Annotated in this window: 37 protein-coding genes, 2 tRNA genes, 2 rRNA genes and 1 riboswitch (2 of these 42 only partly in view); of the genes, 24 read left to right on the plus strand and 17 right to left on the minus strand. The window is 65.4% G+C overall.

What is annotated here, in order from left to right; all coding sequences use genetic code 11:
• Positions 1 to 1,376: the 3' portion of a TIGR02302 family protein gene (locus ACQR0Z_RS05260; protein WP_434917885.1), read on the plus strand. It extends 1,243 nt beyond the left edge of the window; the window shows 1,376 of its 2,619 coding nt (coding positions 1,244-2,619); the start codon falls outside the window, past its left edge; the stop codon is at positions 1,374 to 1,376.
• A gap of 122 nt (positions 1,377 to 1,498) precedes the next feature.
• On the opposite strand, the gene ACQR0Z_RS05265 is transcribed toward ACQR0Z_RS05260, so the two are convergent.
• Positions 1,499 to 2,374 (minus strand): MurR/RpiR family transcriptional regulator, encoded by an 876-nt coding sequence (locus tag ACQR0Z_RS05265; RefSeq protein ID WP_434917886.1) that lies wholly within the window; start codon positions 2,372 to 2,374, stop codon positions 1,499 to 1,501.
• Positions 2,375 to 2,542: 168 nt separating this feature from the next.
• On the opposite strand from ACQR0Z_RS05265, the gene ACQR0Z_RS05270 reads away from it, so the two are divergent.
• The gene (locus tag ACQR0Z_RS05270; RefSeq protein WP_434917887.1) at positions 2,543 to 4,891 is read left to right on the plus strand and encodes a phosphocholine-specific phospholipase C; all 2,349 of its coding nucleotides are present in this window, start codon (positions 2,543 to 2,545) and stop codon (positions 4,889 to 4,891) included.
• A gap of 53 nt (positions 4,892 to 4,944) precedes the next feature.
• Here the strand turns inward: ACQR0Z_RS05270 and ACQR0Z_RS05275 are convergent, their stop codons facing one another.
• Positions 4,945 to 5,406: a metallophosphoesterase family protein gene (locus ACQR0Z_RS05275; RefSeq protein ID WP_434917888.1), complete on the minus strand. Its 462-nt coding sequence runs from the start codon at positions 5,404 to 5,406 to the stop codon at positions 4,945 to 4,947.
• A gap of 29 nt (positions 5,407 to 5,435) precedes the next feature.
• Positions 5,436 to 5,918, minus strand: a complete 483-nt coding sequence (gene greA / locus ACQR0Z_RS05280) for a transcription elongation factor GreA (protein WP_434879618.1) — start codon at positions 5,916 to 5,918, stop codon at positions 5,436 to 5,438.
• Positions 5,919 to 6,101: 183 nt separating this feature from the next.
• On the opposite strand from greA, the gene ACQR0Z_RS05285 reads away from it, so the two are divergent.
• The 7 genes from ACQR0Z_RS05285 to ACQR0Z_RS05315 all read left to right on the plus strand — a co-directional run bounded on the left by ACQR0Z_RS05285 (position 6,102) and on the right by ACQR0Z_RS05315 (position 12,661).
• Positions 6,102 to 6,965: an IclR family transcriptional regulator gene (locus ACQR0Z_RS05285; protein ID WP_434917889.1), complete on the plus strand. Its 864-nt coding sequence runs from the start codon at positions 6,102 to 6,104 to the stop codon at positions 6,963 to 6,965.
• 25 nt (positions 6,966 to 6,990) lie between these two features.
• Positions 6,991 to 7,935, plus strand: a complete 945-nt coding sequence (locus tag ACQR0Z_RS05290; protein WP_434917890.1) for a dihydrodipicolinate synthase family protein — start codon at positions 6,991 to 6,993, stop codon at positions 7,933 to 7,935.
• A 77-nt stretch (positions 7,936 to 8,012) separates the two neighbouring features.
• Entirely contained in the window at positions 8,013 to 8,834 is an 822-nt protein-coding gene (locus tag ACQR0Z_RS05295) for an ABC transporter ATP-binding protein (RefSeq protein WP_434879615.1), read from the plus strand.
• Entirely contained in the window at positions 8,827 to 9,666 is an 840-nt protein-coding gene (locus ACQR0Z_RS05300; protein WP_434879614.1) for an ABC transporter permease, read from the plus strand. The genes ACQR0Z_RS05295 and ACQR0Z_RS05300 overlap by 8 nt, the downstream gene beginning before the upstream one ends.
• A 17-nt stretch (positions 9,667 to 9,683) precedes the next feature.
• Entirely contained in the window at positions 9,684 to 10,754 is a 1,071-nt protein-coding gene (locus ACQR0Z_RS05305) for an ABC transporter substrate-binding protein (RefSeq protein ID WP_434879613.1), read from the plus strand.
• Entirely contained in the window at positions 10,751 to 11,458 is a 708-nt protein-coding gene (locus ACQR0Z_RS05310; protein ID WP_434859857.1) for an SDR family NAD(P)-dependent oxidoreductase, read from the plus strand. The genes ACQR0Z_RS05305 and ACQR0Z_RS05310 overlap by 4 nt, the downstream gene beginning before the upstream one ends.
• A 33-nt stretch (positions 11,459 to 11,491) precedes the next feature.
• Complete coding sequence (locus tag ACQR0Z_RS05315) at positions 11,492 to 12,661, plus strand: mandelate racemase/muconate lactonizing enzyme family protein (RefSeq protein ID WP_434879612.1); 1,170 nt, start codon at positions 11,492 to 11,494, stop codon at positions 12,659 to 12,661.
• Positions 12,662 to 13,648: 987 nt separating this feature from the next.
• Here ACQR0Z_RS05315 and ACQR0Z_RS05320 read toward each other — a convergent pair.
• Together ACQR0Z_RS05320 and ACQR0Z_RS05325 are read right to left on the minus strand one after the other, a co-directional pair.
• Positions 13,649 to 14,029 carry a response regulator gene (locus tag ACQR0Z_RS05320; protein ID WP_434859859.1) on the minus strand — a complete coding sequence of 127 codons (381 nt, stop codon included), beginning with the start codon at positions 14,027 to 14,029 and terminating at the stop codon, positions 13,649 to 13,651.
• Positions 14,030 to 14,083: 54 nt separating this feature from the next.
• Positions 14,084 to 14,932, minus strand: coding sequence for an MJ0042-type zinc finger domain-containing protein (locus ACQR0Z_RS05325; RefSeq protein WP_434917891.1), 849 nt, complete (start codon positions 14,930 to 14,932; stop codon positions 14,084 to 14,086).
• 215 nt (positions 14,933 to 15,147) lie between these two features.
• Between ACQR0Z_RS05325 and ftsE the strand changes: the two genes are divergently transcribed.
• The 4 genes from ftsE (at position 15,148) to ACQR0Z_RS05345 (ending at position 18,514) form a co-directional block, all read left to right on the plus strand.
• Entirely contained in the window at positions 15,148 to 15,807 is a 660-nt protein-coding gene (gene ftsE / locus ACQR0Z_RS05330; RefSeq protein ID WP_008962119.1) for a cell division ATP-binding protein FtsE, read from the plus strand.
• A complete protein-coding gene (locus ACQR0Z_RS05335; RefSeq protein ID WP_434917892.1) occupies positions 15,800 to 16,768 on the plus strand; it encodes a cell division protein FtsX in 969 nt (322 codons plus the stop codon). The genes ftsE and ACQR0Z_RS05335 overlap by 8 nt, the downstream gene beginning before the upstream one ends.
• Before the next feature lie 252 nt (positions 16,769 to 17,020).
• Entirely contained in the window at positions 17,021 to 17,734 is a 714-nt protein-coding gene (locus ACQR0Z_RS05340) for a YdcF family protein (RefSeq protein ID WP_434859862.1), read from the plus strand.
• A 12-nt stretch (positions 17,735 to 17,746) separates the two neighbouring features.
• The gene (locus ACQR0Z_RS05345) at positions 17,747 to 18,514 is read left to right on the plus strand and encodes a lysophospholipid acyltransferase family protein (protein ID WP_434917893.1); all 768 of its coding nucleotides are present in this window, start codon (positions 17,747 to 17,749) and stop codon (positions 18,512 to 18,514) included.
• A gap of 6 nt (positions 18,515 to 18,520) precedes the next feature.
• Here ACQR0Z_RS05345 and ACQR0Z_RS05350 read toward each other — a convergent pair whose 3' ends face one another.
• Positions 18,521 to 19,120 (minus strand): gamma-glutamylcyclotransferase, encoded by a 600-nt coding sequence (locus ACQR0Z_RS05350; RefSeq protein WP_434917894.1) that lies wholly within the window; start codon positions 19,118 to 19,120, stop codon positions 18,521 to 18,523.
• A 99-nt stretch (positions 19,121 to 19,219) separates the two neighbouring features.
• Between ACQR0Z_RS05350 and ACQR0Z_RS05355 the strand changes: the two genes are divergently transcribed.
• On the plus strand, positions 19,220 to 20,404 hold the full coding sequence (locus ACQR0Z_RS05355) for a DUF2125 domain-containing protein (protein WP_434917895.1): 1,185 nt from the start codon (positions 19,220 to 19,222) through the stop codon (positions 20,402 to 20,404).
• A gap of 2 nt (positions 20,405 to 20,406) precedes the next feature.
• Here ACQR0Z_RS05355 and ACQR0Z_RS05360 read toward each other — a convergent pair whose 3' ends face one another.
• The 3 genes from ACQR0Z_RS05360 to ACQR0Z_RS05370 are packed head-to-tail and all read right to left on the minus strand — an operon-like array spanning position 20,407 to position 23,309.
• Positions 20,407 to 21,342 carry a prephenate/arogenate dehydrogenase family protein gene (locus ACQR0Z_RS05360; RefSeq protein ID WP_434917896.1) on the minus strand — a complete coding sequence of 312 codons (936 nt, stop codon included), beginning with the start codon at positions 21,340 to 21,342 and terminating at the stop codon, positions 20,407 to 20,409.
• Positions 21,339 to 22,436, minus strand: coding sequence for a histidinol-phosphate transaminase (hisC, locus tag ACQR0Z_RS05365; RefSeq protein WP_434918029.1), 1,098 nt, complete (start codon positions 22,434 to 22,436; stop codon positions 21,339 to 21,341). Before hisC ends, ACQR0Z_RS05360 begins: the two co-directional genes overlap by 4 nt.
• 39 nt (positions 22,437 to 22,475) lie before the next feature.
• Positions 22,476 to 23,309, minus strand: coding sequence for a chorismate mutase (locus ACQR0Z_RS05370; RefSeq protein ID WP_434859868.1), 834 nt, complete (start codon positions 23,307 to 23,309; stop codon positions 22,476 to 22,478).
• 174 nt (positions 23,310 to 23,483) lie between these two features.
• Positions 23,484 to 23,563: riboswitch (SAM riboswitch) on the plus strand.
• A gap of 91 nt (positions 23,564 to 23,654) precedes the next feature.
• Between ACQR0Z_RS05370 and metX the strand changes: the two genes are divergently transcribed.
• The 3 genes from metX to ACQR0Z_RS05385 all read left to right on the plus strand — a co-directional run bounded on the left by metX (position 23,655) and on the right by ACQR0Z_RS05385 (position 26,103).
• A complete protein-coding gene (metX, locus tag ACQR0Z_RS05375; protein ID WP_434917897.1) occupies positions 23,655 to 24,869 on the plus strand; it encodes a homoserine O-acetyltransferase MetX in 1,215 nt (404 codons plus the stop codon).
• Between the two features lie 3 nt (positions 24,870 to 24,872).
• On the plus strand, positions 24,873 to 25,535 hold the full coding sequence (gene metW / locus ACQR0Z_RS05380; RefSeq protein WP_434917898.1) for a methionine biosynthesis protein MetW: 663 nt from the start codon (positions 24,873 to 24,875) through the stop codon (positions 25,533 to 25,535).
• Positions 25,536 to 25,812: 277 nt separating this feature from the next.
• Entirely contained in the window at positions 25,813 to 26,103 is a 291-nt protein-coding gene (locus ACQR0Z_RS05385) for a GIY-YIG nuclease family protein (RefSeq protein WP_434859871.1), read from the plus strand.
• Positions 26,104 to 26,779: 676 nt separating this feature from the next.
• On the opposite strand, the gene ACQR0Z_RS05390 is transcribed toward ACQR0Z_RS05385, so the two are convergent.
• From ACQR0Z_RS05390 to ACQR0Z_RS05405, 4 genes are all read right to left on the minus strand, one after another.
• Positions 26,780 to 28,807 (minus strand): S8 family peptidase, encoded by a 2,028-nt coding sequence (locus ACQR0Z_RS05390; protein ID WP_434917899.1) that lies wholly within the window; start codon positions 28,805 to 28,807, stop codon positions 26,780 to 26,782.
• Between the two features lie 47 nt (positions 28,808 to 28,854).
• Positions 28,855 to 29,085 (minus strand): hypothetical protein, encoded by a 231-nt coding sequence (locus tag ACQR0Z_RS05395; protein WP_434879603.1) that lies wholly within the window; start codon positions 29,083 to 29,085, stop codon positions 28,855 to 28,857.
• A gap of 113 nt (positions 29,086 to 29,198) precedes the next feature.
• Positions 29,199 to 30,326 carry a hypothetical protein gene (locus ACQR0Z_RS05400; RefSeq protein WP_434917900.1) on the minus strand — a complete coding sequence of 376 codons (1,128 nt, stop codon included), beginning with the start codon at positions 30,324 to 30,326 and terminating at the stop codon, positions 29,199 to 29,201.
• A gap of 178 nt (positions 30,327 to 30,504) precedes the next feature.
• Entirely contained in the window at positions 30,505 to 31,236 is a 732-nt protein-coding gene (locus tag ACQR0Z_RS05405; RefSeq protein ID WP_434917901.1) for an AfsR/SARP family transcriptional regulator, read from the minus strand.
• A gap of 384 nt (positions 31,237 to 31,620) precedes the next feature.
• Here ACQR0Z_RS05405 and ACQR0Z_RS05410 point away from each other — a divergent pair, with 384 nt between their 5' ends.
• Complete coding sequence (locus ACQR0Z_RS05410) at positions 31,621 to 32,040, plus strand: secondary thiamine-phosphate synthase enzyme YjbQ (RefSeq protein ID WP_434917902.1); 420 nt, start codon at positions 31,621 to 31,623, stop codon at positions 32,038 to 32,040.
• A 210-nt stretch (positions 32,041 to 32,250) separates the two neighbouring features.
• On the opposite strand, the gene ACQR0Z_RS05415 is transcribed toward ACQR0Z_RS05410, so the two are convergent.
• Together ACQR0Z_RS05415 and ACQR0Z_RS05420 are read right to left on the minus strand one after the other, a co-directional pair.
• Positions 32,251 to 32,658: a hypothetical protein gene (locus ACQR0Z_RS05415; protein WP_434917903.1), complete on the minus strand. Its 408-nt coding sequence runs from the start codon at positions 32,656 to 32,658 to the stop codon at positions 32,251 to 32,253.
• The gene (locus tag ACQR0Z_RS05420; RefSeq protein WP_434917904.1) at positions 32,659 to 33,522 is read right to left on the minus strand and encodes an alpha/beta fold hydrolase; all 864 of its coding nucleotides are present in this window, start codon (positions 33,520 to 33,522) and stop codon (positions 32,659 to 32,661) included.
• 268 nt (positions 33,523 to 33,790) lie between these two features.
• Here ACQR0Z_RS05420 and ACQR0Z_RS05425 point away from each other — a divergent pair, with 268 nt between their 5' ends.
• Positions 33,791 to 34,438: a TIGR02594 family protein gene (locus ACQR0Z_RS05425; RefSeq protein WP_434917905.1), complete on the plus strand. Its 648-nt coding sequence runs from the start codon at positions 33,791 to 33,793 to the stop codon at positions 34,436 to 34,438.
• A 227-nt stretch (positions 34,439 to 34,665) separates the two neighbouring features.
• Here ACQR0Z_RS05425 and ACQR0Z_RS05430 read toward each other — a convergent pair whose 3' ends face one another.
• A complete protein-coding gene (locus tag ACQR0Z_RS05430) occupies positions 34,666 to 35,451 on the minus strand; it encodes an MOSC domain-containing protein (RefSeq protein ID WP_434917906.1) in 786 nt (261 codons plus the stop codon).
• 224 nt (positions 35,452 to 35,675) lie between these two features.
• Between ACQR0Z_RS05430 and clpB the strand changes: the two genes are divergently transcribed.
• The gene (gene clpB, locus ACQR0Z_RS05435; protein ID WP_434917907.1) at positions 35,676 to 38,315 is read left to right on the plus strand and encodes an ATP-dependent chaperone ClpB; all 2,640 of its coding nucleotides are present in this window, start codon (positions 35,676 to 35,678) and stop codon (positions 38,313 to 38,315) included.
• Between the two features lie 98 nt (positions 38,316 to 38,413).
• On the opposite strand, the gene ACQR0Z_RS05440 is transcribed toward clpB, so the two are convergent.
• Complete coding sequence (locus ACQR0Z_RS05440) at positions 38,414 to 40,471, minus strand: peptidoglycan DD-metalloendopeptidase family protein (protein WP_434859882.1); 2,058 nt, start codon at positions 40,469 to 40,471, stop codon at positions 38,414 to 38,416.
• Positions 40,472 to 41,282: 811 nt separating this feature from the next.
• Between ACQR0Z_RS05440 and ACQR0Z_RS05445 the strand changes: the two genes are divergently transcribed.
• The 4 genes from ACQR0Z_RS05445 to ACQR0Z_RS05460 all read left to right on the plus strand — a co-directional run.
• A 16S ribosomal RNA gene (locus ACQR0Z_RS05445) occupies positions 41,283 to 42,771 on the plus strand.
• A gap of 244 nt (positions 42,772 to 43,015) precedes the next feature.
• Positions 43,016 to 43,092, plus strand: a tRNA-Ile gene (locus ACQR0Z_RS05450).
• 136 nt (positions 43,093 to 43,228) lie between these two features.
• Positions 43,229 to 43,304, plus strand: a tRNA-Ala gene (locus tag ACQR0Z_RS05455).
• A gap of 417 nt (positions 43,305 to 43,721) precedes the next feature.
• Positions 43,722 to 44,526 (plus strand): 23S ribosomal RNA (locus tag ACQR0Z_RS05460) (it continues 2,053 nt past the right edge of the window).
• Together the 16S and 23S rRNA genes with 2 tRNA genes alongside form the textbook arrangement of a ribosomal RNA operon.

Raw genomic sequence — 44,526 nt, forward strand, 5'->3', positions numbered from 1 at the left:
AGGCCGGCAATGAGGGCACCAGCGAGCCGTTCGAGACCAAGCTGCCGGAGCGGCTGTTCACAAAACCGCTGGCGCGGGCGCTGATCGAGCAGCGAAGGATTCTGGCGCTCGACGGCAACCGCAATGCCGACGTGTTCACCGCGCTCGATGCGCTGGCGATCGCCCCGGAAATGTTCACACCGGAGCCCGGCCAGTATCTCGGCCTGCGCTCGGTGACCCGCCAGCTCGAGGCCGCGCGCACCGACGATGCGCTGCGCGAGGTCGTCGCCAGCCTGTGGGCGCTCGCGCTGACGATCGAGGACGGCAACATCTCCGACGTCGACAAGGCGCTGCGCGCGGCGCAGGACGCGCTGAAGCAGGCGCTGGAGCGCGGCGCTAGCGACGAGGAGATCAAGAAGCTCGCCGAAGATTTGCGCAAGGCGATGGACAACTACATGCGCCAGCTCGCCGAGCAGCTGCGCAACAACCCGCAGATGGCGCAGCGGCCGCTCGACCAGAACACCAAGGTGCTGCGCCAGCAGGACCTGCAGAACATGATCGACCGCATGGAGCGGCTGTCGCGTCAGGGCGACAAGGAGGGCGCGCGCGAGCTGCTCGAGCAGCTGCAGCAGATGCTTGAGAATCTGCAGATGGCGCAGCCGGGCCAGGGCGGCGACCAGGACATGGAGCAGGCGCTCAACGAGCTCGGCGACATGATCCGCAAGCAGCAGCAGCTTCGCGACAAGACCTTCAAGCAGGGCCAGGACTCCCGGCGCAACCGCGGCAAGAATCAGCAGGGCGACCAGGACCCGAGCATGGGCGACCTGCAGCAGGATCAGCAGGCGCTGCGCGACCGGTTGAAGCAGTTGCAGGAGCAGCTCGCCAAGCGCGGCATGGGCCAGAAGGGCGAAAAGGGACAGAAGGGTCAGAAAGGCCAGAAGGGGCAGCCCGGACAGCAGGGTGATCCCGGTGATCAAGGCGACCAGGGCGATGCCGGCGACGGTCTCGACGAGGCCGATGGCGCGATGGGCGATGCCGGCAGCCAGCTCGGCGACAGCAACGCCGACGGCGCGGTGGAGTCGCAGGGCAAGGCGCTGGATGCGCTGCGCAAGGGCGCGCAGAGCCTGGCCGAGGCGATGCAGCAGGGCGACGGCGACCAGCCGGGCGACGGCCCTGGTCAGCGCGCCGGCCGCCAGCAGGGCGCGCAGCAGACCGATCCGCTCGGCCGCCCGATGCATCCGGGACGCGACATCGACGATTTCTCGCAGAAGATTCCGGGCGAGATCGACGTCCAGCGCGTGAGGCGCATTCTGGAAGAACTGCGCCGCCGCCTCGGCGATCAGTCGCGGCCGCAGGTCGAGCTCGACTACATCGAGCGGCTGCTGAAGGACTATTAGAGCATGATCCGGAAAAGTGGAAACCGGTTTTCCGAAAAGATCATGCTCAAACAAAAAGATAAGATCATGATGCGTTTCCGTCGAAACGCATCATGATCTAGGTCGCGCGCGGGCCGCGGATGTCAGTAGCGCTTCTCGGACAGGATGCGCGCCGCGTGCTGCAGCTTCTCGACCGAGCGCTCGGTGTCGGTCAGCGCGCAGCAGCTGACCAGGGTGTCGATGATCGCGAGCTGCGCGACGCGGCTGCTCATCGCCTCCGGCCGGTAGCGCGTCTCGTTGGCGACGGTGTAGAGCAGCACCTCGCAATGCGCCGCCAGCGGCGACTTGCCGAGCCGGGTGATGCCGATGGTCCGTGCGCCCGCCGCCTGCGCCAGCTTGGTCGCCAGCACCGTCTCGACCGTGCTGCCGGAATGCGACACGGTGACGGTGGCGACCTCAGGGCCAGTCATGCCCGCGCTGACGGCCTGGACGTGGGAGTCGACGATGGCATTCGCGGCGAGGCCGAGCTGCAGCAGTCGATAGGAGAGATCCTGCGCCACCGGCGCCGAGCTGCCGATGCCGTAGATCTCGATCCGCCGCGCCTCGCGCAGCAGCTTCGCCGCCAGCGCCAGCGCGTCCATCGACAGCAGCCGCCGCGTCTCCTGCAGCGAGGCGGCATGGGCGGCGAAGATGTGGTCGGTGACCGCCGCCGGATCATCGCCGCGATGCAGATCCTCCTGGATCAGCCTGACCGGCTCGATCAGGTCCCGCGCCAGCATGATCTTGAGCTCCTGGAAGCCGCGCACGCCCACCCGCCGGCAGAACGACACGATCGTCCCCTCGCTGACCCCGCAGGCTTCCGCGACCTCGGTGATCGACATGTGGATGAACGGCTCCGGCCGGGCCAGCACCAGCTCCGCAATCTGCCGCGCCTTCGGCGGCAGCTCGTTCTGCAGCTCCCGCACGCGGGACAGGATGCCGGTCGCAGCCGGCCCGGAGCTGAAGGTGGAACCCGTCACGCAAGCCTCATGCGTTCGACTGAGAAAATCTCATCGTGAATCAGATCATAAATAAATATTTCACAGCGACGTCAAGTCGCACTGCTACCCCTTCGGCCGCTCCCAGGCGGAGGCCGTTGTCCGGCCGCCGCCGATGTCCTCTCCAGGATTTCAGAAGGCCGAAACATCATGACAACACGTCGCGACTTTCTCGCAGGCGCCACGGCGGCGGCGACCTTCGCCAGCATCCGCCAGGCATTGGCCATTCCGGCGCGGCGCCGGACCGGCACCATTCAGGACGTCAAGTACATCGTCATCCTGATGCAGGAGAACCGTTCCTTCGACCATTACTTCGGCACGCTGCGCGGCGTCCGCGGCTTCGGCGACCGTTTCCCGATCCCGCTGGAGAGCGGCAAGCCGGTCTGGTTCCAGTCCGACGGCACCCGCGAGATCCCGCCCTATCACCGCGACTCCACCACCTCCAACGCGCTGGTCGGCTACGGCACGCCGCATTCCTTCGGCGACAGCCAGGCGGCGTGGAATCAGGGCAAGATGGGCTATTGGGCGAAGTACAAGACGCCCTATGCGATGGGCTATTTCGGCCGCGACGATATCCCGTTCCAGTTCGCGCTCGCCGAGGCGTTCACGATCTGCGACGCCTACCACGCCTCGATCACCACCGGCACCGATCCCAACCGCATCGTGTTCTGGTCCGGCTCCAACTTCAATCCGGCGCTGCGCGCGCAGGGCATCAACTCCACCACCAACGATGCCGAGCCGAACAATCTGCGCTGCTGGCCGAACCCGCACAATTGGGTCGCGGGCCAGCCGCAGCCGCAGGCGAGCTACAAATATGTCGGCAGCGATTTCAACTGGGACACGCTGCCGGATCTCCTGAACAAGGCCGGCGTCAGCTGGCACATCTATCAGGACATGAACGACAACTGGACCGGCGCTATGCACGGCTGTCTCGCGTTCTCCAGCTTCCGCCACGCACAGCCGAACGATCCGAACTATGTGCACGGCCTGACCGGCGGTCCGGACTATCTCGACCGGCTGAAGGCCGACGTCATGGCCGGCACCCTGCCGCAGGTGTCCTGGATCCTGCCGACGCAGGCGAACTCCGAGCATCCCGGCGGCGGCAGCCCGACCCGCGCCGGCAATTTCACCGACCAGGTGCTAGAGGCGCTGACGGCCAACCCGGAGGTCTGGAGCCAGACCGTCTTCTTCCTGACCTTCGACGAGAACGACGGCTTCTTCGATCATCTGCCGGCGCCGGCCGTGCCGTCCTACGACATCAACGGCAGACTGATGGGCAAGGCGACCCTGCCGCTCGACGGCGAGTATTTCTCCAACACCGTCGGCAACGTCCTCACCGCGACCGATACGATCAGCGGCAACATCCGGCCCTGGGGCCTCTCCGCGCGCGTGCCGATGTATGTGGTGTCGCCGTGGAGCAAGGGCGGCTGGGTCAACTCGCAGGTGTTCGACCACACCTCGGTCGGCCGCTTCCTGGAGAAGCGCTTCGGCATCAAGGTCGAGGCCATCAGCCCGTGGCACCGCGCTGTTTCCGGCGATCTGACCTCCGCGTTCGATTTCGCCAGCCCGAACGATCCGCGCTTCCCGGAGCTGCCCGACCAGAGCAACTGGCAGGCCTCGGATGCGCACCAGAAGACCTTGCCGGCGCCCGTCGCTCCCGCGACGCCGCAGCCGCTGTTCCAGGAGACCGGCGCGCGCTACTCCCGCCCGCTGCCCTACATCCTGCACGCCACCGCGAAGGTCGATGCTGCCGCGGGCAAGGTGAAGCTGCTGTTTGCCAACACCGGCTTCGCCGGCGCCGTCTTCCATGTCTACGACAAGCGGCATCTCGATCTCATTCCGCGCCGCTACACCGTCGAGGCCGGCAAGATGCTGGATGACGAATGGAGCGTCGGCCCTGACGGGCTGTACGATCTCTGGGTGCTCGGCCCGAACGGCTTCCATCGTCACTTCAAGGGCGATGTCGGCAAGGTCAGGCAGGCACATGCGGCCAACCCCGAGATCTTCGTCGGCTACAACCTGTTCGAGGGCGGCCTGCACATGCAGCTGCGCAACGACGGCCAGGGCCGCGTGAATTTCGCGGTGAAGTCCAACGCGATCTATGGACCGCTGCAGGCCGTCACGGCGTCGGTGTCGGCCGCGCTGGAGCCGATGTGCCCGGGCTTCGGTCCGCGGCCCGACGTGCATCTGGTCGGCTTCGGCCCCGTCCCGGGCTTCCGTCCGGCGCCGGATTTCGATGCTCCGGGCTTCGGCTTCGGTGCGCCGAGCTTCTTCCCCGGCCCGAGCCATGGCGGCCCGTCGACCTCGTGGACCGTGAAGGCGTCGGCGCCCGGCCACCACGGCGAGCTGTACTGGCACCTGCGCAAGTCCGGCCTGTGGTACGACTTCGTCGTCACCAGCGACACCGACGACAGCTTCTACCGCCGCGTCGCCGGCCACATCGAGACCGGCCGTCCCTCGTTCAGCGATCCCGGCATGGCGCTCGCCGATCGGTTCTGATCGCGGTGTGCCTAATCAGTTGCGGAGGGCGCCCCTGGGCGCCCTCTCGCCATTCAGCCGCCGCCGAGATCGTGAATCAACGGCGACAGACTGCCCGGAGAGATATCGAGCGTCGCCAGCGTGATCGGCAGCTTGAAGCGACGCGGTCCCGCACTGCCGGGATTCAAGTAGACCACGCCATCGCGGGTCTCGATGCGGGCGCGATGCGAGTGGCCGAAGATGACCATGTCGATGCCCTCGGCAGCCGGATCGATTGTGAGATCATGGACGTCATGCACGACATGAAAGCGTCTGCCGCCAAGTTCGACGGTCTGGGTCGCAGGATAGGCCTTCGCCCATTCCTCGCTGTCGATGTTGCCGCGGATCGCGGTGACCGGTGCGATGGCGCGGAGATGATCGATGATCTCAGGACGGCCGATGTCGCCGGCGTGGATGATGTGATCGGCGCCGCCGAGGCGTTGCTTCGCTTCCGGGCGGAGCAGGCCGTGCGTGTCCGAGATGATGCCGATGCGCATGTCGGAAGCTCACCTGATGCGTTGAGCGCTTATGCGATGCTCAGGATTTCCAGCTCCTGGCCCGATGCTTCGATCACGTCGCCGACCGCCTTGCCCATCAGCAGCCGCGCGACCGGCGCGACGTGGGAGATCATGCCGAGCTTCGGGTCGGCTTCGTCCTCGCCGACGATTGCGTAGGTCTGCACGCGGCCGTCGCCGCGCCTGAACGTCACCGTGCTGCCGAACGCGATCGTCGCGGTGGAGGCGGGCGGTGGCATCACCTGCGCGGTGCGCAGCCGCGCCGAGAAATAGCGTGCATCGCGCAACGGCAGCGCCTGCTCACGCCGGCGCTCGTTGACGTCCTCGATCGCTTGCGCCGCCTCGTAGGCCGCCTGCGCCTGGCGCAATTGATCCTCGAGCGCCTTCAGCCCCGCCTCGGTGACGAGGTTCGGGTGCGGTGAGACCGGCCGGTCCGGCAGCATCGTCTCCGCAGCCGTCTCGGCGCTCTCTTCCTTGGTGAATGCAACGCTCACGCGGATCTCCTGCAGGCGCCGCCGGATGCGCAGCGCGTCGGGGAGAGATCATGCGGCGGAGACGAATTTCAAGCGGCCCGGTGAGCGCCATGCGCACGCGACGGCTCGCCCCTTGACAGGCGTCGACAACGCAGCTTGAATATACGAACTATAGTTCGCAATCCGAACCCTAGCAAGCTGAGAATGTCCGCCATCGAGACGGGCGTCAAGCAGGAAACGTCGGAGCCTCCCGTGGACGAGGAAACCAAGGCCGGGAAAAGCGTCGTGCAGTCGCTGGCCAAGGGCTTTCAGGTGCTGAATGCCTTCACCAGCGAGGAGCCCGAACTGGTGCTCGCCGACGTCGCGCGCCGCGCGGGGCTCGACAAGGGCACCACGTTCCGGCTGCTGAACACGCTCGTCATGCTCGGTTACGTCGAGAAGGTCGGAGACACGCGCCGCTTCCGCCTGACGCTGAAATGCCTCGACCTCGGCTTCAACGCGATCGCGCGATCCGAGCTGCGCGACCAGGCGCGGCCAATTCTCCGGAGTCTGGTCGGCGAGATGAACGAGGCCGCCTCGCTCGCGGTGCTCGACGGCAGCGACATCGTCTATGTCGAGCGCATCCAGGCCGGCCTCGTCCGGCTCGGCGTCGACGTCCGCATCGGCAGCCGCGCGCCGGTCTATTCCACCGCTGTCGGTCAGGCGCTGCTGGCGCTGCTGCCGGTGGAGACGCAGATCGAGGTGCTCGAGGCGCAGCCGCGCATCAAGCGCACGGAGACGACGATCACCGATCTCGACGCGCTGTTGCAGCGCCTGCGCCACGTCAAGACCGCCGGCTACGCACTCTCGAATCAGGAGAACGCGCCGGGGCTGTGCGTGCTCGCGGCTCCCGTCGTCGATCGCGACGGCGTTCCGCTCGCTGCGATCAGCGTCGCCGCGCCGACGATGCGCATCTCGGCCGAGGCGTTCGAGCGCATGGGCGTGGCGCCGCTGCTGCGCGCTGCCGCGCAGCTGTCGCGCGCGCTCGAAGCCATGGGCGGCGCCACCGCCACCGTTTCCAACCGATGACACCAGAACTCACGAGGAACCCGACATGAGCGTCATGACCAACTTCAAGGGGATCATCCCGGCGATCGCCGTCCCCTTCAACGCCGACCACTCGATCGACGAGGCGGAGCTGACGCGCTACGCGGCCTGGCTAGGCAAGCGCCGCGGCATCGTCGGCATCATGACCAATGGCCACACCGGCGAGGTGTTCAGCCTCACAGCCAGGGAGCGCGCGGAGGTCACGCGCATAGTCGCCAAGGCGCTCACCGGCATCTGCCCGACCATCTCCTCCGTCGTCTGCGAAGGCATCAAGGACGGCATCGAGCATGCGCTGATGGCCAAGGAGGCCGGCGCCGCCGCGCTCGATATCATGCCGCCACATCACTGGCTGCGCTTCGGCTTCAAGCGCGAGCATTGCCTTGATTACTTCAGCGCGATCGGCGAGGCGACGAGGCTGCCGTTGATCGTGCACGTCTATCCGGCCTGGACGCGCGCCTCGTTCTCGTCGGAGCTGCTCGCCGAGCTCGCCCGCCTCGATCACGTCCAGGCGTTCAAGATCGGCACCCGCGAGATGAACAAATACGCCCGCGACCTCAAGGCGATCCGCGCGGCGGCGCCGCACAAGGCGCTGCTCACCTGCCACGACGAATATCTGCTGGCCTCGATGGTGCAGGGCGTCGACGGCGCGCTGGTCGGCTTCGCCTCGCTGATACCGGACCTGATCCACGATCTGTTCACCGCCGTCACCGCCGGTGATCTCAAGCTCGCCATGAAGCTGCAAAGCATGATCGATCCGCTGAAGGACGCGGTGTATGGCGCGGGCGAGCCGACCGGCGAGGCCCATGGCCGCATGAAAGCCGCGATGCAGGTGGCAGGCGTCATTCGCGACGCCACCGTGCGTCCGCCGACGCATGCGCCGAGCGCCGATGAGATGGCCGCGATCCGCGCCGCGGTGGCCGCGGCCGGACTGACGGTGCAGGCTGCGGCCTGAGTTCGCGACGACGCGGCAGCCGGGCCTGACCCGGCTGCCGTGGCCAAATCAACGAACAAGATTCCGGGTGGACGCTCATGCTGATGATGGATGTCGAGACCGCACCCCGGCGCACTGCGCCGGACGACGTGCTGATCGCGATCGACCAGGTCTCGAAGACCTACGTCTCCGCCTCCGGCGCGGCGGTGCATGCGCTGAGCCGCATCTCCCTCGACATCAAGCCGGGCGAATTCGTCTGCGTCGTCGGCCCCTCCGGCTGCGGCAAGAGCACCTTGCTGCGTCTCCTCGCAGGTCTCGACAGCTACAGCGAGGGGCGCCTGCTGCTCGATGGCGAGAAGGTCGCCGGTCCCTCGCGCAAGGTCGGCGTCGTGTTCCAGGCCGCCAATTTGCTGCCGTGGATGACGGTGCGCGATAATGTCGAACTGCCCCTGCGCGTCGGCGGCCAGCATGCGCCAGCCGGCGAGCGCATCGAGCGCCTGCTCGCCGTCACCGGCCTCGGCGATTTCGGCGACAAATACCCTTACGAGCTGTCCGGCGGCATGCAGCAGCGCGCCGGCATCTGCCGCGCGCTCGCGCGGGATCCGGAAATCCTGCTGATGGACGAGCCGTTCGGCGCGCTGGATGCGCTGACGCGCGAGCGGCTGAACCTCGAACTGCAGCGGATCTGGCAGGAGAACCGCAAGACCATCCTGCTGATCACGCACTCGATCTCCGAGGCGATCTTCCTGGCTGACCGCGTCGTCGTGATGTCGGCACGCCCCGGCCGCATCCTCGCCGATCTTCACGTCCCGATCCCGCGGCCCCGGACGTTCGACGACATCGTGCTGCATCCGGACTACGCGCGGCTCGCCAAGGAGGTCCGCGGACTGCTCAATGCCCAGGAGCACGGCCATGACTGATCTCGCCAACATCGCCGCGCCCGCCATGACCCAGCACCCGCCCAAATCACGCCGCCGTCTCAGCCTGGGCTCGCCGATCGCGTGGATCGGTCTCGCCGTGCTGGTCCTGAGCTGGATCGCCGCCGTCAAGCTGCTGAACATCCCGTCCTACATCCTGCCGAAGCCCGAGGCCGTCATCCGTGCGTTGTGGTCCGGCCTTGCCGTCAGCCCGGCGAGCCCGCTCGGCTACTATCTGCCGCTATGGAGCACGCTGAGCAACGCCGCCGCTGGCTGCGCCATCGGTGTCGGTCTCGGCCTCGTGATCGGCTCGCTGATGGCCGAAGTCGAAGCCATCGAGCGCCTCGTGATGCCCTATGCCTTCGCACTGCAGAGCCTGCCGAAGGTGGCAATCGCGCCGCTGATCGTGATCTGGTTCGGTTTTGGCGACGGCTCGAAGATCGCGATCTCGGCGCTGCTGTCGTTCTTCCCGGTACTGATCAACAGCTTTACGGGCTTGCGCGCCGTCGAGCCGGAGCGGATCGACCTGATGCGCTCGCTGTCGGCCTCGCGCTTCGAGACCTATCGCATCGTCAAGCTGCCCAACGCCGCGCCCTTCATTTTCGCCGGCCTCGACATGGCGGTGGTGTACGCGCTGCTCGGCGCCATCGTCGCCGAGTTTCTCGGCGCGCAGCGTGGCATGGGCGTCGTGATCACCCAGGCGCAAGCGGTGTCGGATGTCGCCGGCGTGTTCGCCGCGCTGATCATCCTCGGTGTGCTCGGCATCGTACTGCACGGGATCGTGCGCTGGTGCGAGTCCAAGGTCGTGCATTGGGGTGCGAACAGAAAGAAATAAGAACGGGAGGAACGAACATGGTATCGCGCAGGTCATTCCTGAAGGGCAGCGCCGGCGCGGCGCTGCTGATGAGCAGTGTGCCGGCCGGTCTGATGGCGGCTGACGCCAAGAAGCTCCGCTTCGGCGTCGGGCTCAAGGCGCTCAACGCCACCGTCATCAATTGCGTGATCGGCGAAGCGCTCGGCTACAACGCGCAGGAAGGTTTTTCGCTCGACGTTCAGGCGCTCGGCACCAACGCCAATGTCCAGGTCGCGACCGATCGCGGCACCGTGGCGATCGGCGTGGGCGTGCCCTCGACGGCGCTGCCGCTGCTCGCCAAGGGCGAATGGAGCGGCGCCAAAATGTTCTATCAGTACACTTACCCCTACAAATGGGATATCGCCGTTCCGCCCGGTTCGGCGCTCAAGAGCTATACGGATCTGAAGGGCAGGAAGATCGGCGTCTCCGATTTCGGCGCCACCGAATATCCGGTGACCAAGAACGTGCTGAAGGCGCTCGGTCTCGATCCGGAGAAGGATGTGAGCTTCGTCGCCGTCGGCAACGGCACGCCGGCGGGCGTCGCCCTGCAGCGCGGCGTCATCGATGCGCTCGCCTATTTCGACACCGGCTTCGGCCAGATCGAGGCCGCCGGCATCGAGCTGGCCTATCTGCCACGACCGACCACCATCCCGATGGTCGGCGGCCAGTTCCTGATGGCGATGCCCACAACGTTCGAGAAGGATCGCGATCTCCTGATCGGCTTCGGCCGGTCGGTGTGCAAGGCCTCGCAGTTCCTGATCGCCAATCCCGCCGCCGGCGCCAGGGCGTTCCTCAAGCTCTATCCCGAGACGGCGCCGCGGGGCGCCAGCGAGGACGACGCGGTCAAGGCCGTGCTGCAGTCGATCAGCCGCCGCATCAAGCTCTATACGCCGCCCTATGCCGACACCAAGATGGGCGCGATCAACGAGCAGGAGTTCCGCACGGAAGCCGCGATGAACGGGCTCGACATCAAGGACTACAATGCGCTCTACACCAATGAGCTGATCGAGACGATCAACAATTTCGATGCGGTGAAGGTCAAGGCCGAGGCGGCTACGTACAAGGGATGACGGCAGAGCATCACGACAGCGGCTCCGGTGTTCGCCACGCGGTGGTGACCGGAACCAGTTCGGGCATCGGCCGCGCCATTGCCGAGCACCTGCTGGCCAGCGGCTGGCGCGTGACCGGGATCGATCGCGCGCCGTCGCCGTTCTCGCATGCGGGCTTCGCCGGCTTGCAGGCCGAGCTCGGCGACTCCCATGCGTTGGCTGCGCGACTTGCCGACATCGGCTCGGTGACCGCGCTCGTTCACGCCGCCGGCTACATGCGCGTTGGCCGGCTCGGCGAGCTCGCGCCCGACAATGGCGAGGGCATGTGGCGAGTCCATGTCGGCGCGGCCGAGGCGCTGGCCAATGCGCTGGCTCCCCACATGAGCGACGGCGGCCGCATCGTGCTGATCGGCAGCCGCACCGCCAATGGCGCCGCGGGACGCAGCCAATATGCCGCGACCAAGGCGGCGCTCACGGGCCTCGCGCGCTCCTGGGCGATCGAGCTGGCGCCGCGCCGCATCACCGTCAACGTCATCGCGCCGGCCGCCACCGACACGCCGTTCCTGCGCGATCCCGGCCGCGCCGGCACCGCGCCGGTGCTGCCGCCGATGGGCCGCTTCGTCGATCCCGCGGAAGTCGCCGCGCTGACCGCCTTCCTGCTGTCGGGCGAGGCAGGCGCCATCACCGGACAGAGCATCACCATCTGCGCAGGCGCTTCGCTCTAGGGGCAGCGCGCGACCACGACCAGGAGAAGACCCATGACCATCCGCATCGTCGACGTCCGCGAGGTGACGAAGCCGATCTCATCACCCATCCGCAACGCCTATATCGACTTCACCAAGATGACGTCGAGCCTGGTCGCGGTCATCACCAACGTGGAACGCAACGGGCGACCCGTCGTCGGCTACGGCTTCAACTCCAACGGCCGCTACGGCCAAGGTGGCCTGATCCGCGAGCGGTTTCGCGCACGCCTGCTGGAGGCCGATCCGGCCTCGCTGCTGGATGCGACCAGGGACAACATCGATCCCGACAAGGCCTGGGCGGCGATGATGAGCAACGAGAAGCCCGGCGGTCACGGCGAGCGCTCGGTCGCGGTCGGCACGCTCGACATGGCGATCTGGGACGCGGTCGCCAAGATCGCGGACAAGCCGCTGTTCCGCCTGCTCGCAGAGCGTCACGACCGCAAGGCCGATCCGCGCGTCTTCGTCTACGCCGCCGGCGGCTACTACTATCCCGGCAAGGATCTCTCGGCCCTGCGCCGCGAGATGCGCGGCTATCTCGAGCGCGGCTATAACGTCGTGAAGATGAAGATCGGCGGCGCGCCGATCGACGAGGACCGCCGGCGCATCGAAGCCGTGCTCGAGGAGATCGGCCCGAGCAATCAGCTCGCCGTCGACGCCAATGGCCGCTTCGACCTGGAGACGGCGATCGCCTACGCCAAGATGTTGAGTGACTACCAGCTGTTCTGGTACGAGGAGGCCGGCGATCCGCTCGACTATCATCTGCAGGCGACTCTGGCCGACTTCTATCCCGGCCCGATGGCCACCGGCGAGAACCTGTTCAGCCATCAGGACGCCCGCAACCTGATCCGCTATGGCGGCATGCGCCCGGACCGCGACTGGCTGCAGTTCGACTGCGCGCTGTCCTATGGCCTGTGCGAATATCTGCGCACGCTCGACGTGCTCAAGACCCACGGCTGGTCGCCGTCGCGCTGCATCCCGCATGGCGGCCACCAGATGTCGCTCAACATCGCCGCCGGCCTCGGCCTCGGCGGCAATGAGAGCTATCCCGACCTGTTCCAGCCCTATGGCGGCTTCCCCGACGGGGTGAAGGTGGTCGACGGCCACATCACCATGCCCGATCTCCCCGGCATCGGCTTCGAAGGCAAGTCGGATCTGTATGCGGAGATGCGCGCGCTGAGTGCATGAGGCGCGAATGTCGAGCAACAAACTCGGTGTCGTCCCGGACAAGCGCGCGGTACGCGTGCGCAGATCCGGACCCATATCCCCAGGGGGGAGGTTCGAGGCACGACGGCAGATCGATTTCGCCCAGCCACATCCGCCGCAGCGTATTGGTCCCGGGTCAGCGCCCGTCAACGCTGCGCGTTGCCGAGCTTGCCCGGGACGACACCCGATGTGAGACGCCTGCGAGGAACGTCCACTGAGTTCGTTGCTGCTGATACGCCCGACGGGCAATTTGCTCATGGCTCCCCTGTGCCAATTGCCCGTCGAGCCAGTTTGTCGCACGGCTCAAGCCTTGTGTCGTCGGGCAAATCACCTGCACATTTCCGCGCATCCCGCCTCACTCGGAAGGGGCGTTGCGCGCGATCGTCACGACACGCGAGGCGGGGATGCGATGGCCGCGAGAGCTCGCAGCATGTCTTCATCGATGTGCGGACGAACGGGCGCTTGCGGACGGTCAAGTCGCGTGGTCCTGGCCTCCCGACGCTGAGGTCAAGTGCGCGCTGCTGCGGAGAGCACGGCGTGGACGACGGTGGCCAACAAGCCGGCGCACCGGGGAGATCGCGAAGCAGCCGTCAACCCATCGCGCAGGGAATGCCGGAATGTCGGCTGAACCTGTGGTACCTGCCGCCTGCATTTCTTTCCGCAGGCGGGCCATGGGTGAGGCCTTCACCCGGCATTCCCTGCGCCCTCCGACTTTTGAGGGTGACGATGATCAGCACAGCTCGGGCATGAGATGCCGCGGGGATCGCCTGCGCGCGCCAAGACAAAGGTGTCGTCCCGGAGCAAGCCGCGACGTCGCGAAGCGACGGCGAGGCGCCGACCCGGGACCCATAGCCCAAGTGAGACGTGACTTGCGCGAGATGGAGGACCAGCGTGGTGTTTCAACGACCGCCGGTGATTATCGATCCCGGCGTTCGCCGGGATGACGGCGGAAAATGGGAGTGCAGCGCCTCACGCCTTCGCCGCCTTCGAGGCCAGTGCGTCGGCGACTGCGGTGCGGATGTCGGCGACCGAGAACGGCTTGGTGATCACGTCATGCGCGATGGCGCTGAGATTGGAGGCGCGCTCGCGCTGGTGGGCGAAGCCGGTCATCAAGAGGATCGTCAGATCGGGGAAATCGCGCGCCGCCGACAGCGCCAGCGCGATGCCGTCCATTACGGGCATCTGGATGTCGGTCAGCAGCAGGTCGAAGGCGCCGTTTTCGCGGGTGAGAATGTCGAGCGCCTCGGCGCCGTCCTGCGCCGTGACCGTCTCGTGGCCGTCCATCGCGATCGCGCGGGCGACCAGCGTCCGCATCGAATCCTCGTCGTCGGCGATCAGCACGCGCGACATGTCGTTTCGTCTCCGTCTCGTGGGCCCCGCGGGCGACCCACGAGACCGGAACCATCATGCACTGCCGGCGGCGAGATCGCGCCGATTGAAGAACCGTATATCGATATTGCGGCCTTCGGGAGGGGGCGAGGCCAAGCGCGACTTGAACGTCGTGCGTTCACCGGGTTTGAGCGCGGTCTGCTCGAGCAGCGCGTTCCAGGCATAAATCTCCATGCCCTGCGCGTCGCGCACACTGAACCGAAGCCGGGGCAGGTCTACGGCCTTTTTGGTCATGCTCACGATGGTGCCTTCGATCACCAGCACCGGCTTGCCGTCCACGGTCTCGGTCGCGATCTTCACGTCCTTGAAGGACAGCCCGCGGAGGTTCACATCGAGCCCGACGAGTCTGTAGAACGATGCCGTCTGCGGCAGCAGCCGGACGACGTCCGCCCGCCAGAAGACGAGCGCGATCGCGGCCGCCGCCATGGCGGCGGTGAGCGCTGGCAGTTTGAGCAGCTTCCTGCCCGGAAAATCCGGCAAGGACGGGCGCTTCAGATGTCTGGTAAGGCCGGCGAGGCGCGCGGGCCGGTCTTGCGGCTCGGCTTCGGCGGATGCATCGCTGGGCTCCTCCGCGGCGACATCCTCGGGCCAGCCGGCGGCGATCGGCGGGCTGTCAACCTCCGGCGGCTGTTCGTCGGGTTCCTCCCGGGCCAGGGCCTCCCATTCGTCGGCTGCATCGCGCGGCGCAGGGGCCGCGTCGGCCTCGGCCATCGCCGGCATCGGCGCAGGCGCCTCGACGGCGTCCTCGGGGCGGGCCAGCCAGACCTCCTTGCAACGGGCACAGCGCACGCTGCGGCCCGCCATACCCAGGGTTGCCACGTCGATGGCATAAGACGTCGTACAATGGGGGCAAACGATGAACATCGCGCCTGTTCTCCAAACGGCCATTGCCGCTTTGTTTCCGGCAGTTCGTGCTACAAGGACCCCCATGTGGACGAACTTCGGAACTCAATCGTACGAATGGTACATGGCAACCATTAACGAACCGGAAACCATAACGGGCGCTCAATCGGGCTATCGTACCACCGGGGTTGTGGCGCGCGGGTCGGTTCCGCACGCCGTCCGACGGAGCTGACGCTTTGGTTCGGTTCGAAAATGTTGGGCTGCGCTATGGACTGGGGCCGGAAATCCTCCGCGACCTCACTTTCCAGATTCCGGCCCATTCCTTTCAGTTTCTCACCGGCCCTTCGGGCGCCGGCAAGACGTCGCTGCTCAAGCTCCTGTTTCTGTCGCTGCGGCCGACCCGTGGGCTGGTCAACCTGTTCGGCTATGACATCTCGCTGCTCAGCAAGGAGGAAATCGCCGATCTGCGCAAGCGGATCGGCATCGTGCTGCAGGACTTCCGGCTGCTCGACCACATGACCACCTATGAAAACGTCGCGCTGCCCTTCCGCGTGATGGGGCGCGACGAGTCGAGCTATCGCAAGGAGGTCATCGATCTCCTCAAATGGGTCGGCCTCGGCGAGCGCATGGATGCGCTGCCGCCGATCCTGTCGGGCGGCGAGAAGCAGCGTGCGGCGATCGCGCGCGCCGTCATTTCGCGGCCGCAACTACTGCTCGCGGACGAGCCGACCGGCAACGTCGATCCGACGCTCGGACGCCGGCTGCTGCGGCTGTTCATCGAGTTGAACCGCTCGGGCACGGCGGTGATCATCGCAACCCACGACATCACGCTGATGGACCAGTACGAGGCCCGCCGGCTGGTGCTGCATCAGGGACGGCTGCACATCTATGAGTAGCGTAGACGATCGCGGCCTTCTGGTCGATCTCGGCGATGACCGCCCGCAGCTGCCGGCGCAGGCCCGCATCGTGTCCCCCATCGTGCCGCGTGCCTCGATCGCCGGCCGCGCCCTCGTTGCGGTGGTGGCGATCATGACCTTCCTGGCCTCGATCACCACCGGCGCGGTGCTGCTGGTCAGCGAGTCCGCGGCCGAATGGCAGTCGGAGGTGGCGAGCGAGATCACGGTGCAGGTGCGCCCGCGGACCGGCCGTGATCTGGAGCGCGACACGGCGCTGGTGACGGAAGCGATGCGGGCGCAGTCCGGCATCGTCGAGGTCAGGCCGTTCAGCAAGGACGAGTCGAGCAAGCTGCTGGAGCCGTGGCTCGGCAGCGGCCTGTCGTTCGACGAACTGCCGGTGCCGCGCGTCATCATCGCCCGGGTCCAGCCGGGCACGCCATTCGATCTCGGGGCGCTGCGCACACGGGTTGCGCAGGTCGTGCCGACCGCCAGCGTCGATGATCATCGCGCCTGGATCGAGCGGATGCGGTCGATGACCGGCGCCACGCTGTTCGCCGGCTTCGGCATCCTCCTGCTGGTGATCGCGGCGACCATCATCTCGGTGTCCTTCGCGACCCGCGGCGCCATGGCGGCGAACCGGCCGATCGTCGAGGTGCTGCATTTCGTCGGCGCGGGCGACCGCTACATCGCCAATCATTTCCTGCGTCATTTCCTTCAGCTCGGCCTAGAAGGCGGCGTGATCGGCGGCGGGTTGGCGATGCTCGGCTTCGGCTTCTCGGAGTCGATCGCAAACTGGTTCTCCGGCACGCCGGTCGGGGATCAGTTCGCCGCGCTGCTCGGAACGTTCTCGCTGCGGCCCATCGGTTATGTGGTGATCGCGCTGCAGGCGATCGTAATCGCGGCGGTGACGGGCTGGGCCGCGCGCCGCACCCTGTTCACGACATTGGCGAGCATCGATTGACGGTGGTCTGTCCCCAGCCGTTTGGTTGCGGATTTCACTCCGCCCGAAAACCGCCTAAAATCGTTTGCGTCGGGTGAGGCAGGACAGGGGTGAGCGGGGTCACGAACACGGGCACGGTCGTGCGCCAGGATGGCGGCGAGCGAACGTGATCGGGGGACCGGCGAAACCTGCCAGCGCTCCCGGACTTGAACGACGGGATCGCGCGACGGCATGGCGTCGCGCACCAGCAGCCAAGGACGATCCAGGCACGGCATGGGGCCAGAGACCGACGATAGCAGACGCAAGCTGCCGCTCTATGTGGTGGCGGGGCGCGCGCTTGCCGGCGCCGTGGCGACGCTGGGACTCGGTTTCTTCGTCGCCGCCGTCGGCTTCGTCGGCTTCCTGTCGCAGCTGCGCGGCGCCGAGATCAAGCCCGAGCGCAAGGCGGACGGCATCGTGGTCTTGACCGGCGGCTCGTCCCGCGTGTCGGACGCGGTGGAACTTCTCGCCGGTGGCTACGGCCGCAGGCTGCTGATCTCCGGCGTTCATCCGACCAATGATGCGAATGACATCACCAGGTCGCTGCCGGAGGCGCGGTCGTTCATCAATTGCTGCGTCGATCTCGACTATTCGGCGATCAATACCCGCAGCAACGCCGCCCAGACGCGGCGCTGGGCCGGCGAGCGCGGCTTCAAGTCGCTGATCGTGGTGACGTCGAACTATCACATGCCGCGCGCCATCGTGGAGCTGTCGCACGCGATGCCGAGCATGGATCTCATTCCCTATGCCGTCGTCGGCGAGAAATGGCGCGACGAGCCGTGGTGGACCAGCGCGCCGACGCTCAGGCTGCTGCTGTCCGAATATGCCAAATATGTCGCCGCAGAGGTGCGGCTGCGACTTGCCGATCTCGGTATCGATCTCGTGCCCGAGGCCGAGCCGCCGACGGGCTCGGTGCCGCGCCGGCCGGCGACGGCGCAAGCCAATTGAACTGGGTTTCTGATGGTCTCGATCTTCCTGCGTTCGCTCCTGTTCAACATCCTGTTCTATCCGAACTTCGTATTCTGGGCGCTGGTCGCGCTGCCGACGCTCGCGATGCCGCGCAAGGCGCTGCTGCGCGTGGCGAACTGGTGGGGCCAGAGCAACATCCTGTTGATGCGTGCCATCTGCAACATCCGCGTCGAGTATCGCGGCGTCGAGAAGATCCCGAAGGGGCCGCTGATCGTCGCCGCCAAGCACCAGTCGATGTGGGAGACGATCTCGCTGCTGCACTTCTTCGACGCGCCGTTCTTCGTGCTGAAGCGCGAGCTGCTGCGGATTCCCTTGTTCGGGCAGTATCTGCTCAAGGCGAACATGATCGCCATCGACCGCAGCTCCGGCGCCCGCGCCTTGAAGCAGGTGATGCGGCGGGCTGCGGAAGAGGTGAAGTATGGCCGGCAGTTCGTGATCTTTCCGGAGGGCACGCGGCGCCCGGCGGGCGCGCCGCCGGACTACAAGGGCGGCGTCGGCCTGATCTACACGGATTGCGGCGTGCCTTGCCTGCCGGTGGCGCTGAACTCGGGTCTGTTCTGGCCGCGCCGCACGTTCCTCCGCTATCCCGGCACGCTGGTGGTGGAGTTTCTCGATCCGCTGCCGCCGGGCCTGCCGCGCGACGAGTTCATGACGCGCCTCCAAACCATGATCGAGGAGGCGACCGGCCGTCTCGTCGCCGCGGGGCAGGCCGAGCAGGCGCAACTGTTCGGCCGCGTGCCGGCCGAAGTGCAGGCTTGATGCGCGTCACGCCGCGCCTCCGGACGGCAGATGCAGCGAGTGGCCGTCGTCGTGCAACATCGTCGCCAGCCGATGCAACTGCGTGTCGCGAAAACCCTGCGCTTCGATCGCGTGCACGGTCGAGATCACGTAGTCGCGATTGGCGCCGGATTGGCCGTGACCCTGGCGGACATGACGCAGCTGCTCCTGCAGCGACAGCCGGCCGGCATATTGCACATGGCCGCGATCGACCACGTAGACCAGCGCGCTCACCCGCTCGCGCGCGTCGCCTTCGAGCCATACAGAGCGTGTCACCTCGCGGTAGACCGAGGTCACCTGCTCGCGAGCCCGCAAATACGCGATCGTCTCGTCGCGTTTTGTTTCCGCAACCCGGAACGCAATCCCGCGACAGGCCCCGCCGCGATCCAGGCCGAGCACGAGCCCGGGTTTTTCGGGCGTGCCGCGATGGACGAAGGAGTAGACGCACAACGCGCGATGCTCGCCGATCAGCCGTGCCGGCACCTGCTCGACGAAGTCGAAACCGGGACGCCACATCAGCGAGCCATAGCCGAACACCCAGAGGTCACCTTGGGGAAGCTCGCGTGGGGAGAGGGTCATTGCGGACATGACAGCGGACGCCTAAGTGTGGGGCTCGCGAATTGTTAACTTATGTACACAATCCGTGATCGCGGAATCGCCAAAATTGCTGCCCAAAGGGTGTCCTGCATGTCTCGATTGCCACAAGCGCGCCGCAGGCGCCCGCTCTGGGGGCTCTTCATTGCCCCCGTCTTGCTCCTGATCGCCGCCGTCGGCTGGAGCGCCTTCTGGTTCTTCGCTGCTTCGCAGGTCGATGTCCAGGCCGACGCCTGGCGCGCGCGTGAGGCGAAGTCCGGCCGCGTCTATGATTGCGCCAAGCGCTCCGTCGCCGGCTTTCCGTTCCGCCTCGAGGTGCGCTGTTCGGATCCGAGCGTCGCGCTGTTCTCGCAGGCGGCGGGCACGCCGTTGATGAACGCCAAGCTCGACGAGATCCTGGTCGTCGCGCAGGTGTGGGACCCGAAGCGGGTCATCGCCGAGTTCAAGGGACCGGCAAAGATCGCCGATGGCCGCGGCCCGGATTCGTTCGTCGTCAATTGGCAGGTCGGCCAGGCCAGCGTCCGCGGCCTCCCCGGACCGCCGCAGCGTGCCGACCTCGTGTTCGAACAGCCGACCATCGATCGCATCGAGGGCAACGCCGCCGTACCCACAGCGCGTGCCGACCACGCCGAACTGCATGGCCGGCTGGCTGAGGGCACGCCGTCGGATCACCCGGTGCTGGAAACCGCGCTGCAGATTGCCAACGGCAGCATCCAGGGTGGCCATCCGCTGCTCGCCGAATCCTTCAACACGGACATCCAGGCCCGCGTCACCGGGCTGAAGGATTTCCGGCCCAAGCCCTGGCCGGAGCGGTTTCGCGAGATCCAGGCGGCGGGCGGTCATGTCGAGATCGTCCAGTCGCGCATCCAGCAGGGCGAACTACTCGCGGTCGCCTCGGGTACGCTGACCTTGACGGCGAACGGCAATATCGATGGCGAGGTGCAGATGACAGTGGCCGGGATCGAAAAGGTCATCCCGGCGCTCGGCCTCGACAAGATGCTCGACAATGGCGTGCCGCAGGGGACGCTCGACCGCGTCGCGCCCGGCGTGAAGTCGCAGGACGTCAACAATCTGTTGGGCGCGCTCGATCGCGCCATTCCCGGCCTCGGCAAGGTCGTCAAGCAGAACGCCAATGTCGGCGTCGCGTTCGGCATCAATGCGCTCGGCAAGGAAGCCACGCTCGAGGGACGCAAGGCGCGGACCTTCCCGCTGCGCTTCTCCGATGGCGTCGTCGTGCTCGGTCCGTTCAAGGTCGCCCGCGTTCCTCCGCTGTTCTGATCTCAGGGCTTCTTGAGCTGCGGCAGCGGCCGGCCGAAATCCGGCGCCGCCGAATCCTGGCCGATGTCGACGATGCCGCGGCGGATCGCCCGCGTGCGGGTGAAGTGGTCGAACAGCGCCTCGCCATCGCCGCGCCGGATCGCCCGCGTCAGCTTCGACAGATCCTCGGTAAAGGTGCCGAGCATATCGAGCACGGCGTCCTTGTTGCTCAGGAAAATGTCGCGCCACATCGTCGGGTCTGACGCGGCGATGCGGGTGAAGTCGCGGAAGCCGCCGGCGGAGAACTTGATCACCTCGGACTCCGTCACCTGGGCCAGCTCGTCGGCGGTGCCGACGATGGTGTAGGCGATCAGATGCGGCAGATGGCTGGTGATCGCGAGCACGCGGTCATGATGATCCGGCGTCATGATCTCGACCTTGGCGCCGAGCGCCGCCCAGAACGCGCGCAGATGATCGACCGCGCCGGCATCGACGCCGTCGGGCGGCGTCAGGATGCACCAGCGGTTGATGAACAGCTCGGCGAAGCCGGAGTCCGGTCCCGAATTCTCTGTGCCGGCGACCGGATGGGCCGGCACGAAATGAACGTGCGCGGGCAGATGCGGGGCCATGTCGCGGACGATCGCGCCCTTGACCGAGCCGACGTCGGAGACGATGGCGCCGGGCTTGAGATGCGGAGCGATCTCGGCGGCGACCGGACCGCAGGCCCCGACGGGAATGCAGAGGATGACGAGATCGGCATCCCTGACCGCTTCCGCATTGCTCGCGACCACATGATCGACGAGGCCGAGCTCGGCGACGCGCGCCCGCGTCTTCTCCGAGCGCGCCGTGGTGATGATCTCGCCGGCGACGCCTTGCAGCTTGGCCGCGCGCGCGATCGAGCCGCCGATCAGGCCGAAGCCGATCAGCGCCACACGTTCGAAATGCCCTGCGACGCTCACTTCGCCCCCATGAAGTCACGAAGCGCATCGATCACGAGACGGTTGGCTTCCTCGGTGCCGATCGTCATGCGCAAGGCGTTCGGCAGCTTGTAGTTGGCGACCGCGCGCAACACGAGGCCGCGCCGGGTCAGGAATTCGTCCGCCTCGACCGCGGTCTTGCCCTGTTCGGCCGGGAAGTGAATCAGGATGAAGTTGGTGACGCTCGGCGTCACCTTGAGCCCGAGCTTGCCGATCTCCTCGGTGAGCCGGTTGCGCCACGTCTCCGTGTGCGTCTTCGACATCTGCTGATGCGCGGTGTCCTCGATCGCCGCGACGGCCGCGAGCATCGCCGGCGCCGAGACGTTGAACGGCCCGCGAATGCGGTTGATGGCATCGACGATGTGGGCGGGTCCGAACATCCAGCCGACGCGCAGTGCCGCGAGGCCGTGGATCTTGGAGAAGGTGTGGGTCACCACCGTGTTCTCGGTGGTCGCCACCAGCTCGAGGCCGAACTCATAATCGTTGCGCGAGACGTAGTCGGCATAGGCGGCGTCGAGCACCAGCAGGACATGCGCGGGCAGGCCGGCGCGCAGCCGCCTGACCTCGTCGAACGGGATATAGGTGCCGGTCGGATTGTTCGGGTTGGCGAGCCAGACGAGCTTGGTGCGTGGCGTCACCGCGGCGAGGATCGCATCGACGTCGGTGCGGTACTCGGTCTCCGCGGCCACGACGTTCTTGGCGCCGCAGGCCATGGTGGCGATCGGATAGACGAGAAAGCCGTGCGCCGTGGAGATCGCCTCATCACCCTCGCGCAGGAACGTGTGCGCCAGGAGATTGAGGATCTCGTCGGAGCCGGCGCCGCAGACGATGCGGTCGGGATCGAGGCCGTAGGTGCGGCCGATCGCTTCGCGCAGCACCCGCGAGGTGCCTTCCGGATAGTCCTCCAGATGCGTGGCCGCGCTCTTGAAGGCCTCGATGGCCTTCGGCGAGGGGCCGAACGGGGTCTCGTTGGCCGACAGCTTGAACACCTTGCGGCCGGGCTCGGGCTTGGGGCTCTTGCCGGGCGTGTAGGGTGCGATGTCGAGAATGCCGGGGTTCGGCACGGGGCGGTTCATCATCAACTCCGGACAATCATCTCGGGCGCAAGGTTGGCCTCAGCTCGGAACCGTATAGCGTTTCGCATGGCCGCCGACGAGCGCCGCCGAGCGCACAGAGGCGCCCGCCGCGATCAGCGCGGCCTTGATGCTGTCGAGGTTCGACGGCGCCTCGATCGACACCAGCAGAGCGGCGCTGTCGAAGGCGGTATCGGGCACCGCGACGACGTCCGCAAGCGGCGACAGCGCCCGCGACACCTGCGCATTCCAGCCGGAGACGCGGATGCTCCAGGTCTCGACCTCCAGCACCAGTGCGTCGTCGGCGACGCGCGACACCGCGAACACCGGCAGCGCGGCCGGATGGTCGGCACGCTCGATGAAGGGTAGCCGCGCGATGATCTTCGGCGCGCCGACAGGCTCGAGCGTGATCCACCACGGCGTATGGCCCGAGGTCGTCGATACCAGCGCCAGATCACCCTTCGAGCGCGCCACTGCTTCAACCGCCGCCTGGGCGCTGAAATGGGCGACGTAGGGCACGACGAAGCCGAAATGGAACCTCGCGGAGTCGCGCATCGCGGACTCGCCGACGGAGACGTCGGCATGCACCGAGAACGGCGCCTGGACATAGGTGAAAGTCGAGACAATCACCCGCCAGATGCCCTCGACGGTGTCCAGCGGCAGGATGCCGCGATGGCGCTGCACCAGGCGGCGCATCATGTCGGCCTCGCGGGCCGGGCGGAACGCCGAGCCGACCTCCTGGGTCTTCTTGACCTTGATCAGCCGGTCGATGATGTCGGCCCGCTGCATCAGCAAGTGGTGCACCTGCTCGTCGATCGCGTCGATCTCCTTGCGCAGATCGGCGAGCGAGGGCGGTGCGGGCGGCGGGTTCGACATGTCCGGATCACTCTGCGCGGGGGGAACGAGTGCCGTTCTGTCCGATGCGCCGGGCCTGTGCAACAGCAAGTTTACCTTGTGCTGCCTAGGCTTGGCTGGTCTGCAGCCGTGGAAAGTCCGATTGGCGGTCAACCCCAGCTTGCCTTGACGAGGAGCGCCCGCGGGACTAGTTTCTGCTCGTTCCGTGGTCATTTGAGCCGGCCGGCTTGCAGCCACGTTAAAAAACTCGCTAAACAGGCCGGGGACGTTATCGATCCCGGCCGAACCCCAGTTCAGGCCGGGTTTTTCATGGCCTGATATGTCACGTGGTTCGGGAGCCCTTGCCGGAAGGCCGGGGTGAGAGACATGACAGGCCTGACGCCGAAATCCACCTCCGCGCTGCGCAGCGTTGCGCCGGAAGAGCGTTCGCACGAGGTCGACCATCCGAGCTCGCTGGTCGCGCAGTTCGGCGCCGACAAGCCGCTCAAGCTCGATTGCGGCGTCGACCTCTCGCCGTTCCAGATCGCCTACCAGACCTATGGCGAGCTCAACGCCGACAAGTCCAATGCCGTGCTGATCTGCCACGCGCTGACCGGCGACCAGCATGTCGCCAACCGCCATCCGATGACCGGCAAGCCCGGCTGGTGGGAGACCTTGGTCGGCCCCGGACGGCCACTCGATCCCGCGCGCTACTTCATCATCTGCTCGAACGTGATCGGCGGCTGCATGGGCTCGACCGGCCCGGCCTCGCTGAACCCGACGACCGGCAAGGTGTGGGGTCTCGACTTCCCGATCATCACCATTCCCGACATGGTGCGCGCGCAGGCGATGCTGATCGATCATCTCGGCATCGACACCCTGTTCGCCGTGGTCGGCGGCTCGATGGGTGGCATGCAGGCGCTGCAATGGACGGTGGCCTATCCTCACCGCGTGTTCGCGAATCTCGCGATCGCCTGCGCGACGCGGCATTCGGCGCAGAACATCGCCTTCCACGAGCTCGGCCGCCAGGCCGTGATGGCCGATCCGGAATGGGACCACGGCCGCTACGCCGACAAGGCCACGCATCCGCATCGCGGTCTCGCGGTGGCGCGGATGGCCGCGCACATCACCTATCTGTCGGACGCCGCGCTGCATCGCAAGTTCGGCCGCCGCATGCAGGACCGCGAGCTGCCGACGTTCTCGTTCGACGCCGATTTCCAGGTCGAGAGCTATCTGCGCTACCAGGGTTCGTCCTTCGTCGAGCGCTTCGATGCCAACTCCTATCTCTATCTGACGCGGGCGATGGACTATTTCGACATCGCCGCGGATCATGACGGTGTCCTCGCGGCGGCGTTCCGCGGCATCCAGACGCGGTTCTGCGTGGTGTCGTTCACCAGCGACTGGCTGTTTCCGACCTCGGAGTCGCGGGCGCTGGTGCATGCGCTCAACGCGTCCAGCGCGCGGGTGTCGTTCGCCGAGATCGAGACCGACAAGGGGCACGATGCGTTCCTGCTCGACGTGCCCGAGTTCTTCGAGATCGCCAGCGCGTTTCTCGATTCCGCCGGCAAGGCGCGCGGGTTGAAGCCCGCGAACGGAGGCTGAGCCATGAGCCTGCAAGGTGTGCTGCCGCTGGACGGCTTTTCCGGCGGCGAGGTGCTGGCCTATCGCCCCGATCATCTGTTGATCGCCGGCATGGTCGAGCGCGGCTCCAAGGTGCTCGACATCGGCTGCGGCGATGGCGACCTGCTGCAGCTCCTGGAGAGCCGCGGCATCGACGGCCGCGGCATCGAGCTGTCGCGCGAGGGCGTCAACCATTGCGTCGCCAAGGGGCTCGCGGTGGTGCAGGGCGATGCCGACACCGATCTCGTCGACTATCCCGACGACGCCTTCGACTACGTAATCTTGTCGCAGACCCTGCAGGCGACGCGCCGGCCGAAGGCCGTGCTCGAAAATCTGCTGCGCATCGGCCGCCGCGCCATCGTCACCTTCCCGAATTTCGGCTTCTGGCGGCTGCGCCTGCAACTGCTGGTCGGCGGCCACATGCCGCGCACCGACAATCTGCCCTTCACCTGGTACGACACGCCCAACATCCATTTCTGCACCATCAAGGACTTCGTCCAGCTCTGCGACGAGATCGGCGTGAAGATGGAGCGCGCGGTCGCGCTCGACAGCGACGGCCGTCCGCTGCGCGTCGCGATGCCCTGGTGGTTCTGGAACATGTTCGGCGAGCAGGGCGTGTTTCTGCTGAGCCGAGGGGAGCGGCGGTAGGGCGCCATCCGCTGCCCAGCATGCTGTAGACGTTTGTGTCCCGCTCTCTCAACCGTCATGGCGGGCTTGTCCCAGCCATCCACGTCGTGCGGCACCCTGAGAACCACGTGGATGCCCGGGACGGAGCCCGGGCATGACGAGTAACCCAATTGCGACATGGGACGGAGTGGGTGATGGTCGACCTCTCTCCACCGTCATGGCCGGGACTGCGCCCGGGCATGACGAGCAAATCAGTTGCCATATTGCTCGTGACAATGGCTCGTCGTAGTATCCCGCGATGGCGGGTGGCTACGTGTATTTCATGACCAATCGTCCCAATGGCACGATCTATGTCGGCGTGACCAGCAATCTTGTGCAACGCGTCTATCAGCATCGGTGTGGCCTGATCGACGGCTTCACCAAGCGATATGGCTTGAGGCGGCTGGTCTACTTCGAGATCTTCGACGATATCCAAAGCGCCATCCAGCGCGAGCACAACATCAAGCATTGGTCGCGCGCGTGGAAGGTTGGGCTGATCGTTGCAAGCAACCCCGACTGGAACGATCTCTACGATACGATCGTAATGTAGATCGCGGATGCGGAGCGACGTGGATGGCCGGGACAAGCCCGGCCATGACGAGCTTGGGGTTGGCGTTTTTCACTTTTCAAAGAGCCGATGTGGTTGAGACAAGGCATAAACCTCCCGCCGCGCATCCGCGCCCGGGCTCTGCATCAGTCGCCGCCTCTGGAAAACGCAGAGGCGCAGGGAAGGCCGGATGCTGGCCGCACCCATGGCCCGCCTGCGAGAAAAAATGCAGGCGGCAGGTACCACAGGTACGAGCCGGGAACACCCGGCCTTCCCTGCGCGATGGTTTGACGGCTGCTTCGCGTTCTCCCTGGTGCGCCGGGCTTTCTGGCCACCATCCCCACGAGAAGCGAAAGCTTCGCCGTGAGTTGACATCAGCGTCGGGATGTCAGGACCGCGCGACTTGACCGTGCGCATCGGAATTGTTCGTCCACGCGAGCGAACTCACGCGCAACCCGACACGCCCACCGCATCCCACCTCAGCGTTCGTGACGACCGCGATACGCCCCTCTTGCAGTGAGGCGGGACGGGCGAAAATCTGCGCCCGATTTGCCCGACGACGCAAGGGCTCGACGTTGCGACAAACTAACACGACGGGCAGTTGATGCATGAGATCCATGCGCAAACTGCCCGTCGTGCAATCAGGTGAGTCCACAGGTCTTGGCGCGTGTCACGAGGCCTACAGCAATCCGACCTTGTGCATCATGTCGCGGATCTGGGACGGGGTGGGGTCACCGATCGGCGGGCTCTGCGCGCCGGCCGTGGTCGCCGGCCCCCTTGCAACGGGGCTTGATCCGTTCAGCTTCCCGTTCGGCGCCTGCGGCGGGATCGCCGACGGCGCCGCGCCCTGTGTCAGTCCGAGCAGGCGGCGCAGCACGTCGAGCGACGGATCGGCAGAGGGTGCCGTGGTGACGCTGCTCTCGAGTCCGAGCGCGCGTATCGCGTTCGGCAGGCCCGCGCCCGAACGGTTGGGATCGCCGAACTGCAACGGCGTCGCCGTCTCCTTCAGGATCTGGAACAGCCGCTCCACACGCCGTGCGTCGCGGGTCGCGAACGGCCCCTTGAAGTCGGGATGATGCGCGAGCACCAGCGCAGCGAGGCCGGTGACGTGCGGCGTCGCCATCGAGGTGCCGTCCCAGGCGCCGAAGCCGTCCGACGGGAGCGAGGACACGATGCCGACGCCCGGCGCGCAGACATCGATCTCCGGGCCGAAGCAGGAGAACTTCGCCGGGAAATAGCCGTCGCTGCTGCGGAAGCCGTCGAGGGCCTGCTGGGCGTGGAAGCTGTCCTCGGGGAATTCGCCCCACTTGCCCATCGCGGCGACGGACAGGCAGTGCGGCGTCGAGCCGGGAAACTGCACCGGGCCCGATGAGTTGCCTGCGGCGACGATGCAGGCCAGGCCCAACTGCTTGGCGCGCAGGATGCGGTCCTCGATGATCTGCGACGGCTCGCCACCACCGAGACTCATATTGGCGACGTCGATGCCATGCTCCATGCAGTAGTCCAGCGCCTCGACGAGATCGCTGAAGCGGCCGCCTGGGAAGATCCGGCAGACGTGGATTTCGGCCGCCGGAGCGAAGCCGCGAATGCCGCCGCCGGATCCGACCGGACCACCGGCGATGATGCCGGCACAATGCGAGCCATGACCGATGGTGTCGACGGTCCAGGCGGCGGGATCGGTACCGACGATGCTCTTCCCGATGGAGACACCGTGCAGATTGCGGTGCGTCGGCGCCGTGCCGGAGTCGATGATCGCGATCTTGATGCCCGCACCATTATAGGTGAGGGGCAGACGATCGAGCCCCATGGCGCGCTGGCCCCAGCCCAGGATCTGCTGGCCGGGGAAGCCGTTCAGATAGGCGCCCAGCGTCTTAGCGGCGATGCGGTTCACGCTGTCGGGCACCAGTTGCGGACGCTCGAGCCAGAACGTCCAGTAATCCACGCGCGGCTTGATCAGGATGGAGCGGATGGTGTCGGGCGTTTCGCCCTGGATCCGGAGCGTGACGCGGCCGCTGCCGTCGGTGACGCCCTGGACCGGCCACACGCTGCCGAATACATACACTTCCGTCTCGGGCAGGGGACCGCTTTCGCCAATCACTTCGATCGTCGTCGAGAACCCGTCGGCAAGCGGAACGAGAACGCCGGGGTTCGGCAGCGCATGCGGCGCCGGCATCTGCGGCAGCGTCGGATCGAGCATGTAGGTGAGCGGCACGTCGCGCTCGACGGCAAGCCGCGCACCGGCCTGGCTCTTCAGCAACTCGGCCTTGTCGGGCGCCATGCGGGCGAGCACCATCGGACCGAGCGGCGCCTGTCCGGGGTCGGCGCTCTGAAACCCGAACAGCCGCGGCGGCTGGATCGTCTTCACGACGTCGATCTCGGGACTGCCCGTCAATTGCTGGACGATGAAGTCGGCGCTGAATGTGCCGAGCCCCATCTGCTGCCGCGGCGCCAGGATGTACTGCGCCCGCCGCTGCGCCACCGTCGCGACCGCCTGGCCCTTCGGTGGCGCAGCGTTGCCGCTGTCCGCTCGAGCCGTGGCTTGGGGGGCAGGGGACGCCTGGGGTGTCACCGCTGCCGCGGCTTGCGCCGGAGCAGCCGTGTCGGCGGCCGGCTGGTCGCCCGTTGCTGGCTGTGCTCCCGTTCCGTTGACGGCCATGGCCGCCAGATCCTTCTGATCGGAACTATCAGGTTTGTTTCGTGCGGCCATTTGGGGGCTCCCTCATCCTCGTCACATCGTCGGCGACGCAGCGGCGGTCAGCCGGCGTCAAAGGGTTTCAGCGGAGCATTCGGCTCCACCACGATCGTGCGGAAGGTCGATCGGAGATGATCGGCCTGGGTCTTGGTCATGGAGAGGATCACGACATCAGGCGCGACCTGCCCGACGCGCTTGACGCTCGGCTCGCTGCTCAGATGAGCGGCGAGCTGACCGGACTTCACGGGCTCGCCTTGGACGATGAATTCCTGCGGTGCGTTGGGATCCGCCATGTGTCGTTTCCTCCGTGTCAGGTCAGCGGCGGGCGGACGTTGCGTGCGCCCGCCGCTTCGCGCTTCGTCTCCCACGCGCCGATGCCGTGGGCTTCTGCTTCAGATCTGTCGCGCTAGTGCATCGTGCCGGCCTGGCCGTTGCTGAAGGTGCCGAGCGGCTGTCCGAAGGTGGGGGGGCGGTATCCGCCATAGCCGCCCTGTCCCATCTTCTTCAGCACGTTCCAGAAGCCCTGCAGCTCCATGTCGGTCGGCTGTGCGACAGGAGCCGCCTGTGGACCAGCGCTGAAGATGCCGAGGCTGTGGCCGACATCGAGGCCGGTCTGCACGCCCTGTCCGATCTTCTTCAGCACGCTCCAGAAGCTCTGCAGCTCCATGTCGGTCGGCTGTGCGGCAGGAGCCGCCTGTGGACCAGCGCTGAAGATGCCGAGCTTGTGGCCGACGTCGAGGCCGGTCTGCGCGCCCTGGGCGATCTTCTTGAGCACGCTCCAGAAGCCCTGCAGCTCCATGTCCGTCGGCTGCGACGGAGCGGTCGCCTGCGGGCCGGCGCTGAAGATGCCGAGGTTGTGGCCGACATTGAGACCGGTCTGGACGCCCTGTCCGATCTTCTTCAGCACGCTCCAGAAGCTCTGCAGCTCCATGTCGGTCGGCTGCGCGATGGGAGCCGCCTGCGGACCGGCGCTGAAGATGCCGAGGGTGTGGCCGACATTGAGGCCGGTCTGGACGCCCTGGCCGATCTTCTTGAGCACGCTCCAGAAGCCCTGCAGCTCCATGTCGGTCGGCTGCGCCGCAGCGGCCGCCTGCGGATCGGCGCTGAAGATGCCGAGCTTGTGGCCGACATCGAGACCGGTCTGCGCGCCCTGGGCGATCTTCTTCAGCACGCTCCAGAAGCTCTGCAGCTCCATGTCGGTCGGCTGCGCCACCGCTGCGGCCTGCGGATCGGCGCTGAAGATGCCGAGATTGTGGCCGACGTTGAGCCCGGTCTGGACGCCCTGGCCGATCTTCTTCAGCACGCTCCAGAAGCCCTGCAGTTCCATCTCGGACGGCTGTTCCGTGCCGGGTGCGACCGAGAACGGAAGGAACCCGCCGGCGATGCCGCCCGCAACGCTGCCGATGTTGCCGCCGGTCTTGCCGCCGATCACGCGTCCGATCACCTGGCCGGCGATCTTGCCGAGAACGGAGCCGAAAATGCCTTCGGGATTGAGCTGGCTGAAATCCTCAGTCTGCTGCTGCATGCCACTCATGGTGTGTCTCCTCGCTTGTTGCTTGAGCCCGAGCGGCGCGCTGATTCCGCTTCAGGAACCGATGATGCGCGACGTCGATCGAGACCGAGGGTGCGCGTTCAGGCGTGATGCAGGTGTCAAGCGGAGCGTGAATGTGGCGTCAAAATCAGTCGAGCGATGCGCAAGGTCTCACAGACTCTCACACGCGCATCATGCGCCTGATCTCGCGCTGCAGGCTTTCGGTTTCGCTCTCGGGCACCGCGCCGACCTGCCGGCGCAGGATGCTGCGGCAAAAGTCATACTGACGCAGCGCATCGGCCCGGCGGCCCTGCTGCGCGTAGCAGCGCATCAAGGTGCGGTGCACGTCCTCCTGCAGCGGATCTGCGGCGAGGACGCGCAGCGAAAAGCTCGTGGCGATCTCGACGTGCTCGCGGCCGCCGACATCCAGCAGGCCGGCGATGGCCCGTGTCGCCAAGATGCGCAATCGCTGGCGTTCGGCCGACAGCCAGGCTTCGAAGGCGCATGAGGTCGGACTGATGCCGTCGAGCAGCTCACCGCGGAACAGCGCGGCCGCGCGGGCCATCGACTCCAGATCATCCGATCGGAGGAGGTGTTCGAACTCCTGCACGTCGGTGCTGACAGCGTTGGCTGGGACGCGGAGGTCGTCGCGTTCCGTGGCGATGACGGCGCTGCATTGCGGCAGCATCCGCCGCAAGGTCAGCAGCGTCTGCCGCAGATTGGCGCGCGCATTGTCCCCGAAGCGTCCCTCCCAGAGGAGCGCCGCAAGCTTGCCGCGTGAAATGCCGTGCGGAGAGGTGAGGGCGAGATAGCCCAGCAGCGTCGCGGCCTTGCGGCTCGGGATGACGATCTCCTCGCCGGAGAGCTGCCGGATTTCGACACCGCCAAAGAGATTGATACGCAACAGGCCCATTGTCTCTCTCCTCTGAATGGTGACTCGCGTCGATCGGCCTCAGTCCATCAAGTTCGAGCGTCCTCGCGCGATAAGAATGAGCGGCTCTCGGACCAAGCGGGTTCGCACCGTGGTCGCCCAATGGCGAGCCGCCATGTTGATTGTCGTCGAAATGAGATTGGCAATGCAGTTATGTCTTGCTGCATCACGCTAGGTTCAATTTTTGATTGCATTGCGGCGGGCGGTTGCATCGCCCGTTCTTGCGGTGTGCACGCCACCATATTGAGGCTACACATAGACGCCCGCGCGCGGTGTGAGATGTGAGCTGGATTACACTTTGCAGCCCGGCGTCACGCCCGCATCCGTGTCGCAGGGGGACATGGCTAACTGACAGGATCGATCGCGATGAAATCCTTCCGCAAGGAACTCTGGTTCCAGACGCCCGGCCGGCGCGCCTTCATCAACATCACCGGAGATGTCGAGGCGGCCTTGAAGGAGAGCGGCGTGCGCGAGGGGCTGGTGCTGGTCAACGCCATGCACATCACCGCGTCGGTCTTCATCAATGACGATGAGAGCGGGCTGCATCACGACTACGAGCAGTGGCTCGAGAAGCTCGCGCCGCACGAGCCGGTCTCCGGTTATCGCCACAACCGCACCGGCGAGGACAATGCCGACGCGCACCTGAAGCGGCAGGTGATGGGTCGCGAGGTCGTGGTGGCGATCACGCAAGGCAAGCTCGACTTCGGGCCGTGGGAGCAGATCTTCTACGGCGAGTTCGACGGCGGCCGGCGCAAGCGGGCGCTGATCAAGATCATCGGGGAGTAGGGCGATGTCATCAGACCCGGTCGTCATTGCGAGGAGCGCAAGCGACGAAGCAATCCAGGGGCTACGCGTGAGGTCCTTCGGTGTGGCCCCTGGATCGCTTCGCTGCGCTCGCGATGACGGAGGGAGGGCGGCCGCGGCCTCCGCTGTCATGCGTGCGCCGGTGGGCATCCAGCACGCCGCAGCTTCTCGGGGGACCTACAGCAGGCGAGACTAGAACGGCTCGCATGCGGCATTTTCAGACTTTGTCCGGCATAGATACGTGTAAACCCGGCGGTCGCTTCCGGCCTCAATCGTGAAACTCTGCCCATCGATGGCAGTGATATCGCCGAATCTCTCGCCGCCTAAGCGGAGCTCATTGCCGCTGAGCATGTATTCTTCGCTCCAATCCCATGCGTCGTGTGCGTGATAGGTGAGGCCGTCGGCCACACCGTCAGGCCGGAAGCAGATCTTGTGGGACGCCTCCAATCTGGTGCGCTCCACTCCGTTCTTCGTGTCTGTCTTGTAGAGGTTGTATTCCCAACAAGCGCCGATGATCGTGGACGGCTCGGCTGCCTTGGCCGACACCGTCGATGTTGCGATGAGAGCGGCCGCTGCGAGCGCTAAATTGATTTTCGGCATTCATGCTCCCGATGACCGCGGATCGCGCGGCTCCCATCGCCCGGCCTCCACCAGCGCGATGAAACGCTCCACGGCCTCGTTGAACAGCGCCGGCTCCTCCAGGTTCAATACATGCCCCGACTTCGGAAAGACCGCCAGACCCGACGCCGGCAGGTGCCGCTTCAGGAATAGGCTCGGTTCGATGCAGGCGTCGTCCTCGTCGCCGCAGATGATCAGGGCTGGCGTGGTCACGCGGCGGATCGCGTCCGCCATCGTGTAGATCGAGGGCCTCGCGCCTTGGAAGCCGCGCATGGTGTTGGCCGAGCCTTTGGCGTCATGGCGGGCCAGGGCGGCGTAGAAGTCGGCGTGGCCGCGCGGGTCCTTGACCAGGAAGGGGATGCGGCCTGGGGCCTCGCGCGTGACCTTGGCGGTCTCGGCTGAGCCAAGCGTCTCGAACTGCTCGGCGGTGGCACGGCACTGCGCGCGGAAGGCGTCGAGCTGCGCGAGGTCCGAACCGGAGCCGACGCCGGCCAGCACCATCGAGCGGATGCGATCCGGCGCGTTCAGCGCCACCTGCAGCGACGAATAGGAGCCCATCGACAGCCCGACGAAGTGCGCGCTGTCGAGGCCGAGGTGATCGAGCACGGCCAGCGCGTCAGTATGGAAATGCACGTAGCTGTAGGCGTCGGGCGAGGCCGGCACGTCCGACGGCGTATAGCCGCGGGCGGAGTAGGCGATGCAGCGGTGGCGGCGCGCGAAGAAGCGCAGCTGTGGCTCCCAATTGGTGTGGTCGGCTGCGAACTCATGCAGGAAGAGCAGCGGCGTGCCGGCGCCGACCTCTTCGAAATACAGGCGAACGCCGTCTTTCGCCGTGGCGTAGGGCATCGTCAGCTCCTCCCGTGTCGCGTGCCCGATCATGACTGATCGCGCTGTGCGCGACAACGCAGCGCCTCCTCGTCCGATTTTGGTCGCACAATAAGCGCGGAATCACCCTCTCGTCGCCGCTTTTTCGCCATCCATGGTCATGGTTTCGTCACATCCCGACTTTTTACGGACCCCGCTGGCGGCTCGAACGGAGCCGGGCTGAGGACACGGGGGTGCAGGTCAGGGGGCCAAAGTCAGGTCCTCGGGGGAAGTAACAGAAGGAACGAGTATGGTTGTGTCTACCCTTCGCCGGTCGCTTCACGTCGTTGCGCTCACCATGGGAGCGGCTGTGATTGCCGCCACTGCAACACCGGCTCAAGCCCGTCCGCATCACGGCTCGGGGCATCACGCCCACCGCAGCTATGGCGGGCATCACTACACGAAACATCATCATCACCGTCGTACGGCCCGGATGTCGCGCTGGGAGCGCGGCGTGGCGAGGATGCAGGTCACCGGCGTCGCCGACGCGCAGGCCAGCCTGATGATGCCGGGAACGGCGTCCGAGGGCATGTCCGGCGGTTTCGGCGGCGGCAGCAGCGTCGTCTCGGCGGCGCGCAGCTACATCGGCGGCGGCAATCCGACGGGACGGCGCAGCCTGTGGTGCGCGCGCTTCATGAACATGGTGCTGGAGCGCACCGGCCATCGCGGCACCGGCTCGGACATGGCGCGCTCGTTCGCGAGCTATGGCCAGCGCGTCTCCGGCCCGCAGGTCGGCGCCATCGCCGTGATGAGCCGCCGCGGCGGCGGTCACGTCGGCGTCGTCTCGGGCGTCGACGCCCAGGGCAATCCGATCGTCATCTCCGGCAACAACGGCAACCGCGTCCGTGAGACGGCGGTCTCGCGTGGCCGCGTGTATGCGTATGTGATGCCGAACTGAGAGGTTCGGCAAGCCGGGTGAGGGCGGCACCGCCCGTGCGGCTGCCCCTCACCCCAACCCTCTCCCCGTAAGAACGGGGCGAGGGAGTACACCGCGACTCGGGGCGAGAGATTGGCTCCAACAATGTCGTCATTGCGAGCGTAGCGAAGCAATCCAGGGCCACGCTCACGGTCTGGATTGCTTCGTCGCCTGCGGCTCCTCGCAATGACGCGCGGAAAAATCTGAACTCACACCAGCCGCGGCTGCTCGACCGCGAGCTCATCGCCGACCGCGATGTCGCCGGCTTCGATGACCTCGGCGTAGATGCCGCATTCGTTGTTGCCGCGGGCCTGCATCAGCGCGGGCGGGATGTCGAGGTCGCGCGCGGCGGTGTCGGGGTCGACATTGACGGCGGCGCAGCGGGTGGTGGTCTTGACCACCTTCAGCCGCGCCGAACCGATCCGGATCATTTCGCCCAGCAGCGTGGCCTCGGACCACGCTGGCCAGCCGGTGACGTAGATGTTGGCGCGGAAGCGCAGCGGATGCACGGTCGCGCTGACCAGCTTTTCGATCTCGGTGACCGAGGCGAGGTTGATGATCGAGACCACCTTGCGCGCCAGATCCGTAAAGGCGTAGCCGCCGCCGGACAGCAGCCTGGCCGGGCCGCGCAGCTCATCGGCGAACTCGCGCGCGAAGAATGCCTCGATGGCGGCGCGGCCTTCGGTGCTTTCGAGATCGGATTGCGCGACGATCGCGCCCTCCTTGCGGATGGTGAGGATGTTGGTCGCGTCCTCGAAATGGGTCTTGAACCCCGCCAGGCGCTCGTTCCGCATCAGCATCAGATAGGCCGTCTTCGGCTTCCACACCGGCGCCCCCGGATCGAAGCCGGTCGGGCCGTTCTCCAACGCGTAGCGCCGGTCGGCCGGCAGGGTCTCGCCGACCCGCAAGGGCGCCGTCTGGAGCGGTTCCGGGGTAAGGCCCTTGACCGGGTAGCGGTACAGGCCGGTGATGCGCGCGGAAGGGATCTGGATCATGCCGCCTCATAGGAGATTCCTGACCTGCCGGCCAGGGCACACGAATTTGTGAAACGACCTCTTCCGTTTTCGGCAGGCCTTCCCACATTTCGTGTCAAGCCGGGCCACAGGCCGGCGACGTCACGGGTTGCGGCGTTGACGGACGTCAACGTGTGCCAATCGAAACCCAATGAAGATGCTGGAACCGTGCCTTCGGGGCGTCACAGCAGGCTGAGGGAAACATCATGAATATCGACAAATATACCGAGCGCGCGCGGGGCTTCATTCAATCGGCGCAGTCGCTGGCGGTGCGCGACGGACATCAGCAGTTCTCGCCGCTGCATCTTCTGAAGGTCCTGCTCGACGATGGCGAAGGCCTCGCAGGCGGTCTGATCGATCGCGCCGGCGGCAATTCGCGCGCGATCCTGAAAGCGACCGAAGACGCGCTGAACAAGATGCCGAAAGTGTCAGGCAGCGGCGCCGGGCAGATCTATCTCTCGCCCGAACTGGCGCGCGCTTTCGATGCCGCGGAGAAGGCGGCCGAGAAAGCCGGCGACAGCTTCGTCACGGTCGAGCGGCTGCTGCTCGGGCTTGCGCTCGACAAGAACAGCGAGACCGGAAGCATTCTCGCCAAGGGCGGCGTGACCGCACAGAACCTCAACGCCGCGATCGAGAGCTTGCGCAAGGGGCGCACGGCCGACTCGGCGACCGCCGAGAACGCCTATGATGCGCTGAAGAAATATGCCCGCGACCTGACCCAGGCGGCGCGCGACGGCAAGCTCGATCCGGTCATCGGGCGCGACGAGGAAATCCGCCGCACCATTCAAGTGCTGTCACGGCGCACCAAGAACAATCCCGTGCTGATCGGCGAGCCCGGCGTCGGCAAGACCGCGATCGTCGAGGGCCTCGCCCTGCGCATCGTCAATGGCGACGTGCCGGAGAGCCTCAAGGACAAGCGGCTGCTGTCGCTCGATCTGGGCGCGCTGATCGCCGGCGCCAAATATCGCGGCGAGTTCGAGGAGCGGCTGAAGGCCGTGCTGCAGGAGGTGACGGCGGCCGAAGGCACATTCGTGCTGTTCATCGACGAGATGCACACCCTGATCGGCGCCGGCAAGGCCGACGGCGCGATGGATGCGTCGAACCTCTTGAAGCCTGCGCTGGCGCGCGGCGAACTGCATTGCATCGGCGCGACCACGCTCGACGAGTACCAGAAGCATGTCGAGAAGGACGCCGCGCTCGCCCGCCGGTTCCAGCCGGTCTATGTCACCGAGCCCACCGTCGAGGACACGATCTCGATCCTGCGCGGCCTGAAGGACAAATACGAGCAGCATCACGGCGTGCGCATCACCGATAGCGCGCTGGTGGCCTCGGCCACCTTGTCGAACCGCTACATCACCGACCGCTTCCTCCCCGACAAGGCCATCGATTTGATGGACGAGGCGGCGGCGCGGCTGAAGATGCAGGTCGACTCGAAGCCCGAGGAGCTGGATTCGCTCGACCGCGAGATCATCCGGCTCAAGATCGAGCAGGAGGCGTTGAAGAAGGAGAACGATCTCGGCTCCAAGACAAGGCTGCAAACGCTGGAGAAGGAGCTCGCCGATCTCGAGGAGAAGTCGGCGTCGCTGACCGCGAAGTGGAGCGCCGAGAAGGACAAGCTGTCGAACGCGCAGAAGCTCAAGAGCGAGCTGGATGCCTTGCGCATCGAGCTCGCCAACGCGCAGCGCCGCGGCGAGTACCAGAAGGCGGGCGAGCTGGCCTATGGCCGCATCCCCGACCTCGAGAAGCGGCTGGCCGACATCGAGGCCAAGGAGACGAGCGGCGAGATGATGGAGGAGGCGGTCACCGCCAATCACATCGCGCAGGTGGTCTCGCGCTGGACCGGCGTGCCGGTCGACAAGATGCTCGAGGGCGAGAAGGACAAGCTCTTGCGGATGGAGGAGAGCCTCGCCAAGCGCGTCGTCGGCCAGTTCGAGGCCGTGCATGCGGTCGCGACCGCCGTCCGTCGCTCGCGCGCCGGCCTGCAGGATCCGCACCGGCCGATGGGCTCGTTCATGTTCTTAGGCCCGACCGGCGTCGGCAAGACCGAGCTGACGAAAGCGCTCGCCGGCTATCTGTTCGACGACGAGACCGCGATGGTCCGCCTCGACATGTCCGAGTACATGGAGAAGCACTCGGTGTCGCGGCTGATCGGCGCGCCTCCCGGCTATGTCGGCTATGACGAGGGCGGTGCGCTGACCGAGGCCGTGCGGCGCCGGCCGTATCAGGTCGTGCTGTTCGACGAGATCGAGAAGGCGCATCCGGATGTGTTCAACGTGCTCTTGCAGGTGCTCGACGACGGCCGCCTGACCGATGGCCAGGGCCGCACCGTCGACTTCCGCAACACGCTGATCATCATGACCTCGAACCTCGGCTCCGAGTTCCTGGTCAATCAGCCGGAGGGCGAGGATACGTCGGAGGTGCGCGAGCTGGTGATGGGCACGGTGCGGAGCCATTTCCGGCCCGAGTTCCTCAACCGCGTCGACGAGATCATCCTGTTCCACCGCCTGCAGAAGAGCGAGATGGGCCGGATCGTCGAGATCCAGTTCGCTCGTCTCCAGAAGCTCTTGGAGGATCGCAAGATCACGCTGTCGCTGGACGATGATGCCCGCGACTGGCTCGCCGCCAAGGGCTGGGATCCGGCCTATGGCGCGCGTCCGCTGAAGCGGGTGATCCAGCGCAGCGTGCAGGATCCGCTCGCCGAGATGATTCTCGCCGGCGACATCAAGGATGGTGACAAGGTCGCCATCTCCTCGGAAGGCAATGTGCTGACCTTCAACGGCCGCGCGCATCGCACCGCGGAGATCGCGACGTTCGAGGCTCCGATCCCGAAGCGCAAGCTGAACTGAGCCCGGCGATCGGCCGCACTCAGACGGCCAGCATTGAAACGGCAACGGCCCGCGCTCAGCGCGGGCCGTTTGCGTTCGGGGCCGACCGGGGAGCGAGGCTACCGGTTGACCTGGATCGGTCCGGCATCGGAGATGCGCGAGGCGCCGGCGCCGCGGGTGGTCATCATCTGGTCGACGCGGTCGCGCTCCTTTTCGAAGGAGGCCATGATCTGGCCTTCGAGCGAGCGGCCGCGCGGCAGCTTCACGCGCATCGGGTCGACGAAGCGGCCGTTGACCAGGATTTCGTAGTGCACGTGCGGGCCGGTCGACATGCCGGTCGAGCCGACGAAGCCGATCACCTGGCCCTGGCGCACGCGCTTGCCGGGCTCCATGCCCTTGGCGAACGCCGACAGATGGCCGTAGGCCGTCTCGTAGCCGTTGTTGTGCTTGATGCGGATATACTTGCCGTAGCCGCCTTCGGTGCCGACCTTCTCGAGCACGCCGTTGCCGGAGGCAAAGATGGGCGTGCCGTAGGCGGTGGCCCAGTCGACGCCGGTGTGCATCTTCACATAGCCGAGGATCGGGTGGCGGCGGCCGCCGAAGCCGGAGCGCATGATCGCGTTGTTGACGGGCTTGCGGACCAGGAACTTCTTCGCGCTCTTGCCGGTCTCGTCGTAATAGTCGACGACGCTGTCGTCGGGCGTCTGGAACCGGTAGTATTTCTTGGTCTCGCCGCCGACCGTGAGCGAGGCGAACAGCACCTCGGTCTTGTCGTTATTGCCCGGCTTGTCGTCGTCGTCGCCCGCATAGAACACGTCGAACGAGTCGCCCGGCTGCACCTTGCGCTGGAAGTCGACGTCGTAGGAATAGATCCGGATCATGTCCTCGATGACGGGCGCCGGCACCTTGTTGCGCATCGCCGTCTCGTAGATGCTCTGGTAGAGGCGGACGCCGGTGCCGTCATCCTCGTCGTCATTGGTATTGTCGGCGGTCTCGGTGACCGTATTCATGCTCTGCACGTCGACGGCGACGTAGCGGCCGAGGTCGGACAGCGCCGCGACGGCTTCGATCATGGTGTCGTTGGCGACGACGACGCGGACCGGCTGTAGGCGGGCGCCGGGGGCAGGGCTGGTCGGCGCCATCAGGATGCGCAGCTTCTCGCCTTCCTTCAGGCCGCCGTCACGGCCGCGGGCGCCGAGCTGAGCGGCGATCGCCTTGGCCTCGTCGGGCGTGGCGCCCTGGTCGCGCAGAATCGTCGCGACCGTATCGCCCTTTTTGACCAGATGGACGCGCTCGCCGAGCGGATTGCCGCCGGTGATCTGGTCCTTGGTCTTGGGCAGCAGGGTCACGTTTTCCGGAACCACCCGCGTCTCGAACCCGGCATAGGGGTCCGGCGCGCTGCCGTCGCTGGCATAGGACAGCTTGATGTCGCCACCTTGGACAGCGCCGGAGACATCGGCCGCGGCGTTGGCGAGCGAGGCATAGCGGACGCCGCCGGTGTTGCCGCGCCAGTTGGCCGCATCGCGCACGCGCATGACGATCTCGTCGAGCGCCACCGAGGCCGCGATCTTGGCCTTCGGCAGCACGGTCGCGAGGTCCTTGGTGACGAATGACACCTCGGCGTCGGGCTCGACCGCCTCGGGATTGTTGGGATCCTCGCCGGAGCCGGTCTTGTCGTTATCGGTGTCGCTGAGCAGGCGCTGCGCGTTGAACGGAGGAATCTTCGCCGACAGATCGCTCGTGGTCATCGAGAGGTTGCCGGAGATCCGTACATAGGGACGGACCCGGATCACCTCGCGCGTCCCCGCGCGGGTCACGGTGGAGATACGCACGACGTTGCGGGCGGCGGCCGCTTCGCTCGGCGGCGGCAGGCGATCGCTCTTGCGCAGGGTGGCGACGCGATCATTGGCGCCGAACGCGCCGCGCAACGCGCTCTCCACCCGTTCGGGCATGCGCGCGAAGGTCATCTCGCCGTCGAGCGACGCAAAAACGGCGCCGCCGATGAGAGCCGCGCCGCACAGACCCGTCAGAATCGTACCGGAAAACCATTGGACAGAGACGCGACGGCGATCGATCACCGCGGCTTCGGAGCCATCGACCGATAGCGGCGGCTCATGACCGAGATCGATCATGCCGACCTCGCGTCCATACCCCCCGCGTGACGTCCGATGGTTCAACCTCAGTCCCCCAAGTTCAAAGTCAGCACCGAGATCACTCAGCTGCCGGTTGGCGTAGCGTTAGCGTCTAAGACAAACGGCTCGGAATGATGGCGCGTCTCTGACGGTTCGAGGCTCTTGGGTGTCGAACCCTGCAAACCGCCAACCGCTGTTGTTCTTCAGGATCTCTCGATGTCGTCTCGGTCGTCTGAATCGGGCGAAGGGCTCGCCAATTCCTTGATCTGGATCATCCGTGAGCCGATGGCGCTCCCCGCTGGAGCCAAATCAGCTCAGGTCGATGCTTAACAAATCGTCGCAGGATTGTGGCCCAAGTGGGGCACGATGTCCGCAAGAAATCGGGCATCCGGGTGGCTACGGAAAAAATCACCCGATGCGACGATTTCATGAAATTCGTCGTTGACACCCCGATCGGCTCCCCCTATACACCCGATCACTGAGCGCGGCGCCGCTTCGGGACACACCGAGGCGAGCATTCGCGCCAATACTGCTCCTCACTTCGTTGAGTGGTGCACAACCGGTAGAACCCGGTTGCCCATCGCCGTCGAATAAGGTTGCGGAACCCCTCCAAGAGAGGGTGGGACTGAGGTCCCGGGCTGTTTGACAAGTGAAGATGAAGAAAGAGAAACGTGGACGGCGGAGTCCTTGCGGGTCTCGGGATTGAGAGCTTCGGCTTTTGGTTCTGAGATCGGACGAGAAGACTTCGGCGGACAATGTTTCAAAGGTAACACCATGGTCTTTGCGCTGTGAAGCGCGGGACTGATTGGTGGGACCTCGTCAAACGTTGTGATCAGCCGGTTCAAAGCTTCAAGTTCAACTTGAGAGTTTGATCCTGGCTCAGAGCGAACGCTGGCGGCAGGCTTAACACATGCAAGTCGAGCGGGCATAGCAATATGTCAGCGGCAGACGGGTGAGTAACGCGTGGGAACGTACCTTTTGGTTCGGAACAACACAGGGAAACTTGTGCTAATACCGGATAAGCCCTTACGGGGAAAGATTTATCGCCGAAAGATCGGCCCGCGTCTGATTAGCTAGTTGGTGGGGTAATGGCCCACCAAGGCGACGATCAGTAGCTGGTCTGAGAGGATGATCAGCCACATTGGGACTGAGACACGGCCCAAACTCCTACGGGAGGCAGCAGTGGGGAATATTGGACAATGGGCGCAAGCCTGATCCAGCCATGCCGCGTGAGTGATGAAGGCCCTAGGGTTGTAAAGCTCTTTTGTGCGGGAAGATAATGACGGTACCGCAAGAATAAGCCCCGGCTAACTTCGTGCCAGCAGCCGCGGTAATACGAAGGGGGCTAGCGTTGCTCGGAATCACTGGGCGTAAAGGGTGCGTAGGCGGGTCTTTAAGTCAGGGGTGAAATCCTGGAGCTCAACTCCAGAACTGCCTTTGATACTGAAGATCTTGAGTTCGGGAGAGGTGAGTGGAACTGCGAGTGTAGAGGTGAAATTCGTAGATATTCGCAAGAACACCAGTGGCGAAGGCGGCTCACTGGCCCGATACTGACGCTGAGGCACGAAAGCGTGGGGAGCAAACAGGATTAGATACCCTGGTAGTCCACGCCGTAAACGATGAATGCCAGCCGTTAGTGGGTTTACTCACTAGTGGCGCAGCTAACGCTTTAAGCATTCCGCCTGGGGAGTACGGTCGCAAGATTAAAACTCAAAGGAATTGACGGGGGCCCGCACAAGCGGTGGAGCATGTGGTTTAATTCGACGCAACGCGCAGAACCTTACCAGCCCTTGACATGTTTGGGACCGGTCGCAGAGACGTGACCTTCTCTTCGGAGCCCGAAACACAGGTGCTGCATGGCTGTCGTCAGCTCGTGTCGTGAGATGTTGGGTTAAGTCCCGCAACGAGCGCAACCCCCGTCCTTAGTTGCTACCATTTAGTTGAGCACTCTAAGGAGACTGCCGGTGATAAGCCGCGAGGAAGGTGGGGATGACGTCAAGTCCTCATGGCCCTTACGGGCTGGGCTACACACGTGCTACAATGGCGGTGACAGTGGGAAGCTAAGGGGTGACCCTTCGCAAATCTCAAAAAGCCGTCTCAGTTCGGATTGGGCTCTGCAACTCGAGCCCATGAAGTTGGAATCGCTAGTAATCGTGGATCAGCACGCCACGGTGAATACGTTCCCGGGCCTTGTACACACCGCCCGTCACACCATGGGAGTTGGCTTTACCTGAAGGCGGTGCGCTAACCAGCAATGGAGGCAGCCGACCACGGTAGGGTCAGCGACTGGGGTGAAGTCGTAACAAGGTAGCCGTAGGGGAACCTGCGGCTGGATCACCTCCTTTCTAAGGATGGCTCTTCAGTCTGATCTTCGGATCACGATCTTCGGATCGCGCACTATCGAGCTGTTTTAGAAACATCAGGGGCCAACACGATCGCCAGATCGGGTTGAGTTCCATTGGCGGGATTTCGCCGTCTTCGTTTCTCTTTCTTCGCGGACGAACACGCTGCCTGGGGCTTGGCGCTGTGCATCATCATGGCGCTGAGAAGTGCCGGGTGGTTGACTTGATCCGAGCCTCTCAAGCGTTAGGGCTTGTAGCTCAGTTGGTTAGAGCGCGCGCTTGATAAGCGTGAGGTCGGAAGTTCAAGTCTTCCCAGGCCCACCACGCTTCGCCTTCGGCTACGCGTGGCGCAGCCTCGCTCTTCAATGAGCGAAGCGTGCCCGGCGAAGCCACTTGGCGAAGACGGGCAGTCGGTCAATCGTCTCGACGATCTAGCGCAAGCTTTCGTCTTTCCGAGTATGGGGCCTTAGCTCAGCTGGGAGAGCGCGTGCTTTGCAAGCATGAGGTCGTCGGTTCGATCCCGACAGGCTCCACCACGCTTCGCCCTTTGGGGCATCGCTTACGTGTTCAATTCGTCCGCGAGACAACATTTCGCATTGTCTGGTCCTCACCGGGACTTCAGGCAACTGCGTGTTATCTGACATCGTGAAGAGGAGATCGATCCGAGTAGGGTCGTGCAATGAAGGGCCACCGCGCAAGCGGTCCGCACTTCGACTTTGCACCGACGCCTTCACTATCTCCGGGTCATTTCGGCGCAAGCTGAACGCTGTGAAGCGGGCTGCTTGTTGTAAATGACTCTGTTCGCTGCGCTTGACCGCACGGCGATCGGTTCGATCTTAAGAAGCAAGCTGGTCTTTCTAATCAGTGTCCTGTGGCTTCCTGACGCTTGTCCTTCGGGGCAGGTGAGGGGCTGACAACATTCTGCCGAGTGTGTGGACATTGATAATGAGAGCAATCAAGTGCCTTAAGGGTGTTCGGTGGATGCCTTGGCGCTGAGAGGCGATGAAGGACGTGCTACGCTGCGATAAGCCGTGGGGAGCTGCGAAGAAGCTTTGATCCGCGGATTTCCGAATGGGGAAACCCACCTTCGATAGCCGGAACTCCAAGACCTTGGTTTTGGGGTTCAAACAGGAGACTGCGAAAGCAGGATGCTGGAGGATCTGAGGCCGTGAGGTCTTGGATTTCCGGTTATCAAGAGAAGGTATGAGACTTCTGAATACATAGGAGGTTTCAAGCGAACCCAGGGAACTGAAACATCTAAGTACCTGGAGGAAAGGACATCAACCGAGACTCCGCTAGTAGTGGCGAGCGAACGCGGACCAGGCCAGTCATGAATGTGAGCCAACCAGAACCTGTCAGGAAAGCAGGGCCTCAGAGGGTGATAGCCCCGTATGGGTAATGCGAACATTCATGCTCGAGTAAGGCGGGACACGTGCAATCCTGTCTGAACATGGGGGGACCACCCTCCAAGCCTAAGTACTCCTCAGCGACCGATAGTGAACCAGTACCGTGAGGGAAAGGTGAAAAGCACCCCGACGAGGGGAGTGAAATAGACCTGAAACCGGACACCTACAAACAGACGGAGCCCAAGATGCGTTCTGGGTGACGTCGTACCTTTTGTATTATGGGCCAGCGACTTAATTTAACGAGCAAGCTTAAGCCGATAGGCGTAGGCGTAGCGAAAGCGAGTCTGAATAGGGCGTCAAGTTCGTTGTATTAGACCCGAAACCTAGTGATCTAGCCATGAGCAGGTTGAAG

The sequence above is a fragment of the Bradyrhizobium sp. HKCCYLS3077 genome, from assembly GCF_051167555.1.
In the GTDB taxonomy this organism is placed as follows: domain Bacteria; phylum Pseudomonadota; class Alphaproteobacteria; order Rhizobiales; family Xanthobacteraceae; genus Bradyrhizobium.

Bases quoted from the DNA above. Each gene is read 5' to 3' on its own strand.
- ACQR0Z_RS05410 (WP_434917902.1), top strand. From the start codon at position 31,621: ATGAAATCCTTCCGCAAGGAACTCTGGTTCCAGACGCCCGGCCGGCGC.
- hisC (WP_434918029.1), bottom strand. From the start codon at position 22,436: ATGAACCGCCCCGTGCCGAACCCCGGCATTCTCGACATCGCACCCTAC.
- ACQR0Z_RS05355 (WP_434917895.1), top strand. From the start codon at position 19,220: ATGTCTCGATTGCCACAAGCGCGCCGCAGGCGCCCGCTCTGGGGGCTC.
- ACQR0Z_RS05345 (WP_434917893.1), top strand. From the start codon at position 17,747: ATGGTCTCGATCTTCCTGCGTTCGCTCCTGTTCAACATCCTGTTCTAT.
- ACQR0Z_RS05415 (WP_434917903.1), bottom strand. From the start codon at position 32,658: ATGCCGAAAATCAATTTAGCGCTCGCAGCGGCCGCTCTCATCGCAACA.
- ACQR0Z_RS05270 (WP_434917887.1), top strand. From the start codon at position 2,543: ATGACAACACGTCGCGACTTTCTCGCAGGCGCCACGGCGGCGGCGACC.
- ACQR0Z_RS05340 (WP_434859862.1), top strand. From the start codon at position 17,021: ATGGGGCCAGAGACCGACGATAGCAGACGCAAGCTGCCGCTCTATGTG.
- ACQR0Z_RS05400 (WP_434917900.1), bottom strand. From the start codon at position 30,326: ATGAGTGGCATGCAGCAGCAGACTGAGGATTTCAGCCAGCTCAATCCC.
- ACQR0Z_RS05390 (WP_434917899.1), bottom strand. From the start codon at position 28,807: ATGGCCGCACGAAACAAACCTGATAGTTCCGATCAGAAGGATCTGGCG.
- ACQR0Z_RS05385 (WP_434859871.1), top strand. From the start codon at position 25,813: ATGGCGGGTGGCTACGTGTATTTCATGACCAATCGTCCCAATGGCACG.
- metX (WP_434917897.1), top strand. From the start codon at position 23,655: ATGACAGGCCTGACGCCGAAATCCACCTCCGCGCTGCGCAGCGTTGCG.
- ACQR0Z_RS05425 (WP_434917905.1), top strand. From the start codon at position 33,791: ATGGTTGTGTCTACCCTTCGCCGGTCGCTTCACGTCGTTGCGCTCACC.
- ACQR0Z_RS05305 (WP_434879613.1), top strand. From the start codon at position 9,684: ATGGTATCGCGCAGGTCATTCCTGAAGGGCAGCGCCGGCGCGGCGCTG.
- ACQR0Z_RS05350 (WP_434917894.1), bottom strand. From the start codon at position 19,120: ATGTCCGCAATGACCCTCTCCCCACGCGAGCTTCCCCAAGGTGACCTC.
- ACQR0Z_RS05405 (WP_434917901.1), bottom strand. From the start codon at position 31,236: ATGGGCCTGTTGCGTATCAATCTCTTTGGCGGTGTCGAAATCCGGCAG.
- ACQR0Z_RS05335 (WP_434917892.1), top strand. From the start codon at position 15,800: ATGAGTAGCGTAGACGATCGCGGCCTTCTGGTCGATCTCGGCGATGAC.
- ACQR0Z_RS05420 (WP_434917904.1), bottom strand. From the start codon at position 33,522: ATGCCCTACGCCACGGCGAAAGACGGCGTTCGCCTGTATTTCGAAGAG.
- clpB (WP_434917907.1), top strand. From the start codon at position 35,676: ATGAATATCGACAAATATACCGAGCGCGCGCGGGGCTTCATTCAATCG.
- ACQR0Z_RS05430 (WP_434917906.1), bottom strand. From the start codon at position 35,451: ATGATCCAGATCCCTTCCGCGCGCATCACCGGCCTGTACCGCTACCCG.
- ACQR0Z_RS05395 (WP_434879603.1), bottom strand. From the start codon at position 29,085: ATGGCGGATCCCAACGCACCGCAGGAATTCATCGTCCAAGGCGAGCCC.
- ACQR0Z_RS05290 (WP_434917890.1), top strand. From the start codon at position 6,991: ATGAGCGTCATGACCAACTTCAAGGGGATCATCCCGGCGATCGCCGTC.
- ACQR0Z_RS05275 (WP_434917888.1), bottom strand. From the start codon at position 5,406: ATGCGCATCGGCATCATCTCGGACACGCACGGCCTGCTCCGCCCGGAA.
- ACQR0Z_RS05310 (WP_434859857.1), top strand. From the start codon at position 10,751: ATGACGGCAGAGCATCACGACAGCGGCTCCGGTGTTCGCCACGCGGTG.
- ACQR0Z_RS05325 (WP_434917891.1), bottom strand. From the start codon at position 14,932: ATGTTCATCGTTTGCCCCCATTGTACGACGTCTTATGCCATCGACGTG.
- ACQR0Z_RS05370 (WP_434859868.1), bottom strand. From the start codon at position 23,309: ATGTCGAACCCGCCGCCCGCACCGCCCTCGCTCGCCGATCTGCGCAAG.
- ACQR0Z_RS05320 (WP_434859859.1), bottom strand. From the start codon at position 14,029: ATGTCGCGCGTGCTGATCGCCGACGACGAGGATTCGATGCGGACGCTG.
- ACQR0Z_RS05315 (WP_434879612.1), top strand. From the start codon at position 11,492: ATGACCATCCGCATCGTCGACGTCCGCGAGGTGACGAAGCCGATCTCA.
- ACQR0Z_RS05285 (WP_434917889.1), top strand. From the start codon at position 6,102: ATGTCCGCCATCGAGACGGGCGTCAAGCAGGAAACGTCGGAGCCTCCC.
- ACQR0Z_RS05295 (WP_434879615.1), top strand. From the start codon at position 8,013: ATGCTGATGATGGATGTCGAGACCGCACCCCGGCGCACTGCGCCGGAC.
- metW (WP_434917898.1), top strand. From the start codon at position 24,873: ATGAGCCTGCAAGGTGTGCTGCCGCTGGACGGCTTTTCCGGCGGCGAG.
- ACQR0Z_RS05300 (WP_434879614.1), top strand. From the start codon at position 8,827: ATGACTGATCTCGCCAACATCGCCGCGCCCGCCATGACCCAGCACCCG.